The 55,086-nt window shown below is 71.0% G+C and carries 53 protein-coding genes (1 of these 53 only partly in view); 26 read left to right on the top strand and 27 right to left on the bottom strand.

Annotation, left to right across the window (positions count from 1 at the left end; translation table 11 throughout):
• A protein-coding gene (locus tag ACFXI4_RS37010) for an ATP-binding protein (RefSeq protein WP_384999722.1) crosses the window boundary here: on the top strand, positions 1–912 show its 3' portion. Its footprint begins 720 nt before the window's first position; only the last 912 of its 1,632 coding nucleotides appear in the window; its start codon lies beyond the left edge, outside the window; it ends in the stop codon at positions 910–912.
• Between the two features lie 62 nt (positions 913–974).
• Positions 975–1,592 (top strand): response regulator, encoded by a 618-nt coding sequence (locus ACFXI4_RS37005; protein ID WP_384999749.1) that lies wholly within the window; start codon positions 975–977, stop codon positions 1,590–1,592.
• On the opposite strand, the gene ACFXI4_RS37000 is transcribed toward ACFXI4_RS37005, so the two are convergent.
• Both ACFXI4_RS37000 and ACFXI4_RS36995 read right to left on the bottom strand, forming a co-directional pair.
• On the bottom strand, positions 1,477–2,055 hold the full coding sequence (locus ACFXI4_RS37000; protein WP_384999720.1) for a hypothetical protein: 579 nt from the start codon (positions 2,053–2,055) through the stop codon (positions 1,477–1,479). The genes ACFXI4_RS37005 and ACFXI4_RS37000 overlap by 116 nt on opposite strands.
• Positions 2,056–2,135: 80 nt before the next feature.
• Entirely contained in the window at positions 2,136–2,684 is a 549-nt protein-coding gene (locus ACFXI4_RS36995; protein WP_384999717.1) for a hypothetical protein, read from the bottom strand.
• 345 nt (positions 2,685–3,029) lie between these two features.
• On the opposite strand from ACFXI4_RS36995, the gene ACFXI4_RS36990 reads away from it, so the two are divergent.
• From ACFXI4_RS36990 to ACFXI4_RS36975, 4 genes are all read left to right on the top strand, one after another.
• The gene (locus tag ACFXI4_RS36990) at positions 3,030–4,397 is read left to right on the top strand and encodes an extracellular solute-binding protein (protein WP_384999714.1); all 1,368 of its coding nucleotides are present in this window, start codon (positions 3,030–3,032) and stop codon (positions 4,395–4,397) included.
• On the top strand, positions 4,394–5,266 hold the full coding sequence (locus ACFXI4_RS36985; protein ID WP_362713731.1) for a sugar ABC transporter permease: 873 nt from the start codon (positions 4,394–4,396) through the stop codon (positions 5,264–5,266). The genes ACFXI4_RS36990 and ACFXI4_RS36985 overlap by 4 nt, the downstream gene beginning before the upstream one ends.
• A 9-nt stretch (positions 5,267–5,275) precedes the next feature.
• On the top strand, positions 5,276–6,106 hold the full coding sequence (locus ACFXI4_RS36980) for a carbohydrate ABC transporter permease (protein ID WP_384999710.1): 831 nt from the start codon (positions 5,276–5,278) through the stop codon (positions 6,104–6,106).
• 91 nt (positions 6,107–6,197) lie between these two features.
• Entirely contained in the window at positions 6,198–6,920 is a 723-nt protein-coding gene (locus ACFXI4_RS36975) for an XRE family transcriptional regulator (RefSeq protein WP_384999707.1), read from the top strand.
• An 85-nt stretch (positions 6,921–7,005) separates the two neighbouring features.
• On the opposite strand, the gene ACFXI4_RS36970 is transcribed toward ACFXI4_RS36975, so the two are convergent.
• The gene (locus ACFXI4_RS36970) at positions 7,006–8,031 is read right to left on the bottom strand and encodes an ATP-dependent 6-phosphofructokinase (RefSeq protein ID WP_384999704.1); all 1,026 of its coding nucleotides are present in this window, start codon (positions 8,029–8,031) and stop codon (positions 7,006–7,008) included.
• Between the two features lie 186 nt (positions 8,032–8,217).
• Between ACFXI4_RS36970 and pta the strand changes: the two genes are divergently transcribed.
• The 3 genes from pta to pyk all read left to right on the top strand — a co-directional run bounded on the left by pta (position 8,218) and on the right by pyk (position 13,089).
• Positions 8,218–10,371, top strand: coding sequence for a phosphate acetyltransferase (gene pta, locus ACFXI4_RS36965; RefSeq protein WP_384999701.1), 2,154 nt, complete (start codon positions 8,218–8,220; stop codon positions 10,369–10,371).
• Positions 10,368–11,585, top strand: coding sequence for an acetate kinase (locus ACFXI4_RS36960; RefSeq protein WP_384999699.1), 1,218 nt, complete (start codon positions 10,368–10,370; stop codon positions 11,583–11,585). Before pta ends, ACFXI4_RS36960 begins: the two co-directional genes overlap by 4 nt.
• A gap of 73 nt (positions 11,586–11,658) precedes the next feature.
• The gene (gene pyk, locus ACFXI4_RS36955; RefSeq protein WP_384999696.1) at positions 11,659–13,089 is read left to right on the top strand and encodes a pyruvate kinase; all 1,431 of its coding nucleotides are present in this window, start codon (positions 11,659–11,661) and stop codon (positions 13,087–13,089) included.
• Positions 13,090–13,165: 76 nt separating this feature from the next.
• Here pyk and ACFXI4_RS36950 read toward each other — a convergent pair whose 3' ends face one another.
• From ACFXI4_RS36950 to ACFXI4_RS36930, 5 genes are all read right to left on the bottom strand, one after another.
• Positions 13,166–13,648, bottom strand: a complete 483-nt coding sequence (locus ACFXI4_RS36950; RefSeq protein ID WP_384999693.1) for a hypothetical protein — start codon at positions 13,646–13,648, stop codon at positions 13,166–13,168.
• Positions 13,649–13,781: 133 nt separating this feature from the next.
• Positions 13,782–15,152, bottom strand: coding sequence for a hypothetical protein (locus ACFXI4_RS36945; protein WP_384999690.1), 1,371 nt, complete (start codon positions 15,150–15,152; stop codon positions 13,782–13,784).
• On the bottom strand, positions 15,142–15,720 hold the full coding sequence (locus tag ACFXI4_RS36940) for a DUF6114 domain-containing protein (protein ID WP_384999687.1): 579 nt from the start codon (positions 15,718–15,720) through the stop codon (positions 15,142–15,144). The genes ACFXI4_RS36945 and ACFXI4_RS36940 overlap by 11 nt, the downstream gene beginning before the upstream one ends.
• A 141-nt stretch (positions 15,721–15,861) precedes the next feature.
• Positions 15,862–16,509 carry a DUF6230 family protein gene (locus ACFXI4_RS36935; RefSeq protein WP_384999684.1) on the bottom strand — a complete coding sequence of 216 codons (648 nt, stop codon included), beginning with the start codon at positions 16,507–16,509 and terminating at the stop codon, positions 15,862–15,864.
• A gap of 646 nt (positions 16,510–17,155) precedes the next feature.
• On the bottom strand, positions 17,156–18,133 hold the full coding sequence (locus ACFXI4_RS36930; protein WP_384999681.1) for a tetratricopeptide repeat protein: 978 nt from the start codon (positions 18,131–18,133) through the stop codon (positions 17,156–17,158).
• 232 nt (positions 18,134–18,365) lie between these two features.
• Here ACFXI4_RS36930 and ACFXI4_RS36925 point away from each other — a divergent pair, with 232 nt between their 5' ends.
• Entirely contained in the window at positions 18,366–18,998 is a 633-nt protein-coding gene (locus ACFXI4_RS36925) for a TetR/AcrR family transcriptional regulator (protein WP_384999678.1), read from the top strand.
• Positions 18,999–19,034: 36 nt separating this feature from the next.
• On the opposite strand, the gene ACFXI4_RS36920 is transcribed toward ACFXI4_RS36925, so the two are convergent.
• The 5 genes from ACFXI4_RS36920 to ACFXI4_RS36900 all read right to left on the bottom strand — a co-directional run bounded on the left by ACFXI4_RS36920 (position 19,035) and on the right by ACFXI4_RS36900 (position 23,438).
• Positions 19,035–19,199, bottom strand: a complete 165-nt coding sequence (locus ACFXI4_RS36920) for a hypothetical protein (protein WP_384999675.1) — start codon at positions 19,197–19,199, stop codon at positions 19,035–19,037.
• Positions 19,200–19,428: 229 nt separating this feature from the next.
• The gene (locus ACFXI4_RS36915; protein WP_384999672.1) at positions 19,429–21,129 is read right to left on the bottom strand and encodes a methylmalonyl-CoA mutase; all 1,701 of its coding nucleotides are present in this window, start codon (positions 21,127–21,129) and stop codon (positions 19,429–19,431) included.
• Positions 21,130–21,204: 75 nt separating this feature from the next.
• Entirely contained in the window at positions 21,205–21,543 is a 339-nt protein-coding gene (locus ACFXI4_RS36910) for a DUF3817 domain-containing protein (protein WP_362713761.1), read from the bottom strand.
• 60 nt (positions 21,544–21,603) lie between these two features.
• Positions 21,604–22,113 (bottom strand): MarR family transcriptional regulator, encoded by a 510-nt coding sequence (locus ACFXI4_RS36905; RefSeq protein ID WP_362713763.1) that lies wholly within the window; start codon positions 22,111–22,113, stop codon positions 21,604–21,606.
• A 122-nt stretch (positions 22,114–22,235) separates the two neighbouring features.
• Positions 22,236–23,438: an MFS transporter gene (locus ACFXI4_RS36900; RefSeq protein WP_384999668.1), complete on the bottom strand. Its 1,203-nt coding sequence runs from the start codon at positions 23,436–23,438 to the stop codon at positions 22,236–22,238.
• Positions 23,439–23,522: 84 nt separating this feature from the next.
• Here ACFXI4_RS36900 and ACFXI4_RS36895 point away from each other — a divergent pair, with 84 nt between their 5' ends.
• The gene (locus tag ACFXI4_RS36895) at positions 23,523–24,521 is read left to right on the top strand and encodes a DUF5937 family protein (RefSeq protein WP_384999665.1); all 999 of its coding nucleotides are present in this window, start codon (positions 23,523–23,525) and stop codon (positions 24,519–24,521) included.
• A 308-nt stretch (positions 24,522–24,829) separates the two neighbouring features.
• On the opposite strand, the gene ACFXI4_RS36890 is transcribed toward ACFXI4_RS36895, so the two are convergent.
• From ACFXI4_RS36890 to ACFXI4_RS36870, 5 genes are all read right to left on the bottom strand, one after another.
• Entirely contained in the window at positions 24,830–25,480 is a 651-nt protein-coding gene (locus ACFXI4_RS36890) for a TetR/AcrR family transcriptional regulator (protein WP_384999662.1), read from the bottom strand.
• Complete coding sequence (locus ACFXI4_RS36885) at positions 25,477–26,157, bottom strand: DUF4166 domain-containing protein (protein ID WP_384999659.1); 681 nt, start codon at positions 26,155–26,157, stop codon at positions 25,477–25,479. The genes ACFXI4_RS36890 and ACFXI4_RS36885 overlap by 4 nt, the downstream gene beginning before the upstream one ends.
• Positions 26,154–26,897 carry a hypothetical protein gene (locus ACFXI4_RS36880; protein ID WP_384999656.1) on the bottom strand — a complete coding sequence of 248 codons (744 nt, stop codon included), beginning with the start codon at positions 26,895–26,897 and terminating at the stop codon, positions 26,154–26,156. The genes ACFXI4_RS36885 and ACFXI4_RS36880 overlap by 4 nt, the downstream gene beginning before the upstream one ends.
• A 159-nt stretch (positions 26,898–27,056) precedes the next feature.
• Positions 27,057–27,350, bottom strand: coding sequence for an MTH1187 family thiamine-binding protein (locus ACFXI4_RS36875; protein WP_384999653.1), 294 nt, complete (start codon positions 27,348–27,350; stop codon positions 27,057–27,059).
• On the bottom strand, positions 27,347–27,691 hold the full coding sequence (locus ACFXI4_RS36870; RefSeq protein ID WP_362713767.1) for a DUF3817 domain-containing protein: 345 nt from the start codon (positions 27,689–27,691) through the stop codon (positions 27,347–27,349). The genes ACFXI4_RS36875 and ACFXI4_RS36870 overlap by 4 nt, the downstream gene beginning before the upstream one ends.
• Positions 27,692–27,910: 219 nt before the next feature.
• Here ACFXI4_RS36870 and ACFXI4_RS36865 point away from each other — a divergent pair, with 219 nt between their 5' ends.
• From ACFXI4_RS36865 to ACFXI4_RS36850, 4 genes are all read left to right on the top strand, one after another.
• Complete coding sequence (locus ACFXI4_RS36865; protein ID WP_362713775.1) at positions 27,911–28,543, top strand: AIM24 family protein; 633 nt, start codon at positions 27,911–27,913, stop codon at positions 28,541–28,543.
• A gap of 1 nt (position 28,544) precedes the next feature.
• Positions 28,545–29,195 carry an AIM24 family protein gene (locus ACFXI4_RS36860; RefSeq protein WP_384999746.1) on the top strand — a complete coding sequence of 217 codons (651 nt, stop codon included), beginning with the start codon at positions 28,545–28,547 and terminating at the stop codon, positions 29,193–29,195.
• Complete coding sequence (locus tag ACFXI4_RS36855; protein ID WP_362713769.1) at positions 29,192–29,989, top strand: AIM24 family protein; 798 nt, start codon at positions 29,192–29,194, stop codon at positions 29,987–29,989. Before ACFXI4_RS36860 ends, ACFXI4_RS36855 begins: the two co-directional genes overlap by 4 nt.
• 92 nt (positions 29,990–30,081) lie before the next feature.
• Positions 30,082–30,558 carry a MarR family transcriptional regulator gene (locus ACFXI4_RS36850; RefSeq protein ID WP_362713771.1) on the top strand — a complete coding sequence of 159 codons (477 nt, stop codon included), beginning with the start codon at positions 30,082–30,084 and terminating at the stop codon, positions 30,556–30,558.
• Positions 30,559–30,615: 57 nt separating this feature from the next.
• Here ACFXI4_RS36850 and ACFXI4_RS36845 read toward each other — a convergent pair whose 3' ends face one another.
• From ACFXI4_RS36845 to ACFXI4_RS36835, 3 genes are all read right to left on the bottom strand, one after another.
• Positions 30,616–31,824 (bottom strand): MFS transporter, encoded by a 1,209-nt coding sequence (locus tag ACFXI4_RS36845; RefSeq protein WP_384999648.1) that lies wholly within the window; start codon positions 31,822–31,824, stop codon positions 30,616–30,618.
• 144 nt (positions 31,825–31,968) lie between these two features.
• A complete protein-coding gene (meaB, locus tag ACFXI4_RS36840; protein ID WP_362727504.1) occupies positions 31,969–32,931 on the bottom strand; it encodes a methylmalonyl Co-A mutase-associated GTPase MeaB in 963 nt (320 codons plus the stop codon).
• Between the two features lie 48 nt (positions 32,932–32,979).
• Positions 32,980–34,185, bottom strand: coding sequence for an acetyl-CoA C-acetyltransferase (locus ACFXI4_RS36835; RefSeq protein WP_384999645.1), 1,206 nt, complete (start codon positions 34,183–34,185; stop codon positions 32,980–32,982).
• 149 nt (positions 34,186–34,334) lie between these two features.
• Between ACFXI4_RS36835 and mce the strand changes: the two genes are divergently transcribed.
• The 7 genes from mce to ACFXI4_RS36800 all read left to right on the top strand — a co-directional run bounded on the left by mce (position 34,335) and on the right by ACFXI4_RS36800 (position 44,174).
• Positions 34,335–34,775 carry a methylmalonyl-CoA epimerase gene (gene mce / locus ACFXI4_RS36830; protein ID WP_362727496.1) on the top strand — a complete coding sequence of 147 codons (441 nt, stop codon included), beginning with the start codon at positions 34,335–34,337 and terminating at the stop codon, positions 34,773–34,775.
• Between the two features lie 222 nt (positions 34,776–34,997).
• On the top strand, positions 34,998–38,846 hold the full coding sequence (scy, locus tag ACFXI4_RS36825; RefSeq protein WP_384999640.1) for a polarized growth protein Scy: 3,849 nt from the start codon (positions 34,998–35,000) through the stop codon (positions 38,844–38,846).
• 195 nt (positions 38,847–39,041) lie between these two features.
• Positions 39,042–39,977, top strand: coding sequence for a cellulose-binding protein (locus ACFXI4_RS36820; protein WP_362729537.1), 936 nt, complete (start codon positions 39,042–39,044; stop codon positions 39,975–39,977).
• Positions 39,978–40,183: 206 nt separating this feature from the next.
• A complete protein-coding gene (locus ACFXI4_RS36815) occupies positions 40,184–41,140 on the top strand; it encodes an ABC transporter ATP-binding protein (protein WP_384999637.1) in 957 nt (318 codons plus the stop codon).
• Positions 41,140–41,916, top strand: coding sequence for an ABC transporter permease (locus ACFXI4_RS36810; RefSeq protein WP_384999634.1), 777 nt, complete (start codon positions 41,140–41,142; stop codon positions 41,914–41,916). Before ACFXI4_RS36815 ends, ACFXI4_RS36810 begins: the two co-directional genes overlap by 1 nt.
• A 120-nt stretch (positions 41,917–42,036) precedes the next feature.
• Positions 42,037–43,296 (top strand): ABC transporter ATP-binding protein, encoded by a 1,260-nt coding sequence (locus tag ACFXI4_RS36805; protein WP_384999631.1) that lies wholly within the window; start codon positions 42,037–42,039, stop codon positions 43,294–43,296.
• Entirely contained in the window at positions 43,293–44,174 is an 882-nt protein-coding gene (locus ACFXI4_RS36800) for an ABC transporter permease (RefSeq protein ID WP_362725294.1), read from the top strand. The genes ACFXI4_RS36805 and ACFXI4_RS36800 overlap by 4 nt, the downstream gene beginning before the upstream one ends.
• 13 nt (positions 44,175–44,187) lie before the next feature.
• Here ACFXI4_RS36800 and ACFXI4_RS36795 read toward each other — a convergent pair whose 3' ends face one another.
• On the bottom strand, positions 44,188–44,529 hold the full coding sequence (locus ACFXI4_RS36795) for an ATP/GTP-binding protein (RefSeq protein ID WP_384999628.1): 342 nt from the start codon (positions 44,527–44,529) through the stop codon (positions 44,188–44,190).
• A 222-nt stretch (positions 44,530–44,751) separates the two neighbouring features.
• Here ACFXI4_RS36795 and ACFXI4_RS36790 point away from each other — a divergent pair, with 222 nt between their 5' ends.
• Positions 44,752–45,780: an LLM class flavin-dependent oxidoreductase gene (locus tag ACFXI4_RS36790; RefSeq protein ID WP_362725283.1), complete on the top strand. Its 1,029-nt coding sequence runs from the start codon at positions 44,752–44,754 to the stop codon at positions 45,778–45,780.
• Between the two features lie 106 nt (positions 45,781–45,886).
• On the opposite strand, the gene ACFXI4_RS36785 is transcribed toward ACFXI4_RS36790, so the two are convergent.
• The gene (locus ACFXI4_RS36785) at positions 45,887–46,279 is read right to left on the bottom strand and encodes an SCO5389 family protein (RefSeq protein ID WP_351321987.1); all 393 of its coding nucleotides are present in this window, start codon (positions 46,277–46,279) and stop codon (positions 45,887–45,889) included.
• Positions 46,280–46,579: 300 nt separating this feature from the next.
• Here ACFXI4_RS36785 and nucS point away from each other — a divergent pair, with 300 nt between their 5' ends.
• Positions 46,580–47,251 carry an endonuclease NucS gene (gene nucS / locus ACFXI4_RS36780; RefSeq protein WP_362725289.1) on the top strand — a complete coding sequence of 224 codons (672 nt, stop codon included), beginning with the start codon at positions 46,580–46,582 and terminating at the stop codon, positions 47,249–47,251.
• 75 nt (positions 47,252–47,326) lie between these two features.
• On the opposite strand, the gene ACFXI4_RS36775 is transcribed toward nucS, so the two are convergent.
• The 3 genes from ACFXI4_RS36775 to ACFXI4_RS36765 all read right to left on the bottom strand — a co-directional run bounded on the left by ACFXI4_RS36775 (position 47,327) and on the right by ACFXI4_RS36765 (position 51,606).
• Positions 47,327–49,870 (bottom strand): ATP-binding protein, encoded by a 2,544-nt coding sequence (locus tag ACFXI4_RS36775; protein WP_384999623.1) that lies wholly within the window; start codon positions 49,868–49,870, stop codon positions 47,327–47,329.
• Between the two features lie 355 nt (positions 49,871–50,225).
• The gene (locus tag ACFXI4_RS36770) at positions 50,226–50,549 is read right to left on the bottom strand and encodes an STAS domain-containing protein (protein WP_186284954.1); all 324 of its coding nucleotides are present in this window, start codon (positions 50,547–50,549) and stop codon (positions 50,226–50,228) included.
• Positions 50,550–50,757: 208 nt separating this feature from the next.
• A complete protein-coding gene (locus ACFXI4_RS36765; protein ID WP_384999620.1) occupies positions 50,758–51,606 on the bottom strand; it encodes a 3-hydroxyacyl-CoA dehydrogenase family protein in 849 nt (282 codons plus the stop codon).
• A gap of 289 nt (positions 51,607–51,895) precedes the next feature.
• Here ACFXI4_RS36765 and ACFXI4_RS36760 point away from each other — a divergent pair, with 289 nt between their 5' ends.
• Together ACFXI4_RS36760 and ACFXI4_RS36755 are read left to right on the top strand one after the other, a co-directional pair.
• Positions 51,896–52,468 (top strand): cob(I)yrinic acid a,c-diamide adenosyltransferase, encoded by a 573-nt coding sequence (locus ACFXI4_RS36760; RefSeq protein WP_362726401.1) that lies wholly within the window; start codon positions 51,896–51,898, stop codon positions 52,466–52,468.
• Between the two features lie 184 nt (positions 52,469–52,652).
• A complete protein-coding gene (locus ACFXI4_RS36755; RefSeq protein ID WP_384999615.1) occupies positions 52,653–54,476 on the top strand; it encodes a glycosyl hydrolase family 18 protein in 1,824 nt (607 codons plus the stop codon).
• 75 nt (positions 54,477–54,551) lie between these two features.
• Here the strand turns inward: ACFXI4_RS36755 and ACFXI4_RS36750 are convergent, their stop codons facing one another.
• A complete protein-coding gene (locus ACFXI4_RS36750; RefSeq protein ID WP_384999612.1) occupies positions 54,552–54,998 on the bottom strand; it encodes a DUF2550 domain-containing protein in 447 nt (148 codons plus the stop codon).
• Positions 54,999–55,086 lie beyond the last annotated feature (88 nt).

The following is a 55,086-nucleotide window of genomic DNA, read 5'->3' as shown; positions in this document are numbered from 1 at the left end:
AACGACGGGGGCCGGGACCTGCTGGGGGTGGGCCAGGAGGGCGACGTGGTGGGCCGCCCGGTGGCCGAACTGGGTCTGCCGGCCCCGCTGACCGGCGCGCTGCTGGCCTCGGAGCCCCGGGTGGACGAGGTGCATCTGACGGCGGACCGGGTGCTGGTGCTGAACACCTCGCCGGTGTCGGGCGGCGAGCGCCGCGGCACGGTGGTCACCCTCCGGGACGTCACCGAACTTCAGGCGCTGATGGGCGAGTTGGACTCGGAGCGGGGCTTCACCCAGGCGCTGCGCTCGCAAGCGCACGAGGCCGCGAACCGCCTGCACACCGTCGTCTCGCTCATCGAGCTGGGCAGGGCCTCGGAGGCCGTCGACTTCGCGACGGCGGAGCTGGAGCTGGCACAGGCGCTGACCGACCAGGTGGTGGCGGCGGTCAGCGAGCCGGTCCTCGCGGCCCTGCTGCTGGGCAAGACGGCCCAGGCGAACGAGCGGGGCGTGGAACTGGTGGTCTCGGACGAGAGCCGGCTGGATGACGGTTTGCTACCGGAGAGCCTGTCGGCGCGCGATCTGGTCACCGTCCTCGGCAACCTGATCGACAACGCGGTGGACGCGGCCCAGGGGACGGTCCGGGCGCGCGTGACGGTGACCGCGTACGCGGACGACGACGATGCCGAGCTGGTGATGAGGGTGGCGGACACGGGCGCGGGAGTGGACCCCGCGCATGCGGAACTGGTCTTCCAGCGCGGCTTCAGCACGAAACCGGCGGGACCGGGCGGGCGGGGACTGGGCCTGGCGCTGGTCCGGCAGGCGGTGAACCGGCTGGAGGGCACCCTGACCGTGACCGAGGCGCCGGAGGGCGGGGCGGTGTTCGAGGTGCGGCTGCCGCTGCGCACCTCGCCGGCGGGAGGCGGGGCCCGGTGACCGGGGAGCCGATCAGAGTCCTGGTGGTCGAGGACGACCCGGTGGCCGCGGACGCGCACGTCATGTACGTGGGCCGGGTGCCGGGGTTCGTCGCGGTGGGCAAGGCGCACACCGGGGCGGAGGCGCGCCGGATCCTCGACCGCACGCCGGTGGACCTGCTCCTCCTGGACCTGCACCTGCCGGACGTGCACGGGCTGCAGTTCGCGCGTGCGCTCCGGGCGGCCGGCCATCAGGCCGATGTCATAGCGGTGACCTCGGCGCGGGACCTGGCGGTGGTGCGGGAGGGCGTCTCGCTGGGGGTCGTCCAGTACGTCCTGAAGCCGTTCACCTTCGCGACACTGCGCGACCGCCTGACCCGGTACGCGGAGTTCCGCGGGGCGGTGGGCGAGGCGAGCGGCCAGGACGAGGTGGACCGGGCGCTCGGCGCGCTGCGTGCGCCGTCGCCCGCGGCGCTCCCGAAGGGGCTGAGCGCGCCGACCCTGGAACGGGTCACGGTCGCCCTGCGCGAATCGGAGCAGGGCCTGACGGCCGCGGCGCTGGCGGAGAGCGTGGGCATCTCGAGGATCACGGCCCGGCGGTACCTGGAGCACCTGGTGGAGGCGGGGTGGGCGGCGCGGAGTCCCCTGTACGGGCAGGTGGGGCGGCCGGAGCTGGTCTACCGGTGGGTGCGGGGGCGGTGAGGGAGCCGGGCCCCGCCGGTGCGGCGGCCCAGAACACCGCCGGCGCGGCCAGCGGCACCGCGCAGAACGCCGTCAGGTCGATCACGGCCCGGATCGTCTTGCGGGTGCGCCGCCGGACGTCGGTCCGGTGGTGTGCCTCCCAGCCGAAGGCGGTGAAGTCCCCTTCGGCGCAGGCCGGCCGGGCGAGCCGCGGCCCCAGCTCCTCGCGCACCCGGTGCCCGATCGCCGCGATCTTCTCGTCGTTGGCCAGGTAGGTCCGTCCGAGCACCACGCACGCCGGCGGCAGCGCCGGCAGCGTCGACGCCTGCTCGGCCTGCGCCGCCGCGGCGACGACGGCCACCGCACCGAGCGTCACGTACAGCAGGTTGTCCCGGAAGCCGATCCGCGCCCTGTGCTCGTCCTTGATCGTCTGGTACTCGGCGAGCAGCAACTGCCCGACGGTGAAGCCCTGTTCGTCCGGCATTCGGCTCTCCCCCGTCCGGCGGCCGCACCGACGGCGGCCAACCCTGCCGCCGCCGGCCCGGCCTCGCTCGCCGGCGCGGTTCAGCCGAGGCAGAAGTCCCTGCGCGCGGCCACGAACGCCTCGATCGACCGCGCGGGGACTCCCGTCACCCGCTCGACGCCGTCGGTGGTGCGGCCGTAGCGGTTGTCCCGGTGCAGCTTGGCCACGGTGATGATGTGCAGGACGACGTGGGCCGACAGGCCCAGCTTCGGGAGCTGCTCCTCCCGGCCTTCCCGAGCCAGGTCCACGTGGGAGACCTCACGGCCCAGCACCCGGGAGAACTCCGCCGCCGCCTCCGTGAGGCCGACCGAGCTCGGCCCGGTCAGCTCGTGGACCTGGCCGATGTGCCTAGCGGGGCCGCGATCACGCCGCGGAGGGCTGCCCCGGTCTCCGGATTCGCCGCCGGCCTCGGGCACGAGCCCGGCCAGGCCGCCGGCTCCCGCGAGATCCACGTCGACGGCGTACGCAACCGCGCCGCCCTGCCGGCCGGCGGCGACGACGGTCTGGCCCAGTTCCGCACCCTTGTCGGCGCCCTCGCCTGCGCCACCCGCGGCAACCCGCTCTCGGAAGAACTGCTGCGGGCCGCGCACAAGGCTCTGACCCGGAATGACACCAGGGAGCAGGACCGGGTTCGGGCGAGGGGTTCTCCTGCCGCCCCCGGGAGGCGATCGGGGCCCGTCAGCGCCGGCCGGTACTCAGCCCAGCCCTCCGGTACGCCGCGCCGGATTGAAGTTCGGCGCCGGCGGCCGCTCACGCACGAAATCGTCCAACTTGCCCCTACGGTCCACGGAATGCACGGGGGCATCCTCACCTCTCCCCTCCCTCAGCAAACCCCCGCACACTCATTGACCTGACTAGACCACTCCACTTACCTTCACTCGGCAAGAGACGAACCCCCAGGCCACAGCGCAGTGGCCGCCAAGGAGGTCGTGCCCGTGCGCCCCACCGCCGTCAGCATCCTTGCCCTCTCCCTCGTCACCGCCGCCGCGTCACTCACCGCGTGCGGCAGCGGGTCCGGGAGCAGTCCCGACACCGTGAAGATCTCCTTCAAGCAGTCCACGGACAACTCCATCAAGGTGATGGGCACCTATCTCGCGGACATCAAGAAGCAGTTCGAGAAGGAGTACCCGGGGAAGAAGGTCGAGCTCGTTCCGATCAAGGCTCCGGACTCCGAGTACTACACCAAGCTCCAGCAGATGCTCCGCTCTCCGCGGACCGCTCCCGACCTGGTCTACGAGGACACCTTCCTCATCAACTCGGACATCACCAGCGGGTACTTGAAGCCGCTCGACCCCTACCTCGCCAAGTGGAAGGACTGGGGGCAGTTCATCGACACCGCGAAGTCGGCCGCCCGGGGTGAGGACGGGAAGACGTACGGCGTGCCCGACGGGACCGACACCCGCGGCCTCTGGTTCGACAAGCGCGTCTTCAAGAAGGCCGGGCTGCCGCTGAACTGGCAGCCGACGAGCTGGGACGACGTGCTGGCCGCCGCCCGGACCATCAGGAAGAAGGTGCCCGGCGTCACCCCCCTCAACGTCTACACCGGCAAGCCCGCCGGCGAGGCCGCCACCATGCAGGGCCTGGAGATGCTGCTGTACGGGACCAACGACGGCACCAGCGACCCGCTGTACGACAAGGGCAGCAAGAAGTGGATCGCCGGGAGCCAGGGGTTCAAGGACGCGCTGTCGTTCGTCGAGACCGTGTACAAGGAGAAGCTCGGGCCGGACGTCTCCGACGCCCTCGACCCCAACTTCGGGACCGCCGTACGCGGTGAACTCCTCCCCCAGGGCAAGCTGGGCATCGACCTGGACGGCTCGTGGCTGCCACAGGACTGGAACAAGGGCAGCGGGCACGAGTGGGCCGACTGGTCCAAGGAGCTGGGGCTGGCGTACATGCCGACCCAGCACGGCCAGGCACCCGGCAAGGTGAGCATGTCCGGCGGCTGGACCTGGGCGGTCCCGGCCAAGGCCGGCAACCCCGACCTCGCCTTCGACTTCGTCAAGACCATGCAGACCAAGGCGAACGCCCAGAAGTGGTACATCGCCAACTCCGGGATCGCGGTGCGCAAGGACGTCGCGAGCGACCCGTCGTACACGGCCGCCCAGCCGGGCATCAAGTTCTTCACGGACCTCGTCGCCAGCACGCACTACCGGCCCGCCTACCCGGCCTACCCGAAGGTCTCCACCGCCATCCAGGAGGCGATGGAGAGCGTGACGACCGGTGACGCCTCCGTGGACAAGGCGGCGGGCCAGTACGACACGACCCTCAAGGACGTGACCGACAACCAAGTGGTCACCCAGTGAGTCACCCCGCGATCACCCGGCGGCTCTTCCGCGCCCTGCCCCTCACCCCCGCCCTGGCCCTGCTGCTGCTCTTCCTCGGCGGGCCGATCGTCTACTGCGCCTGGATCGCCTTCACCGACCTCCAGCTCACCGGTCAGGCGCACTCGTCCTTCGTCGGTCTCGCCAACTTCCGTACGGCGTTCCACGACGACGCGTTCCTGAACGCCGTCTGGCTGACCCTCGTCTTCACCGTGCTGTCCGCGCTCGTCGGGCAGAACACGCTGGGGCTGGCGCTCGCCGCGCTGATGCGGCGGGCGTCGAAGCCGGTACGGACGCTCACTGGCGGGATCGTGATCACCGCGTGGGTGCTGCCGGAGGTCGTCGCGGGGTTTCTGCTGTATGCCTTCTTCCGCCGGGAGGGCACCCTCAACGCCCTCCTCGACTTCCTCCATCTCCCGTCCCAGAACTGGCTGTACACCCTGCCCATCCTGGCCGTGTCCTTCGCCAACGTGTGGCGGGGCACCGCCTTCTCGATGCTCGTCTACTCCGCCGCCCTCGACGAGATACCGAACGAGATCGAGGAGTCGGCGGAGGTCGACGGCGCCAACGGATGGCGACGGATGTGGCACATCACGCTGCCGATGATCCGCCGGTCCATCGGGACGAACCTGATGCTCAACACCCTCCAGACGCTCTCCGTCTTCGGGCTGATCTGGGTGATGACCCGGGGCGGGCCCGGCGACAGGAGCCAGACGCTTCCCCTGTTCATGTACGAACAGGCCTTCCAGAACAGCATGATCGGGTACGGGACGGCGGTCGCCCTGCTCCTCCTCCTGGTCGGTTCGCTCTTCTCCGTCGTCTACATGCGGCTGCTGCGTACAGAGGTGTGAACAAGACAGATGCCCCGCAACCGCCGGCGTTCGCGCCGCCTCGCCGCCGACCTGGGACTGCTCGTCGTGGCCGCCGCCTTCGTGCTGCCGCTCGCCTGGGTGCTGCTCTCCGCCGTCGACCCGCACGCCGGCCTGAGGGTGCGGATCCCGGACGGGTTCACCTTCGCCAACTTCGACGCGATCCTCACCCCCGACATCACCTACACCCCGCTCCTGAACAGCCTGATCCTGTGCGGCGGCGCCACCGCGCTCACCGTCGTCTGCGCCGCCCTCGCCGCCTACCCGCTCTCCCGCTACCGCTCCCGCCTCAACCGGCCGTTCCTGCTCTCCATCCTCTTCGCCACCAGTCTGCCGATCACCGCGATCATGGTGCCGGTGTACGCCCTGTTCGTACGGATCAACCTCATCGACACCATGCAGGGCACCATCCTGTTCTTCGCCGCCTCCCAACTCCCCTTCGCCATCTGGCTGATGAAGAACTTCATGGACGGGGTGCCGAAGGAGCTGGAGGAGGCCGCCTGGACGGACGGCGCGGGCCCCGCCCAGTCGCTGGTGCGGATCGTGCTCCCGCTGATGGGGCCGGGGCTCGCCGTCGTCACCGTCTTCGCCTTCGTGATGATGTGGGGCAACTTCTTCGTCCCCTTCATGCTGCTGCTCTCACCGGACCAGATGCCCGCCTCGGTCAGCATCAACGACTTCTTCGGCAACCGTGGCATGGTCGCCTACGGCCAGCTCGCCGCGTTCTCCGTCATCTACTCGACGCCGGTGATCCTGCTGTACGTCCTGGTGGCGCGGCGGCTGGGTGGTGGTTTCGCCCTGGGCGGCGCTGTGAAGGGATGAACAGGTCGGCCGTACGTCCGCATCCGTACGTTCCCACAATCCGTGTTCCTGGCCGAACGGACCGTAGTCAGCGCCCCCGCGCGCCCCTAGCTTGTGCGCTGTGCGCCGACCCCCAGCTCTGCCGAACCAGCCAGGTCCCCCCTTCAACGCCGCCGCCGCCCGCAGACTCCGTGCCGCGCTCGGCATGGACCCCGGGCACGTGGCCCACCATCTGCGGGCCTCGTACGGGATGCCGTACGCCACCCCCGACCTCGTGCTCGCCTGGGAGCGCGGCGCGGCGCTCCCCAGCAGCCCCGAACTCACCGCGCTCTCGGGCGTGCTGTGGTGCTCCCCGGGCGAACTGATCGGCCGGCCGCGGACCCTGCGCGAGCACCGCATCGCGCGCGGGCTGGCACCGGAGGACGTGGCGCTGGCCGTGGGCTTCGAACTCCTCGCGTACCTCGCCATGGAGGAGGACGGGCGGTGGCAGGGCACCGAACGGCAGTCCGCCGTCCTGGCCGGCACCCTCCGGCTGTCCCTGCCGGACTTCGTCACCGTCACCGGCAAGGAGGAGAAACTGGCCGATCTGCTGCGCAGTGCGGTCACCACCCGCTGGCAGGCCTATGTCCGCCCGGTGGGCAAACTGGTCCCGCTGGACCGCCGAGTGCTGGAGAACGTGCTGCGGCCCCTCTACGAGGACTACCAGGGCCGGATGACGGCGACCCTGACCTGGGGCGACATCCCGGCAGGCGGATCAGCCGACGACAAGGGGAAGGACTTCCTGGCGGGCATCGTCGGTCACTTCTGGGACACGGTGGCGGGCGGGCGCGCCTGACAAGGGGGCGGCTGTGTCGAACGCGGCTCCGCCGCGGGGCGCGAACGGCCCCCGCGCACCCGCGGCCGGAATCGGGACCCCAGGCCTAGAAGACCGACTCCGCCTCGTCCATCCGGTCCTTCGGCACCCGCTTCAGCTCGGTGACCGCCTCCACCAGCGGCACCATCACGATCTCCGTCCCGCGCAGTGCCGTCATCTTCCCGAACTCGCCCTGGTGCGCCGCCTCCACGGCGTGCCAGCCGAACCGCGTCGCGAGGACCCGGTCGTAGGCGGTCGGCGTACCACCGCGCTGGACGTGCCCGAGGATGACCGGCTTGGCCTCCTTGCCGAGCCGCCGCTCCAGCTCGTACGCCAGCGCCGTACCGATGCCCTGGAAGCGCTCGTGGCCGTACAGGTCGATCTCGCCCTTGCCGTAGTCCATCGTGCCCTCGGCGGGATGCGCGCCCTCGGCCACGCAGACCACCGCGAACTTCTTGCCGCGGGCGAACCGCTCCTCGACCATCTTGGCCAGGTCGGCGGGGTCGAAGGGCCGCTCGGGAAGGCAGATGCCGTGGGCGCCGGCGGCCATGCCGGACTCCAGGGCGATCCAGCCGGCGTGCCGGCCCATGACCTCGACGACCATCACCCGCTGGTGGGACTCGGCGGTGGTCTTCAGCCGGTCCATCGCCTCCGTGGCGACACCCACCGCCGTGTCGAAGCCGAACGTGCGGTCGGTCGAGGAGATGTCGTTGTCGATGGTCTTCGGGACGCCCACGACCGGCAGGCCGGCGTCGGACAGCATGCGTGCCGCCGTCAGCGTGCCCTCGCCGCCGATCGGGATCAGCGCGTCGATGCCGAACTCCTCGACCATGTCGGTGGCCCGGTCGCACGCCTCGCGCAGCCGGTCCCGCTCCAGCCGCGACGAGCCCAGGATCGTGCCGCCGAGGGACAGGATGCCGCCGACCGCGTCCAGGTCGAGGGTGCGGTAGTGGCCGTCGAGCAGACCCCGGAAGCCGTCCTCGAAACCGATGACCTCGTCGTCGTACTGTGCGACCGCACGGTGTACCACCGATCGGATGACGGCGTTCAGGCCGGGGCAGTCGCCGCCTGCGGTGAGAACTCCGATGCGCATGGTGGTGTGTCTCCTGCTCGCTGTCGTTGCCGGTGAGCCGATCCGATTGTTTCATGCCCCACGAGGCAGTGAGATCCTGACGGGCGCCTTAACCGGCGCCAGGGGTATTGTCAAGAGGGTTCCGCTCACCCCGGTGGGCGATTTTTATGTGGCCGCACAGGAACTACACAGAGACGGAGTGCACACGTGACGCGCAGCGTGTACGTGACCGGGATCGACCGCGGCGACGGCCGCCAGGTCGTGGAGCTGGGCATGCTGGAGCTCCTGACCCGGCAGGTCGACCGGGTGGGCGTCTTCCGCCCGCTGGTCCACGACGGCCCCGACCGACTGTTCGAGCTGCTGCGTGCGCGGTACCGTCTCGCCCAGGATCCGGCGACCGTCTACGGCATGGACTACCACGAGGCCTCCGCCCTCCAGGCCGAGCGCGGCGCCGACGAACTGGTCTCCACCCTCGTCGACCGCTTCCACCTGGTCGCCCGCGACTACGACGTCGTCCTCGTCCTCGGCACCGACTTCGCCGACACCCAGTTCCCGGACGAGCTGTCCCTCAACGCCCGGCTCGCCAACGAGTTCGGCGCCTCGGTGATCCCGGTGGTCGGCGGCCGCGACCAGAACGCCGAGTCGGTGCTCGCGGAGACCCGGAACGCCTTCCGCGCGTACGACGGTCTCGGCTGCGACGTGCTGGCCATGGTCGCCAACCGGGTCGCCCGCGAGGACCGGGACGAGATCGCCCGGCGGATCGAGGGGCGGCTGCCGGTCCCGGTGTACGTGCTGCCGGACGAGCCCGCGCTGTCCGCGCCCACGGTCGCCCAGATCGCCCACGCGCTCGGTGCGAAGGTGCTGCTCGGCGACGACTCGGGGCTGGCCAGGGACACGCTGGACTTCGTCTTCGGCGGCGCGATGCTGCCGAACTTCCTGCCCGCGCTGACCCCGGGCTGCCTGGTGGTGACTCCCGGCGACCGCGCCGACCTGGTCGTCGGCGCGCTCGCCGCGCACAGCGCCGGCACCCCGCCGATAGCCGGCGTGCTGCTCACCCTGAACGAGCGGCCCAGTGACGAGATCCTCACCCTGGCCGCCCGGCTCGCCCCGGGCACCCCGGTCCTCTCGGTGCCCGGCAACAGCTTCCCGACCGCCGCCCGGCTGTTCTCCCTGGAGGGCAAGCTGAACGCGGCCACCCCCCGCAAGGCGGAGACCGCGCTCGGCCTGTTCGAGCGGTACGTCGACACCGCCGGTCTCAACAAGCGGGTCTCCGCGCCGAGCAGCGGCCGCGTCACCCCCATGATGTTCGAGCACAAGCTGCTCGAACAGGCCCGCTCCGACAAGCGGCGGGTCGTCCTGCCGGAGGGCACCGAGACGCGCGTCCTGCACGCGGCGGAGGTGCTGCTGCGCCGGGGAGTCTGCGACCTGACCCTGCTCGGGCCCGTCGACCAGATCCGCAAGAAGGCCGCCGATCTCGGTATCGACCTCGCGGACGCGCAGCTGATCGACCCCGCCACCTCCGAACTGCGGGACGCCTTCGCCGAGCGGTACGCCCTGCTGCGGGCCCACCGCGGGGTGACGGTGGAGCTGGCGTACGACGTGGTCACCGACGTCAACTACTTCGGCACGCTGATGGTCCAGGAGGGGCTGGCGGACGGCATGGTCTCCGGGACCGTGCACTCCACGGCGGCGACCATCCGGCCCGCGTTCGAGATCATCAAGACGCAGCCGGGCTCTTCGATCGTCTCGTCCGTGTTCTTCATGTGCCTCGCGGACAAGGTGCTCTGCTACGGCGACTGCGCGGTCAACCCGGACCCGAACGCCGAGCAGCTCGCCGACATCGCCATCCAGTCGGCCGCCACCGCCGCCCAGTTCGGGGTGGAGCCGCGGATCGCGATGCTGTCGTACTCCACGGGCACGTCGGGTTCGGGGGCGGACGTGGACAAGGTGCGGGAGGCGACCGAGCTGGCGCGCTCCCGCCGGCCCGACCTGAAGATCGAGGGGCCGATCCAGTACGACGCGGCCGTGGAGCCGAGCGTCGCGGCCACCAAGCTGCCGGACTCCGAGGTCGCCGGGCAGGCCAGCGTGCTGATCTTCCCGGACCTCAACACCGGCAACAACACCTACAAGGCCGTGCAGCGGTCGGCCGGCGCGATCGCCGTCGGACCGGTGCTGCAGGGGCTGCGCAAGCCCGTCAACGACCTGTCCAGGGGCGCCCTCGTCCAGGACATCGTGACGACCGTCGCCATCACGGCGATCCAGGCCCAGAACCTCGATTCCTCCGGCACCGCCGACTCCTCCAGCACCTCCAGCCCCTCCAGCTCCTCCAGCCCCTCCAACGCGAAGGCGTCCGCCCAGTGAGCCCCACCCGTGTCCTCGTCCTCAACTCCGGCTCCTCGTCCCTGAAGTACCAGCTGCTGGACATGCGGGACGGTGGGCGGCTGGCGGTCGGCCTGGTCGAGCGCATCGGCGAGCAGACCTCGTGGCTCAAGCACACCTGCCTCACCAGTGGCGACACCCGTGAGCTCAGCGGACCGATCGCCGACCACGACGCTGCGCTGAAGGCCGTGTCGGAGGAACTGTCCAGGGACGGGCTCGGGCTCGACTCGCCGGAGCTGGCCGCGATCGGACACCGGGTGGTGCACGGCGGGATGTTCTTCACCGAGCCGACCGTCGTCAGCGAAGAGGTGCTCACCGAGATCGAGCGGCTGATCCCGGTCGCCCCGCTGCACAACCCGGCCAACCTGACCGGTATCCGTACCGCACGGGCGCTGCGCCCCGATCTGCCGCAGGTCGCCGTCTTCGACACGGCGTTCCACACGACCGTGCCGGAGTCGGCGGCCCGCTACGCGATCGACCCGAAGGTCGCCGACCGGTACCGCATCCGCCGCTACGGCTTCCACGGCACCTCGCACGCCTATGTCTCCCGGGAGACCGCGCGGCTGCTGGGAAAGACACCTGAGGAGGTGAACGTCATCGTGCTGCATCTCGGCAACGGGGCGTCGGCCTCGGCGGTCCGGAGCGGCCGGTGCGTGGAGACCTCCATGGGGCTGACGCCTTTGGAGGGGCTGGTGATGGGTACGCGTTCCGGTGATCTGGATCCCGCCGTCATTTTCCATTTGGCGCGTGTTGGCGGAATGTCCATGGATGAGATCGACACTCTTCTCAACAAGGGGAGCGGTCTGTTCGGACTGTGCGGTGACAACGACATGCGGGAGATCCTGCGCCGGATCGACGCGGGCGACGAACAGGCCGAACTCGCCTTCGACATCTACATTCACCGCCTGAAGAAGTACATCGGCGCCTACTACGCCGTGCTCGGCCGGGTGGACGCCGTGGCGTTCACGGCGGGGGTCGGCGAGAACGCGGCGCCCGTGCGGGAGGCTGCCGTGGCCGGGCTGGAGGGGCTGGGACTGGCCGTGGACCCGGGGCTGAACGCCGTACGGGCGGACGGGCCGCGGCTGATATCGCCGGCGGACGCGCGCGTCGCCGTCGCCGTGGTGCCGACGGACGAGGAACTGGAGATCGCCACCCAGACCTACGCACTGGTCGGCGGCGGCAGAAATAACAGCTGAGCATATCGGCGCCCATTTGTATCTTCCGCCAGACGGAATATTCCGCAGCGAAACAAACCGATAGGATCGCCCCATGCGCCGTTCGAAAATCGTCTGTACTCTCGGCCCCGCGGTCGACACCCACGAGATGCTCGTGGCCATGATCGAGGCCGGCATGAACGTGGCCCGCTTCAACTTCAGCCACGGCTCGCACGCCGAGCACCAGGGCCGCTACGACCGGGTCCGGGCCGCCTCCAAGGAGACCGGCCGGGCCGTCGGTGTCCTCGCCGACCTGCAGGGCCCGAAGATCCGTCTGGAGACCTTCGCCGAGGGGCCGGTCGAGCTGGAGCGCGGTGACGAGTTCGTCATCACGACCGAGGACGTCCCGGGTGACAGGACCATCTGCGGTACGACCTACAAGGGCCTGCCGGGCGACGTCTCGCGCGGCGACCAGATCCTCATCAACGACGGCAACGTCGAGCTGAAGGTCCTGGGGGTCGAGGGCGCCCGGGTGAAGACGATCGTCATCGAGGGCGGTGTCGTCTCCGACCACAAGGGCATCAACCTGCCCGGCGCGGCCGTCAACGTGCCCGCGCTGTCCGAGAAGGACGTCGAGGACCTCCGGTTCGCGCTGCGCATGGGCTGCGACATGGTCGCGCTCTCCTTCGTGCGGGACGCCAAGGACGTCGACGACGTCCACAAGGTGATGGACGAGGAGGGCCGCCGGGTCCCCGTCATCGCCAAGGTGGAGAAGCCGCAGGCGGTGGAGAACATGGAGGGCGTCGTGATGGCGTTCGACGCCGTCATGGTGGCCCGTGGCGACCTGGCCGTCGAGTACCCGCTCGAGAAGGTCCCCATGGTGCAGAAGCGCCTGATCGAGCTGTGCCGGCGCAACGCCAAGCCGGTGATCGTGGCGACCCAGATGATGGAGTCGATGATCACCAACTCCCGGCCGACCCGCGCCGAGGCCTCCGACGTGGCCAACGCGATCCTGGACGGCGCGGACGCGGTCATGCTCTCGGCGGAGTCCTCCGTCGGCGCCTACCCGGTCGAGACCGTCAGGACGATGTCGAAGATCGTCGTCGCGGCGGAGCAGGAACTGCTGAGCAAGGGCCTGCAGCCGCTCGTCCCCGGCAAGAAGCCGCGTACGCAGGGTGGTTCGGTGGCCCGTGCGGCCTGCGAGATCGCCGACTTCCTCGGCGGCCGCGGCCTGGTCGCCTTCACCCAGTCCGGCGACACGGCGCGCCGTCTCTCCCGCTACCGCGCCCAGCAGCCGATCATCGCCTTCACCACCGACGAGAACACCCGCAACCAGCTCACGCTGAGCTGGGGCGTGGAGTCGCACGTGGTGCCGTTCGTGAACACCACGGACGAGATGGTCGACATGGTCGACCAGGAGCTCGCCAAGATCAACCGCTTCGACCAGGGCGACACCGTCATCATCACGGCCGGCTCGCCCCCCGGTGTCCCCGGCACCACGAACATGCTCCGCGTTCACCACGTCGGCGGCTCCGCCGCCAACTGAGGTACCCGTAGCAGGTCCTGTACGGCACCGAGGGCGCCCCCTGTCGCAGGGGGCGCCCTCAGTCCTTGCCGTCGGATCACCTGCCCGGCGGTGCTCCGACCGTCTCCCGCAGCCAGGCGTTGCCGCGCAGCTCCGGATGGGCGGCGGTGATCAGCCGGAACGCCTCGGCCTTCGCCCGGCTGGCGAGCTGCCCCAACTCGTCCCAGGCCAACTCCACCACGCGCGGCGCGTAGTTCGTCGTGAGGGTGACGGCCTCCGGTCCGCGGCTGAAGGAGAACACGTGCCCGGTCACGCTCGTCTCCACCGCGATGTCGCTCCGGGTCTCCAGCTCTCCTCGCGCGTACTCCAGCATGAGGGCGAAGTCGACCACGGGCAGCCCCGGCGTACGAAGGCTGAGATCCACGCCGTGGACGACGAGCCGTACATCTGCCCGGAAACAGCTCACGGAGAAGTCCGCGCCGGTCAGCTCAGGGTGCTCCGGCCGGTCCGTGTTCTCCGGTCGCTGCGCCGAGGACCAGAAGGGGTCCTCGGCGCGGGGCGCGAAGAAGAAAGTGATCATCTCGTCCTTCCACTCCTGCCCGAGGGACGGAGCCCGAGCTCGGTGCGGCGCCGCGCAGAACTGTGCCCCGCCGAATCGGTACTCGGCGGGGCACAGTCTCCTTGCGGCTCCCGAACGGGTCGGTGGGTGGCGCTCAGCCGGTGCCGTCGGTGGTGTAGACGTGCATACCGGGGACGTGCAGGGTGCCGCCGAACTGGGCCGCCTGGACGACCTTCACGTTGGTGAAGTAGATCAGCGGGATGTTCAGCGGCGGCGGGTTGTCCGGGTCGAACGTGATCGGGATCAGACCGAACAGGTTGCCCGAGATCGACTCCGTGTACATCGTGGTGTCGCCGCCGGTGATGGTGGACTTCGAACCGGCCGCGGCCTGCACGTGGTAGGTCTTGCCGATGTTCGCGTCCTTGACCGTCTGGTGCAGGTCGCCGATGTCGGTGCCGCCGGAGATGACGTACTTCAGCACCTTCTTCGTCTTGCCGCCGGCCGTCTTCACCTCCACGACACCCTGGTAGTCGGCGCTCTTCAGCAGCAGCGAGCTGGCACTGAGGTACCAGGGGTCGTCCGCCACCGCGACCTTGTTGTCGACACCGCCCACGTCGTCGGTGGCGACGTCGCAGCCGTCGGCCGACGTGCCGGCGCTCGCGGACGGGCTCGGCGTGGCGGTGGCGTCGCCGGCCGCCTTGGTGACGTCGCCGGTGACCTCGCCGGCCGCCTTGGTCACCGTGTCCGTGGTGTCCTTCACGGTGTCCGTGACCGTCTCGGCGGCCTTGGTGACCGTGTCCTTGACGGTGCCGGAGGCGCTGTCGCCCTTGTCCGTGCCCGACGACTTGTCCGAGGAGGACGAGGACGACGAGGTCGACGCGGAGGCGGACGGCGTCGGGCTCGCGGTGGAGTCCGACGCGGACGAACCCGTCGAGGTACCGCCGAGGATGCCGGTGATGGCACCCCCGATGGAGTCCAGCAGGCCGCCGCCGTTGCCGCTGCTCGCGGAGGCGGACGGCGAAGGCGTGGCCGTGCCGTCGGATCCGGACGAACCCGAGCCGTCCGAGGACGAGGACGACTTGGTCGGGGTCGGGGTCTTCGCGTCGTCGGAACCTGAATCCGACGCCGCGTCCTTGCCCGAGTCCTTGCCCGTGCCCGAGGACGCCGGGTCCTTGGCGCCGGAGGACGCCGAGGGGGACGGCGTGGCCGAGTCCTTGTCCTTGGAGTCGTCGCTCGCGCTCGCGGAGGGCGAGGCCGAGTCCAGGGCGGAGACGCAGTCCTTGTACTCGTCGGCCTTCTGGCTGTTCGACGCGGAGGCCGTGTTGTTCGTGTCGGCGATCGCGAGCGTGGACGTGAACCCCATGCCCATGATCACGGCCGTCGGCATCGCCACGGAGGCTATCGCCTTGCCGGCCGGCATGTGGAACCTGGTGAACAGCGGCTTCTTGGGTGCCGCGTGGCGCGGCCCGGTTCTCACACGGGACGCGTCCACATCAGTCCCGTGGATCACCTCGTCAGCCGGCACTGTGCCTCCCGTTCGCCCCGTCCAGCGGGCTCGTTCCTGACAGGTCATTCGCCTTGCCCACGGCGTCCTGGCCCGTGAAGTGGGTGTCCGCGCCGGGGGTGTGGTCCCCGGCCGGCGGAACATCGCCCTCCGGCTGCGGCGTGCCCGGTGCCCAGGCGACCTCCGACTGCGGCGGGGCACCCGGTGCCCAGGCCACGGCCATCGCTCCACCGATCAGGGCGAACAGGAAGCCCATGATGAAGCCGCCGAAGTTGGACACGGGGAGGGACACCAGCGCCAGCAGGATCGCGGCGACACCCGCGAACGTGCGGATGTGCTTCTGGAACCAGACGCTGATGCCGAGGACGACGAGCAGCACGCCGATGATCAGGGACCCGGCACCCGCCGTGGTGGCCATCGCCACCGTGAGGTTGCCGATCTGGAGATGCGCGTACGGGAAGTACATGATCGGGAAACCGGCGAGCAGGATGTACAGACCGGCCCAGAACGGCCGCGTGCCCCGCCAGGAGCGGAACTGCAGCCTCCGGCGGTCGAACTGGCCGGGTGCGGCAGGAGTCTCGGCGCTCATGGAAAACAGCTCCCTGGTGCGGCGTTGCTGTGGTGTAGATGCTGTGGTTGGGCGGTGCCGTGATGTGCACCGCGCGTGAAGACCGCGGGAAGAAGGTGGAGGGCGGGGGTGCCGTCGGCGCCCCCGCCCGTCACGGAGTGCTTAGTAGCACTCCGCACCCTTCGTCGAGATCGACATGTGCAGACCGCTCAGCTTGAAGGTTCCGGCGGTGGTGGCCCACGCCGTCTGCTTCACGCCGGACAGGGAGGCGTGGTCGGCCTCCTGCGCGAACCCGTTCGGGTTCGTCTGCTTGTTGGCGACCTCGTCCGACTTGATGCCGGGACCCTTGGTCGAGCTGCCGGCCGCGACACCGATGTTGATGTTGGTGAACGTCGCGTCGGCGCTCAGGTCGTCGAGGTCGATGTAGAGCTTGCTGGCCTCGACCGGCTTCTTCGCGTCGGCGCCCGCGTGCAGGATCAGGCTGACGTTCCCGAAGATCGGGACGTTCGGCGTGACCACGGACTGGCACAGGTTGGTGATCTCCGCGCTCTTGAACGCCGAGACCGCCACCGGGTGGATCGTCTTGTCACCGGCGAGGGTGACACCCGAGTCGACGGCGCCGTACTGGACGAACCCGTCACCTTCGAGCTGGTCGGCCGTGACCTTGAACTGCTGGCCCGACACGCTGAACGACGCGGCGAGAGCACCCTGCGCGAGGGCGACACCTATACACGCCGTGGCGGCGACGCTGGGCACCATGACCACAGCGAACCGCTTCCATCTGGTCCCGCCACGCACCTGGGACTCCATATTTCCTCCTTCTCGGACGTACATCTCCTGGCCCGGAATCGCCCCCAACGGCGGCTCGGCCGGGCAGGGATGGGAGAAGTGCTACGTCCTCGGAAGGGGAGCGCCCGCGTTCACAGGCGCGAACCGCACCTCGATCACCGGCGATCACCCCCGAGCGACAACCACTGGTCGCGCCTGACACGCATCACGCACAACCTTGCTGGACAGGCTCCACCTCGCGGCGAAGACCCCCCTGCCCAAGAGCCGGCGTCACTGCCGCCGACTCTGCTCGGTGGGGACCCAGATGAGCCCGCGGGCCCGACTGGTTGTCGGGGTACGGCAATGGACCGAGCGTCGCCGATCGTGGTGCATTCTCGCCGCCCGCACAAGGGGCTTCGTTACTGGGTAGTAACGGCCGGATAACCGATGAACGACCCACCGGTCTCGGAGCGCGACGCTGGGTGGCATTCGGGGGCAGAACAAAACAGTTGACCCCTGGACGAAACCAGACAGATCAAGGCCCCTGATTTACTGCGAGTAACAGCGGCCGCTATTACCAAGATTTGGTAAAGAGCGGCCGCTGTGACCTCGCGTCGGCGAATCTTTCACTTCGGCATCACAGGACGTGACGTTTAGCGACTGGTCAGAACCGTGGTCAGACCGTGCTTCAGAACAGCGCCCGTGCCAGTGCCCGGCGTGCGTCCACCACCCGGGGGTCATCGGTGCCGACGACCTCGAAGAGTTCGAGGAGCCGCCGCCGTACGGCGTCCCGGTCGTCCCCGGCCGTCCGCCGTACCGTCTCGATCAATCGCCCGAAGGCGTCCTCGACGTGGCCGCCCGCCAGGTCCAGGTCGGCGCCCGCGATCTGCGCCTCGGCGTCGGCCGGCTTCTCGGCCGCGTTCTTGCGCACCTGCTGCGGGTCCATCCCCTGCACGCGCTGGAGCAGCTCGGCCTGCGCAAGCCCCAGTTTGGCCTCGCTGTTGGCGGGGTCGTCGCTCAGTACGTTCCGGTACGCCTGGATCGCGCCGCCGAGGTCACCCGCGTCCAGCGCCTGTACGGCGGCTTCGAGAAGCGCGTCGTACGGACCGGCGGACGTCGCGGGCCCGGCCGCCGGGGCGGCGCCCGGCTGCGCGTCGGGGTCGACGGTCAGGCCGGTCAGCCCGAACCGCTCCTCGGCGACCTGGATCAGCTGGTCGAGGGTGCCGCGGATCTGGTCCTCACCGGCGGCGCCCTGGAAGAGCGGCAGCGCCTGCCCGGCGACCACCGCGAACACCGCCGGGATCCCCTGGACCCCGAACTGCTGCATCAGCATCTGGTTGGCGTCGACGTCGATCTTGGCCAGCAGGATGCGGCCGTTGTACTCGACGGCGAGCCGCTCCAGGACCGGGCTCAGCTGCTTGCAGGGCTGACACCACTCGGCCCAGAAGTCGATGACGACGGGGACTTCGGCGGACCGCTGCAGGACATCGCGCTCGAAGCCGGCTTCGTCGACGTCGATGACCAGGTCGGCCGGGGCGACGGCGCCGGCTCCACCCTGCCGGGCCGCTTCGGCGCGCGTCTGCTCGGCCTTGGCCTTGGCCTCCTGGGCCGCCTTCACCGCGGCGAGGTCGACGACGCCGCTCATGGACATGTTCCGTGGCTGCATGCGCCTATCCTCCCCCGTTCCCGCGCGTGTGTGAAAAACGTTGTGAAAGCCAGGCCGAACAAACGTCTGAAGCGGACGCCGGGTCCCCACCCGGCGCCGTGGTCGTCGCCCGTGCGGTCACCCACGAGCTTTCGCTACGAGTCGTAGCGTAATGCCATGCCGACCCCGCGCGACACCCCTTCCCGGTGATCTCCCTCACGACGTCACATGAACCGCCGGTTATGGTCGTGGGATGCAGAGCCGCACCCCAGCCGCCCGTACCGGCCGCCCCCGCAGCGCCGAGGCGGACGCCGCGATCCTGGCGGCGACCCGGCAGGCGCTGGTGGAACTGGGCTGGTCCAAGCTCACCCTGGGAGACGTGGCGACGCGGGCCGGGGTTGCGAAAACCACCCTCTACCGCCGCTGGGCCGGCAAGAACGAACTCGTCGTCGACGCGGTCGCGGAGCTGTTCGACGAACTCGAACTCCCCGACCGGGGCAGCCTCGCCGACGACATCGAGGGCGTGGTGCTGCAGTTCGCCGCGATCCTGGACCGCCCGGAGGCGAAGAGCGGGCTGATGGCGGCGGTGGCCGAGTCGACCCGGGACGACGCGCTGCGGGAACGTATCCGCGCGTCCATCGTGGACCGCCAGAAGCGGCTGGTCCTGGAGGGCCGGGAGCGCGCCCAGCTGCGCGGCGAACTCCCCGCGCAGCCCGACCCGTGCGAGGCGGACCGCACGGCGGACCTCATCTTCGACCTGGTGGCCGGCTCGGTGGTGCACCGCGCCCTGGTGAGCGGCAAACCGGCGGACGAGGAATGGGTGCGCGGCCTGACGAGGATCCTGCTGCTGGGCCTGGCGGGCGCGGCGGACGACGCCAGGACCTGACCACGGGCCCCACCGCGACATCGGCACCGGGCGCTTTCAGCGGACGGCGACGGTGCCGTCACCCATCTCCACGACATGCCCTCGCGGGCCGCGTTCCTCGTCGGGGGCCCGGTCCGGCCAGGTGCGCTCCGTCGGCGTGTTCGCGGTGACGGGGGCGCTGTCGGCCGGCACGACCATCACGGGCGGCGGGCCGTCCATCATTCCGATCACCTTCTGGTGCCCGGTCGCCGCAGACGTCGTGGGGTCCACTGGGCCCTGTGGGGATCCGCGAACCGGGCGCGTCGACGCCGCCCGCGAAGAGCCGGCCGGCGGACGAGCGCGGGTTCCCAGACCTCCTCGTCGGCCGCGGTGACCGTGAGGACGCAGCTCATCACGGTCACCGTCAGCGGGTGTCGAGGGCCGCCTCGGGCCCTCCCCCGTCCCCGGCCGGTCAGAACCCCGCCGGCTCCGTGTACACCCCCCACTCGTCCCGCAGCACCCCGCAGATCTCGCCCAGGGTCGCCTCGGCGCGTACCGCGTCGAGCATCGGCTCGATCATGTTGGTCCCGGCGCGGGCGGCGCCGAGCATCGCGTCGAGCGCGGCACGCACCGCGCCCTCGTCGCGGGCGGTCCTGCGCTCGCCCAGGACTCGTACCTGCTCCCGCTCCACCTCGTGCGAGACCCGCAGGATCTCCAGGTCGCCGGTGACGGACCCGGTGTGCACGTTGACGCCGACGACCCGCTTGTCGCCCTTCTCCAGCGACCGCTGGTACTGGAAGGCGGACTCGGCGATCTCCCCGGTGAACCAGCCGTCCTCGATGCCCCGCAGGATCCCTGAGGTGACCGGGCCGATCGGGTGCCGCCCGTCCGGATGGGCGCGCAGCCCACGCTCCTTGATCTGGTCGAAGATCTTCTCGGCGTCGGCCTCGATCCGGTCGGTCAGCTGCTCGACGTACCAGGAACCGCCCAGCGGGTCCGCCACGTTGGCGACCCCGGTCTCCTCCATGAGCACCTGCTGGGTGCGCAGCGCGATCTCGGCGGCCTGCTCGCTCGGCAGCGCGAGGGTCTCGTCGAGCGCGTTGGTGTGCAGCGAGTTGGTCCCGCCGAGCACGGCCGCGAGCGCCTCCACAGCCGTGCGCACGACGTTGTTGTACGGCTGCTGGGCGGTCAGCGAGACACCCGCGGTCTGGGTGTGGAAGCGCAGCCACTGCGACTTCTCCGACCGGGACCCGTACACGTCCCGCATCCAGCGGGCCCAGATCCGGCGGGCCGCGCGGAACTTGGCGATCTCCTCGAAGAAGTCGACGTGCGCGTCGAAGAAGAAGGAGAGTCCGGGCGCGAAGACGTCGACGTCCAGGCCGCGGCTGAGCCCCAGCTCCACGTAGCCGAAGCCGTCCGCGAGCGTGTACGCGAGTTCCTGCGCGGCCGTCGCGCCGGCCTCGCGGATGTGGTAGCCGGAGACGGACAGCGGCTTGTACGCGGGGATGCCGGCCGCGCAGTACTCCATCAGGTCGCCGATGAGGCGCAGATGGGGCTCGGGCTGGAACAGCCACTCCTTCTGGGCGATGTACTCCTTGAAGATGTCGGTCTGGAGCGTGCCGTTGAGGACCGCCGGGTCGACGCCCTGCCGTTCGGCGGCGACGAGGTACATGCAGAAGACCGGGACCGCCGGACCGCTGATCGTCATCGACGTCGTGACGTCGCCCAGCGGGATGTCCTTGAACAGGACCTCCATGTCGGCGGCGGAGTCGATGGCCACGCCGCAGTGCCCGACCTCGCCGAGCGAGCGCCGGTCGTCGGAGTCGCGGCCCATCAGGGTCGGCATGTCGAAGGCCACCGACAGACCCCCGCCGCCGTTGGCGAGGATCATCTTGTACCGCTCGTTGGTCTGCTCGGCGTTGCCGAACCCGGCGAACTGGCGGATGGTCCAGGTGCGCCCGCGGTAGCCGGTCGGGTACAGGCCGCGCGTGAAGGGGTACTCTCCGGGCCAGCCGATCCGCTCGAATCCCTCGTACGTGTCACCGGGTCGCGGCCCGTAGACCGGCTCCACCGGGTCCCCGGAGAGCGTCGTGAAGTCCGCGTCCCGCTTGCGGGCCGTGTCGTAACGGGCCTGCCAGCGCAGGCGGCCCTCCGTGATGGCGTCAGCGTCCATACCATCGAATTTACTAGGACGTCCTAGTAAATGTCGATGGCGAACCGCCGCACGGTGGTCCGTACGGCGGTGGGATCAGGCTTTGGCCACGACCGGGGTGCCCTCGGTGACCTTGGCGTCTAGCTCACGGGTGACCTTGCGCTCCACGAAGAACGCCGCGGTCGGAATGGTGCCCGCGAGCAGCACCCACAGCTGCTTGCCGACCGGCCACTTCGCCTTGGAGCCCAGGTCGAAGGCGAAGACCAGGTAGACGACGTAGAGCCAGCCGTGCGCGATGGCGACGACCCGTGTGACGTCGGCCGCACCGTCGATGTCCAGCCCGTACTTGGCGATCATGCTCAGGCACAGCAGCACCAGCAGCACACCGGTGACATAGGCCAGGACGCGGTAGCGGGTCAGCACGCTCTTTTTCATGGGGACGAGCGTAACCACCCGTTCCGGGAGATCTTGTCCCGGGTCGCTCCGCGCCGAAGGTCAGTCCTCGTCGAAGTCGTGCGCCGAGACCCGCAGCGGGCGCAGCATCGCGAAGATCTCCGCGCACTCCTCGGAGTCGTACGCCCCGAGCCCGAAGTCCATCGCCATCAGGTCCCGGGTGGCCGCCTCGACCACCTCGCGGCCCTTCTCGGTGATCGTGGCGAGCGTGCCGCGCCCGTCGTTGGGGTTGGGCCGCTTGGCGACCAGACCGGACCGCACCAGCCGGTCCACCGTGTTCGTCACGGAGGTCGGGTGCACCATCAGACGCTCACCGATCTTCGACATCGGCAGTTCACCGGCCTTGGAGAAGGTGAGCAGCACCAGCGCCTCGTAGCGCGCGAACGTCAGCTCGTACGGCTTGACCACCGCGTCGACCTCGGCCAGCAGGATCTGCTGGGCCCGCATGATCGAGGTGATCGCGGCCATCGACGGGACGTTCCCCCAGCGCTGCTTCCAGAGGTCGTCGGCACGGGCGATGGGGTCGAAGGGAAGACTGAGAGGCTTCGGCACGCCACCGACCCTACCGGCCGGTCATATACCGGTCAGCCCTGTCTCGGCTTTCGGTCACCCGGCCCCCGCCGCCGGCGAGACCTCGGGCCCGGCGTGCCTGGAACGGCGGCGTACGGCGGCCGCTACGGCACCGGCGGCGGCGTCCGCCGGGCGGCCGCCGCGAGTCCGCAACAGCACACCACCCCCACCGCCCCGGCGCCCGCCACGGCCGCCCGCACCCCCACGGCCTCCGCCGCCAGCCCCGCCAGCGTCATGCCGACGCCCTGCAGGGTCATCAGCCCCGTACTGAGCACGGTCATGGCCCGGCCGCGCAGTGCCTTCGGCACCGCCCGCACGAACCACTGGTCCAGGCCGAGCGTGTACGCCGACCCGGCCCCCGCCGCCAGCAGGAGCAGCAGCGAGAGGGCGAGGGACGGGTGCAGGGCGTAGCCCAGGTACGGCAGCAGGGTGAAGCAGACCAGCGGGAGGACGATCCGCTCCCCGGCGGCCGGGCCGAGCCGGGCGCCGGCGTACAGCTCCCCGGCGACCGTGCCGACCGGCAGCGCGCACATCAGCAGGCCGAGCCCCGGGGATCCGGTGCCGAGCGCGTCGGCGTAGGGGGCGGCGAGCGCCTCGGGGACGACGCCGAACATCGCCGGGACCCAGAAGAGGAGGAGCAGCAGGCGGACCCGGCGGTCGGCGAGCAGCTGCCGGGTACCGCCGCGCTCGCGGACGCGGGTACGGGCGGGGCGGCGCCGGGTGCCGAGGCGCAGCAGCGCGGCCGAGGCCAGGAAGGTGCCGACGGTGATCAGCAGGCCGTGCCGCGGGCTGAGGACGGCGAGCAGCAGGCCGCCGAGGCCGTAGCCGGCCAGCAGGGCGCTCTGCGCGACGATTCGCAGCAGCGAGCGGCCGAGCACGAACAGGTCGCCGCCGCCGAGGACGTCGGAGAGGGTCGCCATACGGGTGCCGGCGAACACCGGCGAGACGACGGCGAGCGCACAGCGCAGCCCGAGCGGCACCCCGATGCCGGTGCCGGGCACCGCCATCACGGCGACGCACCCCGCGCACGCCAGATCGCACACCACCAGCACCCGGCGGGCCGGGAACCGGTCGGCGACCGGAGCCAGCAGGGTCCCGCCGACCAGGTAGGGCAGAAAGCCCAGCGCGAAGGTCAGGGCACTGAGCTGCGGCGATCCCGTGAGGTCGTACACCAGCACGGACAGCGCGATCTCGCTGACGATCACGCCGAGCATGGACAGCACATGGGCGGCGAAGACGGCACGGAACTCGGGGACGGCGAGGACCCGGCCGTAGCCGGCGGGTCTCTCCAGAACAGGCGCGGACATGGACGGCAGCGTGCCCGCGCCGCGGTCCGCCGCTCAGAGTTTCGGCACCAGCCGAATCTTCCGCTCCGCCGCCCGGGACCCGCCATGCCCTCCCGCCTCCACTTCGACGAGGACGACTTCCTCCGCTGCCGGTTCGCCGTGTCCCCGCTGTGGGAGACCCAGGAGGCGGTGCGCACCCTGCGGCGACCGGACCGGCACGGCTATCACGCGCCCTGGCTGCGGCGGATCAGGGCGGTGGCCGCCACGCTCGACCTGGCCCCGCTGTGGCTGCTGATGCCCCGCCGCGGTCACTCGCCCGACTGGCTGGTGCCGCCGCCGACCGGTCCGGCCGCCTCCTTCGAGGAGGAACTGGCGGCCCTGCGGGCGGTGGACCCGCGGACGGCCCGGGCGGACACCGCCCGCTCGCTCGCGGACACGCCCGGCGCGCTGGAGTCGGCGACCGGCCGGGCCTGGCTCGCCGATCCGCCGCGCATGGTCCGGGAGCTGACGGAGGCGCTGGAGGCGGCCTGGCAGGTCCTGGTGGCCCCGGACTGGCCCCGGCTGCGCGCGCTGCTGGAGGCGGACATCACCTTCCACTCCCGGCGGCTGGCGGAGGTCGGCCTGGGCGCGCTGCTGCCGGAGATCCACCGCCGGTGCGGCTGGCGGTCCGGCACGCTGACCGTGGCCTCCCCCGGCGCGTACGAGCGGCGCCTCGGCGGGCAGGGCCTGGTGCTGATGCCGAGCGTGTTCACCTGGCCGGACGTGGTCAGCACCTTCGACCCGCCGGCCCGGCCCACGCTGGTCTACCCGGCCCGGGGCATCGGCGGCCTGTGGACCGATCCGGCCGAGACCACGCCCGGCGCCCTGGTACGGCTGCTGGGCCGGGGACGCGCCACGGTCCTGACCGCCCTGACCGAGCCGGCCACCACCACCGCCGTCGCCCACCGGCTGCGCCTGGCCCCGTCCTCGGTCTTCGCGCACCTGGCGGCGCTGCGCGACGCGGGCCTGCTGACCTCCCGCCGCTACGGCCACCAGGTGCTGTACGAGCGGACCCCGCTGGGCATCGCACTGGCATCGGGGGCATCGGGAGCCCCGGCCGGCTGAGCCGGGCCACGACGAGGCCCCTGCCAGAAGCACCCGACGCGGCCACCGCCCGGCAGCCCCCGCTCGCACGGCGCCCCGACACCCGCGGCCACCCGACCGGCGGACTGGTGGAGACCGCACGGGCGGCCCGCGCCGAACCGCGGCCGCGCGCCCTGTTCTCCTGGCCGGGCCACGGCGCCCTGGACCTCCTGGGCGGCCTGTCCGAGGCGGAACACCCCGCCGAGCGCCTTCCGCACGTCACCCGCGGCCCGCCGCCCCGCACGGTCCACTCGTCCGGCTTCCCGCGCCTGGGCGAGGTCGCCACGGTCCTAACGGCGGCCGACGCGGCGCAGGTGGTGCCGGACCGCGCGCTGGGCCACCGGGCCGAGGTCGTCCAACGCGGCGACCAGCGCGCCGAGTTGTTCGAGGGCGTCCAGGGCGGCGTGGGCACCGGACGCGTCGACGCCCTCGTAGAGCTCGATGCCCACGAAGGACGCGGCGACCGCGCGGGCGAGCCCGGCCGGGTCGGCGAACTCGCCGAACGGGGTGGCCGCGAGGACCCGGACGAGTACCGTCTCGATCTCGGCGATCCACAGGTCGAGGCCGGCCGCGGTGGCGGGACGGAGCGCCTCCTGGGTCTGGGCGCCGGCCAGCAGCTGGCCGAGCAGGGCGACATGGCCGCCCGCGCGCTCCTCCTCGTGGATCTGCCGCCCCACGGCGAGCAGCTCGGCGAGCGAGCCGACCCCGGCGAGGCGGGGGCGGAACCGTTCGACGGCCTGCCCGGCGCCGTACCGGCAGGCGGCCGCGAGGAGTTCGTCCATGGAACCGAAGTGGTAGAAGACCAGCGCCTGGTTGACCCCGGCGGCCGACGCCACCGTACGGGCCGAGGTCCTGGCGATCCCCTGCTCGGTGAGCGTGCGCAGCGCTCCCTCCAGCAGTTTGTTCTTCGTCTCCAGGGACTTGGCGGTCTCCGGGCTCACGCGCGCGGCTCCTCACGGACCGGCCGCAGCCCCGGCCGGACCCCGCGACGGCGGACATCGCCGTACGACGCCTCGAAGGAGCCCTGGTAGCCGAAGAGCGGGCCGAAGTACCGGTTCACCACCCGCACCTGGATGCGGAAGCGGCCTACCCGGTCGTCGTAGGACTCCCGCACCTCCGCGGCGGCACCGGCGAGCTCCGGGACGCGGACGTCCACCGGGCCCTCCCGGAAGCGGTGTTCGCCGGAGCGGATGAGCAGCGAGCCGTCCGGCTCGGCGTGGAAGTGCAGCTCGCTGGCGAGGTGCTGGTGGGTGCCGAGGTAGTCGAGGATGCGGTCGCCCTTGGGGCTGAGCACCATCTGGGCGTCGAAGCGGCGGGAGCGTCCGGGCAGGTCGAAGGTGCGCACGAAGGTCGCCGTCTCACGGCCGTAGGAGTCGGCGTAGGGCACGTTCTCGATCACGAACGGAATGTTCCGGCCGGCCTCCGGGACCAGGATGTTCCGGGTGGTGCCCAGTGCCAGGAACGGCTTCACGAACGCCGGCCCGTGCCAGACGCGTTCCATCACGCCCCGGCCGGTACAGGCCTCACCGCTCGCCAGGCCGACCGAGAAGCGCCGCCGGAGCTGCGGATGCAGCCGGTCGAAGCTCTCGCCCAGCACGGTACGGAACATGGAGGTCACGGCTGCCTCTCCAGGGCACGCAGGACCCGGGGCGCGGTCACCCGGGCCGACGGCGTGCGCCGGCAGCGGCGGGCGGCCGGGGTGGTGGCGAGCGGGGGCGCGCCGAGGGCCAGGGAGAGGGCGACCACGAGGAGGAGCGGGACCAGGAAGGCGACGGCGGGCGAGAGGTCGTCCAGGACCGGCCCGCGGCTCAGGCCCGCGACGCAGCCGACCGCCGTCAGCGCGCGGGCCGCCGTCTCGGCCAGCCAGTTCCGCCGCGCCCGCTCCGGGGTGATCCCGCGCTCCAGCCACAGCCGCAGCCGGTCGAAGGACCAGGCGGTGGCCCAGCCCGTCAGCGGGCGCAGGACGAACCGGTCGGCGAGCGCGCCGAAGCGGCCCCAGCGCGGCCGGTAGTCGTAGCCGGTGAGGAAGCGGACGCCGTCGCCGACCGGGACGTAACGCCAGTAGCCGCTGCCCTCGGCGAGCAGCGAGAGCGGATGCGGGGAGGCGAAGCGCAGGGCGGAGGTGCGGGTGCCGTCGGGGCGTTCCCTCTCCCCCGCCAAGACGCCGGTCCCGGCGATGACGAGGCACGGCAGCACGCGCGTGGCGTAACGCAAGCGCTGCGGCTCGCCCGGCACGCGCGCGAGGTGGTCGATCTCGGTGAACCTCAGGTCCCAGCGCTGGTGCCGGGCCGGGTCCTGGGTGTGTGCCCACAGTGCGTCGAGGTCGGCGCGGATGTGCGCCTCTATGTAGAGCCCCATGGCTGTCCTCCCCCTGCCACCTGGTCTTTCGAGAGCCTTTTGAGCGAGTGCTCAAGACCACGGTGGGCGACGCTACTCGTTTTTGAGCGATCGCTCAATCGGACGGGAGAAGAAAACCCCGGCCCAGGGGAGGGCCGGGGTTCTCCTGCTCGCCGCCGGCTACGGGGCGAGATACCGCTCGACCGTCTCGACCTTGCTGGTGAGACCGTCGGTGACACCGGGGCGGATGTCCGCCTTCAGGACCAGGGAGACGCGCGGGACACGCTCCTCGACGGCGGCGACGGCGCGCCTGACCACGTCCATCACCTGATCCCACTCGCCCTCGATCGAGGTGAACATGGCGTCGGTGCGATGGGGCAGCCCGGACTCGCGGACCACCCGGACGGCGTCGGCGACGTACTCCCCGACGTCCTCGCCGACGCCCAGCGGCGTCACGGAGAAGGCGACGATCATGCGTTCACGACCCCTTCCTTGCGGGCGCGGGCGGCGATGAGCTCGTCCTCGGCGGCGCGCTTGAGCTTGCGCTCGGCGAAGAAGCCACCGGTCGGCAGGACGGAGAGGACGAAGTAGAAGGCGGCGGTGCCCGGGGACCACTTGGTGCGGTTCCAGGCGTCGGCCCAGAAGATCACGTACAGGACGAACAGGACACCGTGGATCGCGCCCATCACGGGAACCGCGTTGAAGTCCGTGGTCCGCTTCAGCACCGAGCAGACGAGGAGGATCAGGAAGGAGACGGCCTCCGGGGCGGAGACCAGGCGCAGGCGGCGGAGGGCGGTGGCGGTCTTGATGTCCACGAGTCACCTTCGGTGGGAGAGACGTCCACTCTTTGTGAACGCGAGCACAAACGTCCTCCCATTGTGGCAAAGGAGCCTCGCGGCCCCCGCGCGGGGGTGGAGGACCGGCCCCGGTCTCCGCACAGGTCTCACCGGTCCCCCGGGGGACGGATCCGGGAGGACGTCCACCCGTGGGACCTGTCGGTGTCGTCGGGCTGCGGCTACCTTCGCAGCGTGGCGATGTTCCGACTCCAAGGCAGCAAGGTGCTCGCCGTCGAGATGACCGGGGACGCCGTGAAGGCGAAGAACGGCTCGATGGTCGCGTACGACGGGCAGATGGCGTTCAAGAAACTGAGCGGCGGCGGTGAGGGGCTCCGGGGGATGGTGACCCGGCGGCTCACCGGCGAGCAGATGACGGTGATGGAGGTGAAGGGGCACGGGACGTGCTGGTTCGCGGACCGGGCGTCCGAGATCAACCTGGTCGGCCTCCAGGGCGACAGGCTGTACGTCGAGTCGAGCAACCTGCTCGCGACCGACGCCGGCCTGCGCACCGGCACGACCTTCACGGGCCTGCGCGGCGCCTCCCAGGGCAACGGCCTGTTCACGACCACGGTCGAGGGCCACGGCCAAGCGGCGATCATGTCGGACGGCCCGGCGGTGGTGCTCCGGGTGAGCGCGCAGTACCCGCTGACCGTGGACCCGGGCGCCTACATCGCCCACCAGGGCAACCTCCGCCAGTCCTTCCAGTCAGGTGTGACATTCCGCACCTTCCTCGGAGAGGGCGGCGGCGAGGCCTTCCAGATCCGGTTCGAGGGGGACGGCTTGGTGTACGTGCAGCCGAGCGAGCGGAACACGATCGCGGGGGATGTGTGAGATGGCCCTGCGCGAGGTGAACTCCAAGATGGTCGAGGCGACCGTCACGCCCGGACAGCGGCTGTACAGCCAGCGTGGCGCGATGCTCGCCTACAAGGGCGAGGTGTCCTTCACCCCCAACGTCCAGGGCGGTCAGGGCGGCCTGATGTCCATGATCGGCCGCCGGGTCGCGGGCGAGGCCACCCCGCTCATGACCGTCGAGGGCAGCGGCACGGTCTTCTTCGGGCACGGCGGCCATCACGTCCAGGTCATCACCCTCACCGGCGACACCCTGTACGTCGAGGCGGACCGGCTGCTCGCCTTCGAGGGCACGCTGCAGCAGGGCACGATGTTCATGGGCGCCCAGGGCGGTGTGATGGGCATGGTGCGCGGCCAGGTCACCGGCCAGGGCCTGTTCACGACCACCCTCAAGGGCCACGGCGCGGTCGCCGTGATGGCCCACGGCGGGGTCTTCGAGGTCCCGATCACCCCGCAGCGCCCGGTCCACGTCGACCCGCAGGCCTACGTCGCCCACCACGGTGACGTCCGCAACAAGCTGTCGACCGCGCTCGGCTGGCGGGACATGGTGGGCCGCGGCTCCGGCGAGGCGTTCCAGCTGGAGCTCAGCGGAAACGGCACGGTGTACGTCCAGGCGTCGGAGGAGAAGCTGTGAGCGCATACGGTGCCGCCGGGCCGGTGGTCCACGACCCCATGACCCTCCCCGTCGACGACAACGTCAACAAGTACACCTTCTGCGTGGAGCTCAAGAGCGGCCAGTGGTTCCTGCAGAAGGGGAAGATGATCGCCTACTACGGGTCGATCGACTTCAACGGCGTCGGACACGGCCGTCTGGACCGTCTGGTCCGCACTTCTTTCCATTCACCTCTGCACGCGAGCGACTGGGTGGTGGCGGAGGGCTCGGGCAAGATGCTCCTCGCCGACCGGGCCTTCGACGTCAATTCCTACGATCTGGACGAGGGCAACCTGACCATTCGCTCTGGCAACCTGCTCGCTTTTCAGCCAAGTCTCGCGCTCAAACAGTCGATCGTGCCGGGTTTTCTGACCCTTATCGGAACCGGAAAGTTTGTGGCCGCGTCCAACGGTCCGGTGGTGTTCATGGAACCCCCGATCCGGGTGGACCCGCAGGCGCTCGTGGGGTGGGCCGACTGCCCCTCCCCGTGCCACCACTACGACCACGGGTACATGACCGGGGTCATGGGCGGTCTACGTGCGATGACGGGCCTCGGCGGGGCCTCCGGGGAGGAGCACCAGTTCGAGTTCGTGGGGGCCGGCACGGTCCTGCTCCAGTCCACCGAGACCCTGATGGCGGAGCAGGCGACGGGAGCGGTTCCACACGAGCCCGGGGTACCCGGCGCGAGCGGGCCTTTCACAGGTCATTCACAGCAGTCGGGCGCACCGCGCCTTCCCGGACAGCTGGGAGACCTGCAACGTCGCTTCGGGCTGTGAGCGGTAGTCTGCGGAGTGTGACATCGAACGCGTGCGCGCAGTCACACCACCCTCACTAGTTCGCCTTTCAACATTTTAGGTAGACTTCATACATGGAGACCGAGACGGCCACGCGCTGGCTGACCGATGCGGAGCAGTGCGCCTGGCGCACCCACCTGGAGGTCAACAGGCTGTTGACGTACCAGCTCGAAAAGGATCTGCAGCCGTTCGGCCTGACAATGAACGACTACGAGATCCTGGTGAATCTGTCCGAATCCGAGGACTACCGGCTGCGGATGAGCGACCTCGCCGCGGCGACGCTCCAGTCCAAGAGCCGGCTCTCCCACCAGATCACCCGTATGGAGAACGCGAACCTGGTACGCCGGGAGAACTGCGAGTCCGACCGCCGCGGACTGTTCGCCGTCCTCACCGAACACGGCATGGAGACGATGAAGAAGGTGTCGCCCCATCATGTGGCCTCCGTGCGCCGGCACTTCATCGACCTGCTGTCACCGGAGGCGCTCATAGAGCTCGACAAGGGCCTCAGGCCGATCGCCGAACACCTGCGGGGACAACGCGGGCGCCCATGACGGCGAACGGCACCTGACGGCGGCGGACGAGGGTTCAGGTCTCGTCCGCCGCCCGCGTCAGGGACGCAGCCGGGTCACCGCCCACACGGCGGTGGCGGAACACAGGGCCGCGGCTGCCGCCAGGGCGAAGCAGGCTCCCACCGGCAGGCGCCCGAGCGCCAGCCCCGCGGCCACCGAACCCACCGAACTTCCGGCGTTCACGGCGGCGTTCACCCACGCCCCGGCCCGGGTCCGTGCCGACTCGCCCGCCGTCTCGTCGGCGAGCAGGTAGGCCGTGGTCAGGGTCGGCGCCACGAACACGCCGGTGGCCGTCATGGCCAGGCCAAGGGTCCAGACCCCGGGAGCCAGCCCGGCGACAGCCAGCGCCGACCCCATGCCCACCGTCAGCCTTACCAGCCGGGCGGCGGCCGGGAGGCGCCAGTCCACCGCCCCGTTCAGCAGGCCGCCCACCGCGCTGCCCACCGAGAGCGCCGCCAGCACCCAGGGGACGGCCTCGGTGCCGTTCGGCCGCTGCTCGGCGAAGGCCATCACCAGCAGGTCGGCACCGCTCAGGGCGAGTCCCAGCCCGGCGGCCGCGACCACCGGGGCCGCCGGGAAACGCCCGGGCGCCGCGCCGGCCGTACGCTTCGAGGCGGTCACGCCCCGCACCGCCGGTGACGTCACGAACGCGCAGGTACCGGCCAGCATGAGCACCGCGCTCAGCAGCAGCCCGGCCGGCGGCGGACCGAACCGCAGCAGCAGGCCGACCAGCGCCGGGCCGGACACGAACAGCAGCTCCTCGGCGACCCCGTCCAGGCTGTAGGCCCGCCGGAGCAGCGCCGGCTCGTCGACCAGGCGGCCCCACACCGCCCGCATGGTGGGGCCGAGCGGTGGCGCCAGGCAGCCGGAGAGGGCGGCGGTGACGGCGAGCGCCGCCGCAGGAGCGCCCGGACGCCACGTCAGGGCGGCGAGCAGACAGAGCACGCCGCTGTAGGCGGCCGCCATGGGAGGCAGGGCCCGCCGGGGGCCGTACCGGTCCACCAAGGTCGCCCGGACCGGCAGCAGGACGACCGCGGCGCCGCCGAAGAGGGCCATCACCAGCCCCGTCACGGCGTAGGAACCGGTGGCGCGGGTCACGGACAGCAGGACGGACAGGGAGACGGTGCCGTAGGCGAGGCGGGCCGCGAGGGCGGCGAGGAAGGTGCGGCGCGCGTGCGGGACGCGCAGGACGGCGGCGTACGACGGTCGCCGGGCAGGTGCGGGGCGCGATGAAGTCAGCGCGGACATGGGGCGGTTCCTCGGGCGGAGGCGGAAGGGGGAACACCTGTGCGCGCCACGGCACGGGACATCGCGGTGCCGGTGGCGCGGGTGCCCGCTTACGCCATGGAGAGGAACATGCGGGTCAAAATAGCAGCCGGGGCCGTCCGCCGGTCACGATCGGTTCTCCGTCAGCCCCGCCACCAGTTCGTCGGCCGCGCGGTACGGGTCGAGTTCGCCGGTGACGATACGTTCGGCGAGCGCGCCGATCTGGCGGTCTCCGTGGAGATCGCCGATGCGTGCGCGCAGCGCCGTCACGGCGATGGTCTCGACCTCGCGGGCGGCGCGGGCCAGCCGGCGCTCGGCCAGGACGCCCCGCTCCTCCATCCAGGCGCGGTGCTTCTCCAGGGCTTCCACCAGCTCGTCGATGCCCTCGGCGCGGGCGGCGACCGTCTTGACGATCGGGGGGCGCCAGTCGCCGGGGCCCCGGGACTCGCCGAGCCCGAGCATGTGGTTCAGTTCGCGGGCGGTGGCGTCCGCGCCGTCCCGGTCGGCCTTGTTGACCACGTACACGTCGCCGATCTCCAGGATTCCGGCCTTGGCCGCCTGGATGCCGTCGCCCATTCCCGGGGCCAGCAGGACGACGGACGTGTCCGCCTGGGAGGCGATCTCCACCTCCGACTGGCCCACGCCCACCGTCTCGACGATGACCACGTCGCAGCCGGCCGCGTCCAGGACGCGGATGGCCTGCGGGGCCGCCCACGCGAGGCCGCCGAGGTGGCCTCGCGTGGCCATGGAGCGGATGTAGACGCCGGGGTCCGAAGCGTGGTCGGACATCCGGACGCGGTCCCCGAGCAGGGCGCCTCCGGAGAAGGGGGAGGACGGGTCGACGGCGAGTACGCCGACGCGTTTGCCCTGTTTGCGATAGGCGGTCACCAGGGCCGAGGTGGAGGTCGACTTGCCGACCCCCGGAGAGCCCGTCAGGCCGACGACATAGGCGTTGCCCGTCAGTGGCGCGAGCGCCGCCATGACCTCCCTGAGCTGCGGGGACGCCCCCTCCACCAGTGAGATCAGCCGGGCCACCGCACGCGGCCGGCCCTCCCTGGCCTGGGCCACCAGTGAGGAGACGTCCTGCATCACAGCTCCGTTCGCTCCGTTCGCTTCCGTCGGGTCGGCGAAACCTGCTCAGGCCTTCGGCACCCGCACGATCAGGGCGTCGCCCTGGCCGCCGCCACCGCACAGGGCGGCCGCGCCGACCCCGCCGCCGCGCCGCTTGAGCTCCAGCGCGAGGTGCAGGACCAGGCGGGCGCCGGACATGCCGATGGGGTGGCCCAGGGCGATGGCACCGCCGTTGACGTTCACCGTTTCGGTGGATACCCCGAGGTCCTTCATTGACTGGACGGCGACGGCCGCGAAGGCCTCGTTGATCTCGATGAGGTCCAGGTCGCCGACCTCCAGGCCCTCCTTGTTCAGGGCGTGCCGGATGGCGTTGGACGGCTGGGACTGCAGGGAGTTGTCCGGGCCCGCCACGTTGCCGTGGGCGCCGATCTCCGCCAGCCACTCCAGGCCCAGTTCCTCGGCCTTGGCCTTGCTCATCACGACCACGGCCGCCGCGCCGTCGGAGATCTGCGAGGAGGAGCCGGCCGTGATCGTGCCGTCGCGGGTGAACGCGGGCCGCAGCCTGCCCAGCGACTCGGCCGTGGTGTCGCCGCGGATGCCCTCGTCCTTGCTGAAGACGACCGGCTCGCCCTTGCGCTGCGGGATCTCGACCGGGGTGATCTCGGCCTCGAAGACGCCGTTCTTCTGCGCTGCCGCGGCCCGCTGGTGGGACAGGGCCGCCACCGCGTCCTGCTCCTCGCGCCCGAGGCCGAGACGGGTGTTGTGCTTCTCGGTCGACTCGCCCATCGGGATGTTCTCCCAGGCGTCGGTCAGACCGTCGTACGCCATCGCGTCGAGCATCTCGATCGATCCGTACTTGAAGCCCTCGCGGGACTTGGGGAGCAGATGCGGGGCGTTGGTCATGGACTCCTGGCCGCCCGCGACCACGATGTCGAACTCGCCGGCGCGGATCAGCTGATCGGCCAGGGCGATGGCGTCGAGGCCGGAGAGGCAGACCTTGTTGATCGTGAGCGCCGGGACGCTCATCGGGATGCCGGCCTTCACGGCGGCCTGGCGGGCCGGGATCTGGCCGGCGCCGGCCTGGAGCACCTGCCCCATGATCACGTACTGCACCTGGTCGCCGCCGATTCCGGCACGGTCGAGGGCGGCCTTGATCGCGAAGCCGCCCAGGTCGGCCCCGGAGAAGGACTTCAGCGAGCCCAGCAGTCGCCCCATGGGCGTGCGCGCACCCGCGACGATCACTGAGGTGGTTCCAGCGGTTCCAGAAGTCATGAGCTGCGAATCCCCTTACCGGCTGCACTGCCGAGGAGTGAACGAGGGTTTACTTCGAATGTATTGCGTGGCACTCCGTGCCGTCATCGGGCCGTCAGTGTGATCGCTGGCACGTTGCGTAACCATCGCGGTGGCGCTGCACTGAATCCATGCTGACGCGAATCGACCACATCGGGATCGCCTGCCACGACCTCGACGCGACCGTCGAGTTCTACCGGGCGACGTACGGCTTCGAGGTGTTCCACACCGAGGTCAACGAGGAGCAGGGTGTCCGGGAGGCCATGCTCAAGATCAACGAGACGTCCGACGGAGGCGCCTCCTACCTGCAGCTTCTGGAACCGACCCGGGAGGACTCGGCGGTCGGCAAGTGGCTGGCGAAGAACGGCGAAGGGGTGCACCACATCGCCTTCGGTACCGCCGACGTCGACGGTGACGCCGCGGACATCCGTGCCAAGGGCGTACGCGTTCTGTACGAGGAGCCACGGACCGGCTCCATGGGGTCGCGGATCACCTTCCTGCACCCGAAGGATTGCCACGGTGTACTGACAGAACTGGTCACTTCGGCGGCTGTTGAGTCACCTGAGCACTGACCCTCGTACATATGGGCCGGTAGGGTTGGGGCCGGTCGTCCCTTCGTACGTTCGCAGGGCCGGGGCGGCCGCATGCCGGGGTCCGGGTTTCGGGGGACGAGCGTCGGGGCAGCAGCCCGTGCTCCGCCGCTGATCTGACACCATTCCCCGGGGGCCCCGTTCGACGGAAGAACGGAGCTCGTTCGGAGAAGGTTGCGACCAGGGGACGGATGGGACCGCGCAGTGCGGGGCTACGAGAGCCAGGAGCGAGAGCCGGCGGCTGACGTCGACCACCTCTCTCGGTTCGAGGCCGAGATGAAACGGCTGAAGACCGAGCGGGAAAAGGCGATCCAGCATGCCGAGGACCTCGGCTACCAGGTCGAGGTGCTGCGCGCCAAGTTGCACGAGGCGCGCCGCACCATCATGTCCCGGCCCGCGTTCGACGGCGGTGACATCGGGTACCACGCCGAGCAGCTGCTGCGGAACGCCCAGGTGCAGGCCGACCAGATCCGCCAGGAGGCGGAGCGGGTGGCCGCGGAGGCGCGGGCGCAGACCCAGCGCATCCTCCAGGAGCACGCCGAGCAGGCCGCGCGGCTCCAGACCGAGCTGCACCAGGAGGCGGTGACCCGCCGCCAGCAGCTGGACCAGGAGCTGGCCGAGCGCCGGCAGACCGTCGAGTCGCACGTCAACGAGAACGTGGCATGGGCCGAGCAGCTGCGGGCCCGGACCGAGTCCCAGGCCCGGCGGCTGCTCGACGAGTCACGGGCCGAGGCCGAGCAGGCCATGGCCACCGCCCGCGCCGAGGCCGAGCGGATCGCCACCGAGGCCCGCCAGCGGGTGGCCGGCGACGCGGAGGCGGCTCGCGCCGAGGCCGAGCAACTGCTGCTGCGCGCCCGCCGGGACGCCGAGCGGCTGCTGAACGCCGCCTCCACGCAGGCCCAGGAGGCCACCGACCACGCGGAGCAGCTGCGCAGCTCCACCGCGACGGAGTCGGACACGGCCCGCCGGCAGGCCGGCGAGCTGAGCCGGGCCGCCGAGCAGCGGATGGCCGAGGCCGAGGAGGCACTGCGCAAGGCGCAGTCCGAGGCCGAGAAGCTGGTCACCGAGGCGGAGGCGAACGCCACCAAGGCCCTCTCCAGCGCCGAGGCCACCAACCAGCAGCGCACCCAGACGGCCAAGGAGCAGGTCGCCCGGCTGGTCAGCGAGGCCACCAAGGAGGCCGAGGCCACCAAGGCGAGCGCCGAGCAGGTCGTCGCGGACGCCCGCGCCGAGGCCGAGAAGATCATCGCGGAGGCCTCCGAGAAGGCCCGCACCCTGACCGCCGAGGAGAGCGCCTCCCAGCTGTCCAAGGCCGCCAAGACCGCCGAGGACGTCCTGAACCGGGCGGCCGAGGAGGCCAGGAACACCACCAAGGCGGCCGCCGAGGAGGCCGAGCGGATCCGCACCGAGGCGGAGACCGAGGCGGACCGGCTGCGCGCCGAGGCGCACGACATCGCCGAGCAGCTCAAGGGCACGGCGAAGGACGACACCAAGGAGTACCGCGCCAAGACGGTCGAGCTGCAGGAGGAGGCCCGCCGGCTGCGCGGCGAGGCCGAGCAGCTGCGTTCCGACGCGGTGGCCGAGGGCGAGTCGATCCGCGCCGAGGCCCGGCGCGAGGCCGTGCAGCAGATCGAGGAGGCGGCCAGGTCCGCCGAGGAACTGCTCGCCAAGGCCAAGGCCGACGCGGACGAGCTGCGGCAGACCGCCACCACGGACAGCGAGAAGGTCCGCACCGAGGCCATCGAGCGGGCGACGACGCTGCGCCGGCAGGCCGAGGAGACCCTGGAGCGCACCCGCCAGGAGGCCGACCGGCACCGCACCGAGGTCCTGGAGCAGTCCGAGTCCCTAAAGGAGGACGCCGAGCGGGCCGCGCGCGAACTGCGCGAGGAGACCGAGCGGGGCGTGGAGGCCCGGCGCGCGGAGGCCGCCGAGGAACTGACCCGGCTGCACACCGAGGCCGAGGAGCGGTTCGCGAGCGCCGAGCAGTCGCTCACCGAGGCCCGCGAGGAGGCCGGCCGCATCCGCCGGGAGGCGGGCGAGGAGACCGAGCGGCTGCGTTCCGAGGCCACCGAACGCATCCGCACGCTCCAGCAGCAGGCCGAGACCGAGGCCCAGCGGCTGCGCGACGAGGCCGCCGGCGACGCGTCCGCGTCCCGCGCGGAGGGCGAGTCCATCGCCGTACGGCTGCGGTCCGAGGCCGCGGCCGAGGCGGAGCGGCTCAAGCAGGAGGCCCAGGACACCGCCGACCGGGTCCGCGCCGAGGCGCAGGCGGCGGCCGAGCGGCTGTCCACCGAGGCGTCCGAGACACTGGCCGCCGCCCAGGAGGAGGCCACCCGGCGCCGGCGTGAGGCCGAGGAGCTGCTCGGTTCCGCCCGCCAGGAGGCCGACCAGGAGCGCGAGCGGGCCCGCGAGCAGAGCGAGGACCTGCTGGCCCAGGCCCGCAACCGGGTCGAGGAGGCGCAGGCCGAGGCCGTACGGCTGGTCGAGGACGCGGACCGGCGGGCCACCGAGATGGTGTCGGCCGCCGAGCTCCACGCCCAGCAGGTGCGGGACTCGGTCTCCGGGCTGCACGAGCAGGCCCAGGAGGAGATCTCCGGACTGCGGTCGGCCGCCGAGCACGCGGCGGACCGCACGCGCCGGGAGGCCGAGGAGGAGTCGGACCGGGTCCGCGCGGACGCCTACGCCGAACGGGAGCGGGCCAGCGAGGACGCGACCCGGATCCGCCGGGAGGCGTCCGAGGCGTCCGAGGCGGCGACGGCGCTGGCCGAGCGGACCGTGTCCGACGCCGTGGCGGAGTCGGAGCGGCTGCGTTCGGAGGCGGCTGCGCACGCCCAGCGGGTGCGCACCGAGGCCTCCGACGCCACCGCGCAGGCCGAGCAGGACGCGGCGCGCACCCGCGCCGAGGCCCGGGAGGACGCCAACCGGCTGCGTTCGGACGCGGCGACGCAGGCCGACACCCTCATCACCGAGGCCCGCAACGAGGCCGAGCGGCTGCAGAGCGAGACCATCACCGAGGCCGACCGCGTCCGCGCGGACGCCATCGCCAAGGCGGAGAAGCTGATCGCGGACGCCTCCGGGGACGCGGAGCGGCTGCGCGCCGAGGCCGCCGAGACGGTCGGCTCCGCACAGCTGCACGCCGAGCGGACCCGGGCCGACGCCGAGCGGCTCAAGGCCGACGCGGAGGCGGCGGTCGAGCGGCTGCTCAACTCCGCCCGCGAGGAGGCCGAGCGGACGCTCGACGAGGCCCGCAAGGACGCCAACAAGCGGCGTCAGGACGTGGCCGAGCAGGTCGACACCCTCATCAACGAGACGACCGCCGAGGCCGACAAGCTGCTCACCGAGGCGCAGCAGCAGGCCCGCCAGACCACCGCGGACGCCGAGGCGCAGGCCGACAGCATGGTGGGCGCCTCCCGCAAGGAGGCCGACCGGCTGGTGGCCGAGGCCACGGTCGAGGGCAACTCGCTGGTGGAGAAGGCCCGCACGGACGCGGACGAGCTGCTTGTCGGCGCCCGCCGGGACGCCACCGCCATAAGGGAGCGGGCGGAGGAGCTGCGCGACCGCATCACCAGCGAGATCGAGGAGCTGCACGAGCGGGCCCGCCGCGAGGCCGCCGAGACCATGAAGTCCACCGGCGACCGCTGTGACGCGCTCATCAAGGCCGCCGAGGAGCAGCTCGCCAAGGCCCAGGCCAAGGCGAAGGACCTGGTGTCGGAGGCGAACTCCGAGGCGGGCAAGGTCCGGATCGCCGCCGTCAAGAAGGCCGAGGGGCTGCTCAAGGAGGCCGAGCTGAAGAAGGCCACGCTGGTCCGGGAGGCCGAGGAGCTCAAGGCCGAGGCGGTCCGCGAAGCCCGGGCCACGGTCGACGCCGGCAAGCGCGAGCTGGAGATCCTGGAGCGCCGCCGCGAGAACATCAACGGCGAGATCTCCCGTGTCCAGGACGTCCTGGAGGCATTGGAGTCCTTCGAGACCCCGGGGGCCGGCAAGGACGGCGGAGTCAAGGCGGGCAGCACGGTGGGTGCCCCCCGATCGGGTGGCAAGTCGTCAGAAGGATAGAGTCCGGTGCCGGTTCTGTAATGCTCTGGTGCTTTTGACCGAATCTTTGACAGAGCCTTTGGCAAGCGATCTCACAGCTAGCCACCCAAAAGGGGTGTCATTCTCCAGATCAAACACGTATCCGCTCGATGACACACCGCTTCGGCCCCTAGGATTCCACCTATCACCTCACCGGTCTCACTCGACAGGAACCCCATGAGCGACACTTCCCCCTACGGCTTCGAGCTTGTGCGGCGTGGGTACGACCGCGCTCAGGTGGACGAACGGATCTCCAAGCTCGTCTCCGACCGTGACAGCGCTCTCGCCCGCATCACCGCTCTGGAAAAGCGCATCGAGGAGCTCCACCTCGAAACGCAGAACGCCCAGGCCCAGGTAACCGACGCGGAGCCGTCGTACGCCGGCCTCGGCGCGCGGGTCGAGAAGATCCTTCGCCTCGCCGAGGAAGAGGCCAAGGACCTGCGCGAGGAGGCCCGCCGGGCGGCCGAGCAGCACCGTGAGCTCGCCGAGTCGGCCGCCCAGCAGGTTCGCAACGACGCGGAATCGTTCGCTGCGGAGCGCAAGGCAAAGGCCGAGGACGAGGGCGTCCGGATCGTCGAGAAGGCCAAGAGCGACGCGTCGCAGCTGCGTTCCGAGGCCCAGAAGGACGCGCAGTCCAAGCGTGAGGAAGCGGACGCGCTCTTCGAGGAGACCCGCGCGAAGGCCGCGCAGGCCGCCGCCGATTTCGAGACGAACCTCGCCAAGCGGCGCGAGCAGTCCGAGCGCGACCTGGCCTCGCGTCAGCAGAAGGCCGAGAAGCGCCTCGCCGAGATCGAGCACCGCGCGGAGCAGCTGCGCCTCGAGGCGGAGAAGCTGCGCACGGACGCGGAGCGTCGGGCGCGTCAGACCGTCGAGACGGCTCAGCGTCAGGCCGAGGACATCGTCGCGGACGCGAACGCCAAGGCCGACCGGATCCGCTCGGAATCCGAGCGCGAGCTGGCCGCGCTGACCAACCGCCGCGACAGCATCAACGCTCAGCTGACCAACGTCCGCGAGATGCTGGCCACGCTGACCGGTGCGGCGGTCGCCGCGGCGAGCAGCCCCGTGGAGGACGAGCCGGTCTCCCGTGGGGTCCCGGCCCAGCAGTCCCGCTAGGCGTTGGCGACATCAAAGGCCCGTGCCCCTTCGGGGGTACGGGTCTTTGTCGTACCGCTGCGGGTGGACTGTGGTGGCTCGCACACTTCCCCGCCCCTTTCAGGGGCGCCAGGTGCACGCCCCTGAAAGGGGCGGGGAACTACCCGAACGGCCCCCGCGGCTCCGCTCCGGTGGCAGGCCCGGGAGGCCGGTCTTAGCGTGGCCGCATGATCGAGCTGGAGGGCCTGACCAAGCGCTACGGCGACAAGACCGCGGTCGACGGCCTCACCTTCGCCGTGCGGCCCGGCATCGTGACCGGATTCCTCGGACCCAACGGGGCCGGGAAGTCCACCACCATGCGGATGATCCTCGGGCTCGACCATCCCACCGCCGGCCACGTGCGGATCGACGGCAAGCGGTACGAGCAGCTCAAGGACCCGCTGAGGTACATGGGGGCGCTGCTCGACGCCAAGGCCGTGCACGGCGGGCGCAGCGCCTTCAACCACCTGCTGTGCCTGGCGCAGAGCAACGGGATCCCGAAGGCCCGGGTGGCCGAGGTCCTGGACACCGTCGGACTCACGGCGGTCGCGCGCAAGAAGGCCAAGGGGTTCTCGCTGGGCATGGGGCAGCGGCTGGGGATCGCCGGGGCGCTGCTCGGGGACCCGCGGATCCTGATGTTCGACGAGCCGGTGAACGGGCTCGACCCGGAGGGGATCCACTGGATCCGGACCCTGATGAAGTCCCTGGCCGGCCAGGGACGGACCGTGTTCGTCTCCTCCCACCTCATGAGCGAGATGGCGCTGACCGCCGAGCACCTCGTCGTCATCGGCCAGGGACGGCTGCTCGCCGACACCTCCATGGCGGACTTCATCCGGACGAACTCGCGGTCCTACGTCCGGATCCGCTCCCCCCAGCGCGAGCGGCTGCTCGACGTGCTGCACGCGGCCGGGATCACCGTCGTCCAGACGGGGACCGGGGCGCTGGAGGTCGAGGGCGCGAAGGCCGAGCCGATCGGGGAGCTGGCCGCGCAGCACGGGATCGTGCTGCACGAGCTGAGCATCCAGCAGGCCTCGCTGGAGGAGGCGTTCATGCAGTTGACGGCGGAGTCCGTGGAGTACCACGCGCACGCCGACCCGGCCCCGGTGCCGCAGGGCTGGGGCTCCGGCTGGGACAAGGGGGCGTGATGGCGGTCGTCACTCAGGTCGTGCGGTCCGAGTGGACCAAGATCCGGTCGGTCTCCTCGACCGTGTGGACGCTGTCGCTGGCCGTGGTCGTCAGCGTGGCGCTCGGGACGCTGCTGTCCGCGCTCGCGGACAGCCACTTCTCCGACATGCCCGCGCGGGAACGGGTCTCCTTCGACCCGACGAACATCAGCTTCGCCGGGCTGACCCTCGGGCAGCTCGCGATGATCGTGTTCGGGGTGCTGGTGGTGTCCAACGAGTACAGCACCGGCATGATCCGCACCTCGCTGGCCGCGGTACCGCAGCGCGCCACCTTCCTCTTCAGCAAGATCGCGGTGGCGACGGGTCTGGCGCTGGTCGTCGGACTGGTGACCAGCTTCGCCGCGTTCTTCCTCGGGCAGGCCATGCTCGGCTCGCACCGGGCCCACCTGGGCGACACCGGGGTGCTGCGCGCGGTCATCGGGGGCGGTCTCTACATGACGCTCATCGCGATGTTCTCCATGGGGGTGGCCACGATGCTGCGTTCGCCGCTGCTCTCCCTCGGCATCCTGATGCCGTTCTTCTTCCTGATCTCCAACATCCTCGGCAACGTCGACGCGACCAAGAAGATCGGCCGGTTCCTGCCGGACCAGGCGGGCAGCCACATCATGCAGGTGGTGCCGAGGGCCGGCGACGACGTCCCGTACGGGCCCTGGGGCGGCCTCGGGATCATGGGGCTGTGGGTGGCCGCCGCGCTCATCGGCGGGTACGCGCTGCTGAAGAAGCGGGATGCCCAGTGACCGGACCGATACGGACCGGCTTTGCCAGCTCTTGATGGGAACCGTCAGCGCCCCGATATCCTCCTAACCCTTACGGGGGCGTCTGCCCTGCTGTCCTGATCCTTTCGATGGGTGCGGAGCATGATCGAGGCTGTCGGCCTGACCAAGCGCTACGGCGACAAGACCGCCGTCTACAACCTTTCCTTCCAGGTACGGCCCGGCGCCGTCACCGGCTTCCTCGGGCCCAACGGTTCGGGCAAGTCGACGACCATGCGGATGATCCTGGGTCTGGACAACCCGACCGCGGGCGCCGTGACGATCGGCGGCTACCCCTACCGGCGGCTGCCCAACGCCGCCCGCCAGGTCGGCGCGCTGCTCGACGCCAAGGCGGTGCACGGCGGCCGGTCCGCCCGCAACCATCTGCTCTCCCTGGCCCAGCTGTCCGCCATCCCGGCCCGCCGGGTCGACGAGGTGCTCGGGGTGGTCGGCCTGCAGGGCGTGGCCGGCAAGCGCTCCAAGGGCTTCTCGCTCGGCATGGGCCAGCGCCTCGGCATCGCCGCCGCGCTGCTCGGGGACCCCCAGGTGCTGCTCTTCGACGAGCCGGTCAACGGCCTCGACCCGGAGGGCATCCTCTGGGTGCGCAACCTGATGAAGTCGCTCGCCGCCGAGGGCCGTACGGTCTTCGTCTCCTCCCACCTGATGAGCGAGATGGCGCTGACCGCCGACCACCTCATCGTCATCGGGCGCGGCCAGCTGCTCGCCGACATGAGCGTGACGGACTTCATTTCGGCCAACTCCGCCGACTTCGCGCGGGTGCGGACCCCGGACACCGAACCGCAGCTGCGCGAGAAGCTCGGCTCGGCGCTGACCGAGGCCGGCGGCCACGTCATGCCCGAGCAGGACGGGGCGCTGCGGGTGACCGGCCTGCCGCTGCCGCGGATCAGCGACCTCGCGCACGAGGCGGACGTACGGCTGTGGGAGCTCTCACCGCACCAGGCCTCCCTCGAAGAGGCGTACATGCGCATGACGCAGGGCGCCGTCGACTACCGGTCCTCGATCGACCAGAAGGCGGGCCTCCAGCAGCCCCTGCCGCCCGGTGCCCTTCCGCCGATGCCGGTGCCCGGGCAGGGCCAGCCGGGCTGGTACGCCCCGCCGCCGCCCCAGCAGGGCGGTCAGCCGTTCGCCGGGCCGTACGGCGCACAGGGAGCGCCCGCGGGCGCGTACGGCGCCCCACAGGCCCCTTACGGGGCTCCTCAGGCCGCTCCCCGCCCCAACCCGTACGCCGCCCCGGCCCAGGCGCCCGCCCCGGTGCCACAGCCGGCCTCCGACACTCCCGCCCCCGCCGGCCCCGCCGGCCCCGCCGGCCCCGCCGACCTGACCAAGCCCGAGGACGCCCGATGAGCACCCACCAGCCCCCGATGCCGCAGGCAGCCCCGGCCGCGCCCGACTGGCAGGCGGCGCCCGGCGGTCCGTACCCCGGTTACACCTCGCCGATCCCGGTGGTGCGCACGCACCTCGGCCACGCCATCGCCTCCGAGTGGACGAAGATCCGTTCGGTGCGCTCGACGATCTGGACGCTCGGCGTCTTCGTGCTCCTCGTCGTCGGCATCGGGCTCCTCGTCGGCGCGGTGGTCAGCAACTCCGCCTCGACCGAGGACCTGTCCGGCGAGAGCGCGCTGTCCCTCGGCTTCTTCGGGCTGCTGCTCGGCAGCATGTGCATCATCACGCTGGGCGTGCTGACCACGGCCTCCGAGTACGGCACCGGAATGATCCGTACGACGATGGTCGCCTGCCCCTCCCGCGCGCGCGTGCTCGCGGCCAAGGCGATCGTCTTCTTCGGGCTCGCGTTCGTGATCACCCTCGCGGTCAGCGCGTTCGTGGCCATGACGCAGGTCTCGATGCTGAACGACGTCGCGCGGACGCCCACCGGCGGGGAATGGCTGAAGGGCACCGTCGGTGTCAGCCTCTACATCGCGCTGCTCGGGCTGCTCTCGCTGGTCATCGGTTCGGTCATCCGGCACTCGGCGGGCGCCATCACCATCATGATCGGCGCGGTGCTCGCCCCGCTGGTGATCGCGCTGTTCATGTTCTCGTCGTCGCTGGAGAAGGTGCGCACGGCCCTGTTCGAGTACTCGATCCCGAACCAGCTGAGCGTCTTCTACTCCAACTCCCTCAGCGACTCCGGCCCTTCGGGCTGGGACCCGCTGTGGATCATCCTGCTCGTGACCGCCGTCGCGTTCGGCGGCGCGTACCTGCTGCTGGAGAAGCGGGACGTGTGAGTCTCCTCCCGCTCTAGAACTTCGGCGCGTTCCTGGACCGCTGCACCCGTGTGGTGCGGCGGTCCTTCGCGTTCCAGCAGGCCTTGTGCCAGTGCCGGCGCTCGTCGACGCCCGAGTGCTCCGGCCAGGCGACGACGTGCGGGACGCCGGAGGGGATCACCTGGTCGCAGCCCGGGCAGCGGTAGGTCTTGCCGATCGCGCTGGCACCCGCGACGTGCCGCACGCTCCACTCCTCGCCCTGCCAGCTCTCGCTGGACTGCCAGCCGCCGTAGCGGTCCGCGCGGTCGTCCTCGGCGCTCCGGGCGGAGGCGGAGGCTCCGTTCGGGCCGTTGGCTCGGTTGCGACGCGGGGACACAGGACACCTCACGGGGCTATACAGGAAGCAGGAGCTGTCTCCAGCCTACGACGCGCGCTCGGGGGTACGCGAAGGGCACCAACCGCCACAAGTCCCCCTCCACGGCGACCCATTCTCCAGACAATCCGCAAATCTCTTCGCCAGGCCGTGTCCTCGGCACGTGTCAGACGGTTATGCCCGGTGGGGGAGCTCCGAGTAGGAGCCAGGAAAGCAGGAAATGCGATGCACGTAGGAAGTTTTGTCCTGGCGGCCCAGTTCCCGGGCCAGGGCCAGGGGGAGGCACTGCACCGGGCGGTGCGCACGGCGGAGGTGGCCGAAGAGGCCGGCCTGGACGCGGTCTGGCTGGCCGAACACCACTTCGTGCCGTACGGCACCTGTCCGTCCGCGGTCACCCTGGCGGCTCTGCTGCTGGGCCGCACCAGGCGTCTGCGAGTCGGTACGGCGGTGAGCGTACTGCCGACGGTCCACCCGGTGGCGCTCGGCGAACAGGCCGCACTGCTGCACGTCACGAGCGGCGGCCGCTTCACGCTCGGCGTGGGCCGGGGCGGGCCGTGGGTGGATCTGGAGGTGTTCGGGGCCGGTCTCGAAGCGTATGAACACGGCTTCCCGGAATCACTCGAACTGCTGATGCGCTGGCTGCGCGAACCCGCCGTGTCGGCCTCCGGGCCCCGCTTCTCCTTCCGCGAAGTCCCGGTCGTGCCGCGCCCGTCGGAGGCGCTGACGGAGGCACCGGGGCCGGAGGTGGTGGTCGCCTGCACCTCCCCGGCGAGCGTCCGGCTGGCCGCCGAGCACGGGCTGGCGATGCTGCTCGGGATGCATGTCGGGGACGAGGAGAAGGCCGAAATGGTCGCGCTGTGGCGCCGGCACGCGCGGGCCGCCGGACGACCCGCCGAGGAGATCCTCGGCGCGGCCCACGTCTCGGCCGGCGTCTGCCAGATCGCCGACCGGCGCACCGACGCCGTGGAAACGCTGACGAAGGCGATGCCGGGCTGGCTCAAGCAGGGCCTGGAGGCCCATATGACGGTGGACGGCCGCTTCCGCTCCATGCGCGATCCGCTGGCCTACACCGAACTCCTCTGCGGACTGCACCCGGTGGGAACCCCGCGGCTGTGTGCCGACCGGCTCGCGGCGACCTCCGAGCGGACCGGAATCTCCCGTTTCGCCCTGCTGACCGAGGGCTCGGGAGATCTTGCGGCCACGGAGGAGAACGTACGACGGCTGGGTGCCGAGGTACTGCCGCACCTCCGGTGACCTCACAACTGCGCGGGGAGCTTGCCGCCCCAGTGACTTATTGCACCTCCCGCGTGTGGAGCGGCAAGCAAGCGGCTCACTGCGTCAGCAGCACCGGAGCTCCGCGTCAGCAGTCCCGGAGCTCCGGGGACTGGTTCAGCAGTTGGTTGCGCACCGAGGTGAAGCGGGCCAGCGTCGCGTCCACCGAGGCGTCCAGCGGGAACACCGCTACCCGGTGGCAGTTCTGGAAGGCCAGCCGGACACCGAAGTGCCGCTGCAGGGCGCCGCGTATGGCGTCACTCGCGAGCGCACGCAGCAGCTGACCGCGTGCCTGCTCGTCCGGCGGGGGCGTCTGGTTGTCGGCGAACTCTCCGCCGTCCACCTTCAGCTGGGCCACCAGGGAGCTGATCATCTCCCATGCGTAAGGCAGGGAGGTCCGGACGCAGTCGACGAAATCTGCTTCGTCGACCTCGCCTCGCTCGGCCTGTTCGAGTAGGGCCGGTGAGACGTCGAGCGACATGGGTTCTCCTCTCGCACCCCCGAACAGCAGGGGTTGCCGGACAGGTAGGGGGAGTTCGCGATACCGGACACGCTGAGTGCACACACAGCGACCTCCCGTTCACTACGGTAGGCAACGTACGGTGACGCCACCAGGAGATTGCGTATATGCGACGGTCCCTTTAGGCACACAATCGGCCAGAGTTGAACAGGCGTGTGCAGGCGACTCGTCAGGACCGGTCGCGGCGGCCGGTCGGAGGCCGGTCTGACGGTGGCTGGGCGAATCGCGTGGAGGGCGGGGCGTCGAGTAGCGTTGCCGACCATGCGTCTCGTCATCGCCCGGTGCTCCGTCGACTACGCCGGCCGGCTCACCGCCCACCTTCCCTCGGCCCCCCGTCTGATCCTGGTCAAGGCGGACGGCAGTGTCTCCATCCACGCGGACGACCGGGCCTACAAGCCCCTCAACTGGATGTCGCCGCCGTGCACCCTCAAGGAGGGGTCGGGCGGCGAGGAGGGCGTCTGGACGGTCATCAACAAGGCGGGCGAGAAGCTCATCATCACGATGGAGGAGGTCCTGCACGACTCCTCGCACGAGCTGGGTGTGGACCCGGGTCTGATCAAGGACGGCGTGGAAGCGCACCTGCAGGAGCTGCTGGCCGACCGCATCGAGACGCTCGGCGAGGGCTACACCCTGATCCGCCGCGAGTACATGACGGCGATCGGCCCGGTGGACATCCTGTGCCGGGACGCGGACGGCCAGACCGTCGCCGTCGAGATCAAGCGCCGGGGCGAGATCGACGGCGTGGAACAGCTCACCCGGTACCTGGACCTGCTCAACCGCGACCCCCATCTCGCCCCCGTGCGGGGCGTCTTCGCGGCCCAGGAGATCAAGCCCCAGGCCCGCGTCCTCGCCACCGACCGCGGCATCGGCTGCGCGGTCCTGGACTACGACGCGCTGCGGGGCGTGGAGGACGACAAGCTGCGGCTGTTCTGAACGCCGGCCGGCCGGCCGCCGCCCCACACGGCCGAGGGCCGGTCTCCACGCGGGAGACCGGCCCTCGGGCGTTGCTCAGATGACCGTGCCGGTGGATGTTCCCGGGCGGACACCCTCCGACGCGCTCGACGTGACGACGGTCGGGGTGTCGGAGGTCGGGCCGCTGGCGGAGTCGGTCGTGCTGGGGGTGTCGCTCGGGGAGGCGCTCTCCGAGGGGGTGGCCGACGACGTCTCGGACGGGGGGGTCGAGGACGGCGGTGTCGTCGGCGGCTTCGTCGGCGGGCTGGACGACGGCTTGGTCGGTTTCACTGACGGCTTGCTCGACGTCCCTCCGCCGCCCGAAGAGCCCTTCGTTCCGGTCGGCGTCTCCGACGGGGTCACCTCGTCCGACGGCGGCGTCGGATCGTCCGACGTGCCGAGCGTGCCGTCGGGGCCGGGGTCCGTCGGTTTGGTGGACGTCATGCCCGTGTCGCCCGCACCCGGCGACTGCTTGGGATCGGCGTCGAGGCCGCCGTCGCCCGCACCCGCCGACGGGTTGACGCTCACCTTGTCGGCCGGGTCGTCGGCGTTGTCGTGGGAGGTCATGCCGAGCCCCACCACCGTGCCGAGGACCGCGGTGAGCAGGACACCCGCGCTCACCGCCACCAGGTTGCGGCGGGCCATGCGCACGAGACCGCCGCCCCGCGCCGCCGGCGTGTGCTCCGGGACCCGGCGGGTGACCACCGTGTCCGAGATCGGGGAGTGGACGGCCGGGAAGGGCGTCGTGACACCGCCCGCCGGGGATATCGACTCCTCGTGGCGGGCGTCGGAGATCTCGTCGCCCACCATCGCGGCGAGGCTGGGAATGACCTCGCCCAGGCGGTCGGCGACCAGCGCCAGCGCCCGCCGGCCGACCGTCGTACCCCGCTTGTCGGAGAGCGCGCCACGCAGCCCGATGGAGGCCTCCAGCTCCGCCCGGGCCTGGTCCAGCTCGTCGGCGCAGAGCGCGAGTATCCCCAACTCGTGATGGAAATAGGCTTGTTCCCCTACCTCGCCGGAGAGGCGGGCCGCCTCCGCGCCGGCCCGGAGCACACGTTCCCAGGCGCTCCAGTGCAGTCCGGCCGCGAACGCGGGCGCGGCCGTGCGGGCCAGTCGCACCGGCGTGGACTCCTCGCCCTCGGCCGGAGGCACGGTGGCCGGGACGAGGACCGCCAGGGCGGCGAGGACCGCGTCGGCCTCGGCGCACACCCGGTCGGGGGTGACCGAGGGGTGCCCGGCCCACCAGGAGTAGTGCCGGCCGGCGGCGAGGGCCTGGGCTTCGATGTCGTCGGCGTACCCGGCGGCCTCCAGCTGCTGCTGGACGCCCGCGGCGAGCCGGTAGCGGGAGCCGACCGGGGAGACCAGTCCGCAGCCCGCCAGTTCGCCGAGGGCGGCGTCCGCGTGGGTGTCGCCCACCAGGGCGGGCAGGTGGGCCTGGTGCGGGATCTCGCCGCCGAGGGCGACCGCGAAGCGCAGGGTGGCGCGGGCGGAGGCGCTGAGGCGGGCGGCGAGCAGCGGGGCGGGCGCGGCGGCCTCGCCGAGGGACGGCAGCGGGATCTCTTCGGCCGCGTCGGCGTCGAAGTGCGCGTCGGCCGGCAGCTCGGACAGGTCGGACAGGTCGGAGGCGAAGACGCCGAACTCGTCGACGGCGCCGGTGCTGGCCCGCAGCTGGTCGCGCTGGCGCAGCAGGGCGCCCGCCTGGACGAACCGCAGCGGCAGGCCCTCGGACTCGAACCAGAGGTCGCCGGCCCAGTTGGCCTCCTCCTCGCTGAGCACCCGGCCGACCGCGCGCTCCAGGATGTCCACTCCCCCGGCCCGCTCCAGGCCGCTGAGGAACACCTCCTCGACGGCGGAGTCGGCACTGGGCGCCGGTACGTCCGGGGTGGCGGCGATCAGGAAGGCGCACTCCGGGGTGGCGTCGATCAGCTCGTCGAGTCCGGAGCCGCCGAACTCGATGTCGTCGAGGACGACGACCGCGCCGATCTCTCCGGCCAGTTCGAGGAGCTCGTCGTGGCCGGGCCGGTGCGCGGGCGCCTTGTAGACGGCGTAGAAGAGGTCGCGGAGCAGGTCCTCGGACGTGCGGTGGAAGCCGTTGAGGCGGACCACGCCGTCGGGGGCGAGGTCCGAGCAGTCGTCGGCGACCAGGTCGAGGAGGGCGGTGCGGCCGGAGCCCGCGGGGCCGGTGAGGCGCACGGAGCGGCCGCGGGCGAGCAGGCGTACCAGGCGTTCGCGGTCGTCCTGGCGCTCCAGGAGCGGCAGCTCGGGCCGGCTGGGACCGGGCGGCACCGGCGGCCGGGCGGCGCGCTCGTACTCGGCGCGTTCGGCGGCGGTGCGCTTCTCCGGTGCGGCGGGACGTTCGGTCGGCGGGCAGGGTTCTATCTCGCTGCCGTCGACCGGGTTCACGGTCAGCAGGAAGTCGCCGGAGACCAGCCGCGCCGTGCGGACGACCGCCGGCGTGCTCTGGCCGAAGTCGTTGGTGAGGGATTCCCTCGGCGGGCGCTGGCGCGGCGCGGCGCCCGACCCGGTCTCGAACAGGCTCGGCCGGGAGACACCTCCCTCGTCCTGTCCGTACGCCTCGGGTCCCGGGTTGATCGGGTCCATAGGTTCCTAGCCCCCCAAAAGCGTGGTGTGCCGTGAATTCGGGCCCCTCCCGGCCTGTTGCACACTGCACTGTCGCTTCTGGTCCGGGCCCGCGCTCGAAGGGTGACAAGGCAGCGGGCGACCGAACCCTAAACCTTCGCACAGTATCTACGACAGTCCGGGGTACCGCGCCGTCCAAGACATCACAGTCTCGTGAGGATTGCGCCTGACATGCGCTTGTGCGCGGTCCGTCCGGGTCAGCCCCGCCGCCCGGTTCCCACCGCGTCCCGCCCGTTCACCGCCGCACACCCGTTCACCGCCACGCACTCGGTCGCCGTCGCACACCCGGTCCAGGCCTGGCGCCCCTCACCGAGTGTCACACCCGTGGCAGCGACTCCACCCCGATACCCCCCTCGATCGCCAGGATCCGGTGCAACCTGGTGGCCACCAGCAGGCGCTGCATCTGCGGCGGCACGCCGCGCAGCACCAGACGGCGGCCGCAGCGGCCGGCCCGCCGGTGGGCCCCCATGATCACCCCGAGTCCGGTGGCGTCCCAGGAATCCAGCTCGGACAGGTCCAGTACCAGATCGCCGACTCCGTCGTCGACGGCCGAGTGCAGGACCGTGCGGGCGTCCGCCGCGCTGCGAACGTCGAGGCGGCCCCCGACGACCAGCTCGGCGTGGTCGCCCCTGATGTGCATATGCGCTCCCCGAGAGTGCGTGTCCTAGTCCGTGAAAGTGATGTCCGGTGATGCAACCTCTGACTGCGTTCGACGGCCAGAGGTTGCCATCTGTAAGCGAACCGATACCGAATTCACCCTCGAGAGTGAAACTCTCGAGCCTTGTGCGTTTTCGGAATCGGTTCAGAATATTTCCGTACTAATGCCATGCCGATGGCGCACTGATGTTTCAGTACGTATAGAAGCCCTGCCCGCTCTTGCGCCCGATGTCACCGGCGTCAACCATCCGGCGCATCAGCTCCGGCGGTGCGAACTTCTCGTCCTGCGACTCGGTGTAGATGTTGCCCGTGGCGTGCAGCAGGATGTCGACGCCGGTGAGGTCCGCCGTGGCCAGCGGGCCCATGGCGTGGCCGAAGCCCAGCTTGCAGGCCAGGTCGATGTCCTCGGCGGTGGCGACGCCCGACTCGTAGAGCTTGGTGGCCTCGACGACCAGCGCCGAGATCAGCCGGGTGGTCACGAACCCGGCGACGTCCCGGTTGACGACGATGCAGGTCTTGCCGGTGGACTCGGCGAACTCGCGTGCGGCGGCGAGCGTTTCGTCGCTGGTCTTGTAGCCCCTGACCAGTTCCACGAGCTGCATCATCGGCACCGGCGAGAAGAAGTGGACGCCGACGACCCGCTCGGGATGCTCGGTGGCCGCCGCGATCTTCGTGATCGGGATGGCGGAGGTGTTGGAGGCGAGCACGGCCTCCGGGCGCACGATCTTGTCGAGCGCACGGAAGATCTCGTGCTTGACCTCCAGCTTCTCGAAGACGGCCTCGACGACGATGTCGGCGTCGGCGACCGCGTCCAGGTCGGTGGTCGTGGTGATGCGGGCCAGGGCGCCGTCGGCGTCGTGCGCCTCCAGCTTCCCCTTGCTCACGAACTTGTCGTACGAGGCCTGGATGCCCCCGACGGCACGCTCCAGCGCCTCGTCGGTGACGTCCCGCAGGACCACGTCCCAGCCGGCCTGTGCGGCGACCTGGGCGATGCCGGAACCCATCAGGCCGGCACCGATGACGGCAAGTTTCCGTGCCACTCCGCTCCCCTTACACGCTGTTGAGGTATGCCTCTTGGGCGGGACCCTAGCGCTCGCGAGGGGCCGGGAAACCCGGTAAGTAATGCGTGTCACGGTCTCAAGGTGTGAGACAACCGTCACGTCCGGTCAGCCGTGCCCCGCGACGCGGTCCGTTCCCGGCCACACACCGCGTCGTTGAGCGCGTTCTCGCCCGTCCGCGGCCGGCCGGCCGCCGTCACCTTCGCGACACCCGCCGTGACGGTGGGCACACGCGCGTTCCGGACCGCCGGGGCGTAACTACGCTGGTCGTATGGTCAATCTGACGCGCATCTACACCAGGACCGGCGACCAGGGCAGCACCGCCCTCGGGGACATGAGCCGGGTCGCCAAGACCGATCTGCGGATCTCGGCGTACGCGGACGCCAACGAGGCGAACGCGGCGATCGGCGCGGCGATCGCGCTGGGCGGGCTGGACGAGGAGGTCGTCAAGGTGCTCACCCGGGTGCAGAACGACCTCTTCGACGTCGGCGCGGACCTGTGCACGCCCGTGGCCGAGAACCCGGAGTTCCCGCCCCTGCGGGTCGAGCAGTTCTACGTCGACAAACTGGAGGCGGACTGCGACCGCTTCAACGAGCGGCTGGACAAGCTCCGTTCGTTCATCCTGCCCGGTGGCACCCCCGGCGCGGCCCTGCTCCACCAGGCCTGCACCGTCGTACGGCGGGCCGAGCGGTCGACGTGGGCCGCGCTGGAGGTGCACGGGGAGGTGATGAACCCGCTGACCGCGACCTACCTCAACCGGCTGTCGGACCTGCTGTTCATCCTGGCCCGCACGGCCAACAAGGACGTCGGGGACGTGCTGTGGGTACCGGGCGGGGAGCGCTGAGTCCGGGCGGAACCACCCGGCCGGGCGGCAAGCGGTCCAGTCTATAGAGGAGTTGGAGGGGACGACACCCGCTTCCGGATAGTGGTCCAGACCTATTGACCGGTGGTCCAGACCTTTCTATTCTCGCGGCACTGTGGGTGCGAAGGCTCAGTCGCGCCCCCCAACTCCCCATAGGAGGCGCAGGATGCGCTTCAGACACAGAGCCGCGGCCGGGTTCGCGACCCTGTTGCTCCCGCTGGCCGGTCTGGTCGGTCTCGCGGGCCCCGCCCAGGCCGCGACCACCGCCACCGCCACCTACACCAAGACCCAGGACTGGGGTACCGGCTTCGGCGGCCAGTGGACCGTCAAGAACACCGGTACCACGTCGATCAGTTCCTGGACCGTCGAGTGGGACTACCCCTCCGGCACCTCGGTCACCTCCGCCTGGGACGCGGACGTGACGTCCTCCGGCACCCACTGGACCGCCAAGAACAAGTCCTACAACGGCTCGATCGCCCCCGGCGCCTCGGTCTCCTTCGGCTTCAACGGCGCGGGCTCCGGCTCCCCGAGCAACTGCCTCCTCAACGGCGCAAGTTGTGACGGCGGCACCACCGTCCCGGGTGACGCGGCGCCCTCCGCGCCCGGCACCCCGACCGCCTCCTCCGTCACCGACACCTCGGTGAAGCTGAGCTGGTCCGCCGCCACCGACGACAAGGGCGTCAAGAACTACGACGTGCTGCGCGACGGCAGGGTCGTCTCCACCGTGACGACCACGTCGTACACCGACTCGGGTCTCACGGCCGGCACCGACTACTCGTACACGGTCCAGGCCCGCGACACCGCGAACCAGACCGGCCCGGTCAGCGGCGCCGTCTCCGTCCACACCACCGGCGGTACGACCACTCCCCCGCCCACCGGCGACAAGGTCAAACTCGGCTACTTCACCGAGTGGGGCATCTACGGCCGGAACTACAACGTCAAGAACCTGGTGACGTCCGGTTCCGCCGCCAAGATCACGCACATCAACTACGCGTTCGGCAACGTGACGAACGGCCAGTGCGCGATCGGCGACTCCTACGCCGACTACGACAAGGCGTTCACCGCCGACCAGTCGGTGAGCGGCGTGGCCGACACCTGGGACCAGCCGCTGCGCGGCAACTTCAACCAGCTGCGCGAGCTGAAGGCCAAGTACCCGAACATCAAGATCCTGTGGTCCTTCGGCGGCTGGACCTGGTCCGGCGGGTTCGCGCAGGCCGCGGCCAACCCGACCGCGTTCGCGAACTCCTGCTACAACCTGGTCGAGGACCCGCGCTGGGCCGATGTCTTCGACGGCATCGACATCGACTGGGAGTACCCGAACGCCTGCGGGCTGAGCTGTGACACCAGCGGGGCCGCGGCCTACAAGAACCTGATGGCCGCACTGCGCGCCAAGTTCGGCTCGAACAACCTGGTCACCGCGGCCACCACCGCGGACGGCACCTCCGGCGGCAAGATCGACGCCGCCGACTACGCGGGCGCCGCCCAGTACGTCGACTGGTACAACGTGATGTCGTACGACTTCTTCGGCGCCTTCGACGCGGACGGCCCGACCGCCCCGCACTCCCCGCTCACCACCTACACCGGCATCCCGACGCCCGGCTTCACCACGGCCGACGCGATCGCCAAGTTCAAGTCGAAGGGCGTCCCGGCGAGCAAGCTGCTCATCGGCATCGGCTTCTACGGCCGCGGCTGGACCGGCGTCACCCAGTCGGCACCGGGCGGCTCGGCGACCGGTCCGGCGCCGGGCACCTACGAGCAGGGCATCGAGGACTACAAGGTCCTCAAGACGTCCTGCCCCGCCACCGGCACGGTCGCGGGCACGGCGTACGCCTACTGCGGCAACAACTGGTGGTCCTACGACACTCCCGCCACGATCGCCGGGAAGATGAGCTGGGCCAAGACCCAGGGACTCGGCGGCGCGTTCTTCTGGGAGTTCAGCGGTGACACGAGCGACGGCGAACTGGTGAGCGCCATCAACGCGAACCTGTGACAACGGGTCCCGAGCGACACCGGCGCTCCCCCCGGACCTAGTCCGGGGGGAGCCCCACCCAGCGGGTGAATGTGGCTACGCCACATTCACCCGCTGTCCTGGCGGGGCTGCTTCCAGCCACGCGAGGAATCCGGTCAGGGCGTCTTCGCTCATGGCGAGTTCGAGGCGGGTGCCCCGATGGACACAGGTGAGGATCACCGCGTCGGAGAGCAGGGCCAGCTCCTCCTCGCCCTCCGGGAGACGGCGGCCGGCCACCTCGATGCGGTCGCGTGCCAGGACCCGGCGGGGGCGGTAGGCGTAGGAGAAGACGCGGTACCACTCGACGCTGTCGCCGTTGTAGCGGGCGACGCCGTAGCTCCAGCCCTTGCCGCTGGTGTCCGTCTTCTCGGGTACGTCCCAGCGCAGCGAACAGTCGAAGGTGCCACCGGAGCGCTGGATCAGTCTGCGCCGCAGCCCGAACAGGAAGAGTCCCACCACCACGAGCGCGACCACGATTCCGCACACAGTCAGAGCGAGGACCATCGGCACCGACCTCCTCGTCTCCTAGGTAATGGAACGTAAAAAGACCCAGATCTACCTCAGCCGCGGCTGGGACCGGATGGCTCCGGTC

The organism is Streptomyces sp. NPDC059224 (assembly GCF_042754285.1).
In the GTDB taxonomy this organism is placed as follows: Bacteria; Actinomycetota; Actinomycetes; order Streptomycetales; family Streptomycetaceae; genus Streptomyces.
The sequence above is the reverse complement of the archived record's forward strand: the minus strand, read 5'-3'. Positions and strand labels throughout refer to the sequence as shown.

What these genes read in the sequence shown, in the direction of transcription:
- ACFXI4_RS36910 (WP_362713761.1), bottom strand. Translation starts at nt 21,543, where the DNA reads ATGAAAAAGAGCGTGCTGACCCGCTACCGCGTCCTGGCCTATGTCACC.
- ACFXI4_RS36770 (WP_186284954.1), bottom strand. Translation starts at nt 50,549, where the DNA reads ATGCACATCAGGGGCGACCACGCCGAGCTGGTCGTCGGGGGCCGCCTC.
- meaB (WP_362727504.1), bottom strand. Translation starts at nt 32,931, where the DNA reads ATGCAGGACGTCTCCTCACTGGTGGCCCAGGCCAGGGAGGGCCGGCCG.
- ACFXI4_RS36860 (WP_384999746.1), top strand. Translation starts at nt 28,545, where the DNA reads ATGGCCCTGCGCGAGGTGAACTCCAAGATGGTCGAGGCGACCGTCACG.
- ACFXI4_RS36900 (WP_384999668.1), bottom strand. Translation starts at nt 23,438, where the DNA reads ATGTCCGCGCCTGTTCTGGAGAGACCCGCCGGCTACGGCCGGGTCCTC.
- ACFXI4_RS36800 (WP_362725294.1), top strand. Translation starts at nt 43,293, where the DNA reads ATGAGCACCCACCAGCCCCCGATGCCGCAGGCAGCCCCGGCCGCGCCC.
- ACFXI4_RS36950 (WP_384999693.1), bottom strand. Translation starts at nt 13,648, where the DNA reads ATGATCACTTTCTTCTTCGCGCCCCGCGCCGAGGACCCCTTCTGGTCC.
- ACFXI4_RS36805 (WP_384999631.1), top strand. Translation starts at nt 42,037, where the DNA reads ATGATCGAGGCTGTCGGCCTGACCAAGCGCTACGGCGACAAGACCGCC.
- ACFXI4_RS36775 (WP_384999623.1), bottom strand. Translation starts at nt 49,870, where the DNA reads ATGGACCCGATCAACCCGGGACCCGAGGCGTACGGACAGGACGAGGGA.
- ACFXI4_RS36810 (WP_384999634.1), top strand. Translation starts at nt 41,140, where the DNA reads ATGGCGGTCGTCACTCAGGTCGTGCGGTCCGAGTGGACCAAGATCCGG.
- ACFXI4_RS36785 (WP_351321987.1), bottom strand. Translation starts at nt 46,279, where the DNA reads ATGTCGCTCGACGTCTCACCGGCCCTACTCGAACAGGCCGAGCGAGGC.
- ACFXI4_RS36970 (WP_384999704.1), bottom strand. Translation starts at nt 8,031, where the DNA reads ATGCGCATCGGAGTTCTCACCGCAGGCGGCGACTGCCCCGGCCTGAAC.
- ACFXI4_RS36935 (WP_384999684.1), bottom strand. Translation starts at nt 16,509, where the DNA reads ATGGAGTCCCAGGTGCGTGGCGGGACCAGATGGAAGCGGTTCGCTGTG.
- ACFXI4_RS36835 (WP_384999645.1), bottom strand. Translation starts at nt 34,185, where the DNA reads ATGACTTCTGGAACCGCTGGAACCACCTCAGTGATCGTCGCGGGTGCG.
- ACFXI4_RS36875 (WP_384999653.1), bottom strand. Translation starts at nt 27,350, where the DNA reads ATGATCGTCGCCTTCTCCGTGACGCCGCTGGGCGTCGGCGAGGACGTC.
- ACFXI4_RS36750 (WP_384999612.1), bottom strand. Translation starts at nt 54,998, where the DNA reads ATGGTCCTCGCTCTGACTGTGTGCGGAATCGTGGTCGCGCTCGTGGTG.
- ACFXI4_RS36850 (WP_362713771.1), top strand. Translation starts at nt 30,082, where the DNA reads ATGGAGACCGAGACGGCCACGCGCTGGCTGACCGATGCGGAGCAGTGC.
- ACFXI4_RS36845 (WP_384999648.1), bottom strand. Translation starts at nt 31,824, where the DNA reads ATGTCCGCGCTGACTTCATCGCGCCCCGCACCTGCCCGGCGACCGTCG.
- nucS (WP_362725289.1), top strand. Translation starts at nt 46,580, where the DNA reads ATGCGTCTCGTCATCGCCCGGTGCTCCGTCGACTACGCCGGCCGGCTC.
- mce (WP_362727496.1), top strand. Translation starts at nt 34,335, where the DNA reads ATGCTGACGCGAATCGACCACATCGGGATCGCCTGCCACGACCTCGAC.
- ACFXI4_RS36820 (WP_362729537.1), top strand. Translation starts at nt 39,042, where the DNA reads ATGAGCGACACTTCCCCCTACGGCTTCGAGCTTGTGCGGCGTGGGTAC.
- ACFXI4_RS37005 (WP_384999749.1), top strand. Translation starts at nt 975, where the DNA reads ATGTACGTGGGCCGGGTGCCGGGGTTCGTCGCGGTGGGCAAGGCGCAC.
- ACFXI4_RS36930 (WP_384999681.1), bottom strand. Translation starts at nt 18,133, where the DNA reads ATGCAGCCACGGAACATGTCCATGAGCGGCGTCGTCGACCTCGCCGCG.
- ACFXI4_RS36815 (WP_384999637.1), top strand. Translation starts at nt 40,184, where the DNA reads ATGATCGAGCTGGAGGGCCTGACCAAGCGCTACGGCGACAAGACCGCG.
- ACFXI4_RS36925 (WP_384999678.1), top strand. Translation starts at nt 18,366, where the DNA reads ATGCAGAGCCGCACCCCAGCCGCCCGTACCGGCCGCCCCCGCAGCGCC.
- ACFXI4_RS36865 (WP_362713775.1), top strand. Translation starts at nt 27,911, where the DNA reads ATGTTCCGACTCCAAGGCAGCAAGGTGCTCGCCGTCGAGATGACCGGG.
- ACFXI4_RS36920 (WP_384999675.1), bottom strand. Translation starts at nt 19,199, where the DNA reads ATGATGGACGGCCCGCCGCCCGTGATGGTCGTGCCGGCCGACAGCGCC.
- ACFXI4_RS36790 (WP_362725283.1), top strand. Translation starts at nt 44,752, where the DNA reads ATGCACGTAGGAAGTTTTGTCCTGGCGGCCCAGTTCCCGGGCCAGGGC.
- ACFXI4_RS36915 (WP_384999672.1), bottom strand. Translation starts at nt 21,129, where the DNA reads ATGGACGCTGACGCCATCACGGAGGGCCGCCTGCGCTGGCAGGCCCGT.
- ACFXI4_RS37000 (WP_384999720.1), bottom strand. Translation starts at nt 2,055, where the DNA reads ATGCCGGACGAACAGGGCTTCACCGTCGGGCAGTTGCTGCTCGCCGAG.
- ACFXI4_RS36880 (WP_384999656.1), bottom strand. Translation starts at nt 26,897, where the DNA reads ATGGGGCTCTACATAGAGGCGCACATCCGCGCCGACCTCGACGCACTG.
- ACFXI4_RS36980 (WP_384999710.1), top strand. Translation starts at nt 5,276, where the DNA reads ATGCCCCGCAACCGCCGGCGTTCGCGCCGCCTCGCCGCCGACCTGGGA.
- ACFXI4_RS36760 (WP_362726401.1), top strand. Translation starts at nt 51,896, where the DNA reads ATGGTCAATCTGACGCGCATCTACACCAGGACCGGCGACCAGGGCAGC.
- ACFXI4_RS36895 (WP_384999665.1), top strand. Translation starts at nt 23,523, where the DNA reads ATGCCCTCCCGCCTCCACTTCGACGAGGACGACTTCCTCCGCTGCCGG.
- ACFXI4_RS36755 (WP_384999615.1), top strand. Translation starts at nt 52,653, where the DNA reads ATGCGCTTCAGACACAGAGCCGCGGCCGGGTTCGCGACCCTGTTGCTC.
- ACFXI4_RS36940 (WP_384999687.1), bottom strand. Translation starts at nt 15,720, where the DNA reads ATGAGCGCCGAGACTCCTGCCGCACCCGGCCAGTTCGACCGCCGGAGG.
- pyk (WP_384999696.1), top strand. Translation starts at nt 11,659, where the DNA reads ATGCGCCGTTCGAAAATCGTCTGTACTCTCGGCCCCGCGGTCGACACC.